A 55,977-nucleotide genomic window follows, 5' to 3' on the forward strand; every position below is an offset into this window, starting at 1 on the left:
TGCATCTGGACTTCGCCCAGATCGAAGGCATGGACGTTGCCGCCATCGGCACCAACGGTCTGGGCTGCGTCTACCCCAGCCCGGAGGCGGCCCAGGCCACCTGGATGGCGATGGACCGTTTCCGTCAGCAGGGCGGTCACGCGCTGATGACCCTGCCCGCCACGCCGCTCAAATGCGCCGGCGCGCCCCTGAAGATGACCTTCATGATCGCCGACCGCCTGAAGCAGGCCGGCACGCGTGCGGCCTCGAAGATCGACTTCCACTCCGCGCTGGGCAACATCTTCAGCGTGCCGCGCATCAACGAGGAAGTCCTCCGCCGCTGGGCCGAACTGGACATCCCGGTCACCTTCAACAGCAAGTTGGTGGCGGTCGACATCGGCTCGCGCCGCGCCACGGTGACCAGCCCGGAAGGCGAACGCACCGAAATCGACTACGACTTCATCCATGTCGTGCCGCCGATGCGCGCACCCGACTCGGTGAAGAACAGCCCGCTGTCATGGAAGGAAGGCGGTTTTGCCGCCGGCGGCTGGTTGGAGGTCGACCCCAAGACCCTGCGCCACCGCCGCTTCCCCAACGTCTTCGGCATCGGCGACATCAACGGCACCGCCAAGGGCAAGACCGCCGCGACGGTCAAGAAGAGCGCGCCGCTCGTGGCGCAGCACCTGATCGAGGTGATCGCCGGCCGCGAGCCCTCGCTGGTCTTCGACGGCTACACCTCGTGCCCGCTGCTGCTGCGCGAAGGCTCGGCGCTGCTGATCGAGTTCGACTACGAGAACAACCTGACGCCCTCGCTGCCCATGATCGATCCGCTGCAGGACAGCTACTTCGCCTGGGTCATGAAATACCGCCTGCTCAAGCCCGCCTACATGGCCGTGGCCAAGGGCCGGGTCTGAGGGGAGAGACGACATGTACGAAATCTGGCTGACCCTGAACATCCTGTTCGAACTCGGCATGCAGTACCTGCCCGCCGTCATCGGCACCGTCGTGCTGTGGCTGGCGCTGATGATCTTCGCCGCCACCCGGCCGGGCGCCGGCTGGAAAAAGGCCATCGCCCCGGCCTTCGTCATCGGCATCATCGCCACGGCGATCACCTTCTTCATCACCCCGGCCATGACCAAGTCGTCCTTCGCCAACATGGGCTACTGGGTGGACTGGATGAACCTGTTCTTCTACGCCGCCGCCTTCGGCGCCGTCGCGGCCGCGCTGGCCTGGCCGATTGCAGCCAGCCTGCGCCGCACAGCCTGACCCCCAACCCATCAGTGGAGGCCCCCCAGATGAAAAAGCTCCTGATCGCCGTAGCCATCGGCTTCGCCAGCCTCACCGCCCATGCGGCCGACATCGGCATCTCGGCGACTGATACCTACGCCAAGATCCAGAAGGCCGAACCGAACGTGCTGCTCATCGACGTCCGCGACCCGGTCGAGATCATGTTCGTCGGTTTTAGCGACGCGGTGCACGCGAACGTGCCCTTCATGCTGGTCGACCGTACGCAATGGAATGCGGAGAAGGGGGTGTTCCGCCTCTACCGCAATCCGGACTTCGTTAACCAGGTGAAGCTGGAGCTCGCCAAGCGCGGCCTGAGCGCCGACGCCGAGATCATCACCATGTGCCGTTCAGGGAGCGAGCGTGGCGAACCGAGCGCCGCCTTCCTGCGCGAGAGCGGCTTTGCCAACGCGCGCTACGTCATCAACGGCTTCCAGGGCGACGCGATCAAGGAAGGCTCGCAGGCCGGCTTCCGCCTCAAGAACGGCTGGCAGAACAGCGGCCTGCCGTGGTCGCCCAAGATGAACGCGGACAAGGTCTATCGCATCGACCATCGCTGACCGCGCGAAGACGCCCACCCCAGCAAGTCCGGCCCTCTGCCGGGCTTTGCTTATCTGGACGATCGGCTCCACTCCTTCCGCCCGCGCCAATCCCCGCTACCGTCTCGCCGACGGGGTCGCCGAAGACTGCGCGTGAGCGCCACCGCCCGACTGGCCACCCTGGAACTGAGGGGCGGCGGATCAAGCACCAGCCGGGGCCGCGTCCCGGTCCGCCCTGACGAGGCCGCACAGCCGGGCTGCGAACCCGCCCGTCGCAAGGTTCCGGGCAGAGAAGTGTCCCCCGTGTAATTCCATGATGCGAGACACGATCGCGAGGCCCAGGCCGCTGCCCTCGGCCAGCGCGTCGCGCCCCCGGACGAAGCGCTCGCCTAGGCGCGCGATCAGCTCGTCCGGCACGCCCGGACCATCGTCCTGCACGGACAGACAGACGCGGCCGCCCTCCTCGTCTTCCTGGCGGATCACGATCGTGCTTCCGGCAGGCGTATAGCGGATCGCATTGTCGATCAGGTTGCGCAAGGCGATGCCCAACAGATCGGCGTCGCCGAACACGCGGGGCGCCGATTGCGGCAGTTCGTGCCGAACCGTCTGCGTCAGCGCGGGATTGGCGGCAAGGACGTTGGCAAGCGTGCCTTCGACCAGCGGCAGCAGGTCGAGGGGCTGCGGATTGGGCAGCACGTTCAGGGGATCGAGCCGTGCGAGGCGCAGGAGTTGCTCGACCAGGCGGGTCGCGCGGTCCACACCGCTCTCGATCTGGCCCAGTGCACGTGTCGTCTGCGCGGCATCGCGGCTGAGCCGTGCAACCTGGGTCTGCACCTTGATGGCGGCCAGCGGTGTCCGCAATTCGTGTGCCGCGTCGGAGGTGAAGCGGCGCTCGTTGTCCAGCGCCCGTGCCACGCGCAGCAACAATCGGTTGATGGCCGCAACCAGCGGTCCGACCTCGTTGGGGACGTCCTCGCGGGACAAGGCGGCCAGGTTGTCCGCGCTGCGCGACGCCACGTCCCGAGCCAGCCGGTTGAGCGGATCGAGCGCCTTCACGACCGACACATAGATCAGCAGCAGCAGCACCGGCGTGATGATCGCCAGCGGCAAAACGGTCTGCCCCGCCACCTCGAGCGCGGCACGGTCCCTGAGACCGATCGACTGCGAAACCTGCACACGGTGCCGCCCGTCACCCGACACCACGTTGAGGACTCGCCACGAGCCGTCCTTGCGCAGGATGTCGCTGTAGCCCGGCACCCCGAGCACGGGCAGATCCGGCGCCCCGATCGAGCGCGCAAGGATGGTGCCATCCCCCAGGCAGAGCTGAAACTCGAGTGGAGGCTCATAGACGTTGTCGGCCGCCCCCCTCACCGTGGCGAGGCGGCCGGCGAGCTCCCCCAGATCGTCCTCGTTGTCCTGGGTGATCGCCAGGAGCAGACGGCCCGTCTGCGCGAGGTTGCCATCCATCAGCTCCTCGGCCTCATGCTGCGCCTTCGTGTAGCTGAACCAGGCCGTGAGCAACCACAGCAGCAGCACTGCGACGGACACCGCCGCCAGCAATCGCCAGCGCAGCGAGGCCGTTCCTGCCAACAGGCGCCCTCGCCTCACCCCTCTCCCCCAAGCTGATAGCCCAGTCCCCTGACAGTGCGGATGAAATCGGCACCGAGCTTCTTGCGCAGGTGGTGGATATACACCTCGACCGTATTGCTGCCGGTCTCGTCCCCCCAGGCGTACAGGCTCTCCTCGAGCTGCGCGCGGCTCCGGATATGGTTGGGGTGACTGAGGAGGTCATGGAGCAAGGCATACTCGCGCGCCGAGAGCATCACCTCGCAGCCGTCGGCGGTCACGCGCTTGGTCGAGGGGTCGAGCACGACACCACGATGCTCGAGTACCGGGCGCGCCGAGCCGCTCGCCCGCCGGATCAAGGCACGGAGCCGCGCCTGCAGTTCGCCAAGGTCAAAGGGTTTGGTGAGGTAATCGTCGGCGCCCGCATCCAGCCCGCCGATCTTGTCCTCCCGGGTATCACGCGCGGTCAGCACCAGCACTGGCGTACGGTCCCCCGCGCGGCGCGTTTCCTTCAACACCGCAACGCCGTCCTTGCCCGGCAGGCCGAGATCGAGGATGCAGGCCTCGTAACTGTGGCCGGCCAGCGCATGCAGCGCCTGCTCGCCGTTGCGCACCCAGTCGACGGCATAGGCGTCGAGCTCCAGCCCCGCCCGTATCCCGTCCCCGAGCAGGGCGTCGTCTTCGACCAGCAAGATCCTCACATCAGTTCCCTTCCCTGGCGGCTCGAGCTAGCAGGGCACGGATCTCGCGCTGGCGCCCCGCATCCGCAAGCGCACGCCCGGGGCGAGCAGGCGCGTTGAGCGCCCGCTCCAGAAACACTCGCCCCTCCGAGATCCGTCCTGTCTCGATCAGATACTCGCCATAGAAGTAGTTCGGGTCAATCCCGTCCGGGTTGATGGCCAGCGACTTCTTGAACAGCGCCTCAGCCTGCGCCTTGTCGCCGAAGCCGAGCGGCCAGCCGGGCACCTTCGCATAGAGCGTCGCCAGACTGGTGTAGGCGGAGCCGTCGAGCGCGCGCTCGTCGAGCTTGAGGCTTTCCTCCAGCAAGGCCTTCGCATCCTTGGCGAGCGACAGGGCCCCGAGCCCGCCACGCGCCCCGGCCTCGCTGGACAGAACGATCCCTTCCCAGATCAGCACCGCCGCTTCGTTGGGATGGGTCTCCGACACTTGATGGGCCTGTTCGGCAAGGCTGCGGTAAAGCTGCGCCTGCTCCTTGGCGGGCTGCTGGTACTTGATCTCGGCCCAGCGCGCCTGGATGGGTGCGACCAGCGCTTCGGGTGCACCCGCCTCCTGGGCCGCGGCGGGCAGACCAAAAGTGAGCGCCGCAGCGAGCAGCATTCGGCGCAGAACGACGGTGGATGTCATCGGTGGTTTCCTTGTCATGATTGAATGAGTTCGGCGGCGATCGTCCGATCGCCGGCATGCCGCTTGATGGTGGCCAACTTGCCGCGCAGGCCGCGATCGACCAGCGCGGGCGCACATCCGTTGAGCCAGGCGAAGAGACGTTCGGGCTGGCCGACAACGCGCTCGGCGCACCCATCCTCGATGGCGGCGAGCACGACGCCGGCGACCTCTTCAGGCGCGTCACTGGCGTTGCCGAGTTCGGCATTGAGCTGCCTGACCGCCAGCGAGTTGAGCGCGGTGTCGATTGCCCGCGGGGCCACATGGACGACACGCACCCCCGTATCGGCCAGCTCGCGCCGCAGTGCCTGGGAGAAGGCGCGCAGCCCGGCCTTGGCGGCCGAGTAGGCGGCGAAACCCGCGAACGGAATGCTGCCGAATGCGGAGCCGATGTTCACGACCACGGCCGCGGGTTGCGTGCGCAGCGAAGGCAGCAGGGCCTGCGTCAGCCTGACAGGCACCGCGAGATTCGTCGTGAGGATGCGTTCGACCTCGCCCCAGCCCTGCTCTTCGAACAGGCCGAAGCCCCCGATGCCGGCATTGTTGACCAGCACGTTGGCGCCGAAATGGCGGGCGGCGGCGGCAAGGCGATCGACGCCATCGGTAGCGGTGAGGTCGGTGGCCAGCACGCTGCATGGCCCATTCACACTGCAGGCAAGCCGTTCAAGGCGCGCGGGGTCGCGGGCGGTGAGCAGCAGCGATGCCCCGCCCTTGGCCAGCTTGCGCGCCAGTGCCTCGCCCAGCCCCCCGGTAGCGCCGGTGAGGACGACGCGCGCATCCGTCAGCAGCATGATCCGCCCTCGCTCGGCAGCGCACGGAACACATCGCCGTACAACTTGAAGAACACGCGTGCGGCATGGACAACGTCCGCCTGATCCTCGGGCGCCATGCGCTCGAGCAGATTCGCCAGGTGCTGCGTGTGCGCCTGGTCGAGCGTGCCATGCGAGCGCAGGTAGGAGAAGGCAGCATCCGGCAGGCCAAGCGCCGCCTGGATGCGATCGGCGGCCGTCAACGCGAGCGCGACACTGGTGCCCTCGAGCACGAAGACCATGCCGAAGAAGGCCGCCGGATTGCGGCGGCTGATCAGGTCGTACGCGTAGGCCACCATCACCTCCGCCGGGAGATCGGGCAGGCCGGCACGAACGGCCTCCGCATCGCCGCCTGCGGCACGGATGTCGTTGAGGATCCACTCCTCGTGGCCGATCTCTTCCTCGATGTACTCGGCCACCGCCTTGCGCATCCAGCCCTGCCGTTCCGGCAACCGGCCGCCCAGACTCATCAGCAGTGGCGCGGTGTGCCTGACGTGGTGATAGGCCTGGGTGAGGAAGGAGATATAGGCCTCGCGGCTCACCCGGCCCGCCAGGCAGTCCACGATGATCGGTGCGGTGACGAGATGCTGGCGCGCTTCGTCGGTCTTCAGGCGAAGCTGCTCATAGAAGGACATCATTGGCTTCCTTGTCGTTGGTTTGCGTTTCGTCAGATGAGGCGGCGTAAAGCGCGTCGATCTGTGTTGAATGGTGTTCGATAACCCGTGCACGCACGGGGCGGCCATTGCCCGTCGCCAGGCCGTTCTCGAGCGTGAAGGACGGCACCCTCAACCAGCGGCCAACGCGTGCGTAGTCGGGCAAGGCGGCATTGACACGGTCGATCAGCGCCGCGAGGGCAGCGGAATCGGCACCCGGCGACGGAACGATCAGCGCGGCGAGCTGCGGCCGGCCATCGCCGACGACCACGGCCTGAGCCACGCCGGCATCGGCCAGCAGCAGGGACTCGACCCATTCGGGCGAAACGTTGCGTCCGTAGGCGGTGATCAGCAAGTTTCCGCGCCGACCGTCGAGATGGAGATGGCCGCGGTCGTCGAGATGTCCGAGGTCGCCGCTCGCGAATGCGCCGCAAGCGGCCCGTTCGCCGCCGACGTAGCCGAGGAAGGCACGCGCCTGCACCACGACCTCGCCCTCGCGCACCGACAGCTGCACATGCGGCAGAGGGGAACCGGCATCCTCGCCATCGTCGCCCGGCACATTCAGGCTCACGACGGATCCGGCCTCGGTGAAGCCGTAGCCCTGGTAGGCGGGAATGCCACGCGACCGTGCAAGCTCGAGCAGCCCGGCGGCAACACGTACGCCGCCCACGGCGACAAAACGCAGGCCCGCGCTCGCCGACCGCGCGTGGGCGGAGAGCCAGAGGCTCCAGACCTTCAGTAGTTCGGGGACGAGGATGAGGCTCGACACGTCACTTTCGCGCACGACCGCATCCAGCCGCGCCGGATCGAAGCCCGCGCCGCCTTGCCAACCCATCTCGCCAAGCGGCGGAAGATGGACGGTGATGCCACGCAGCAGCGCCGCATGGACGCCCGCCACGTTCTCCAGCAGCAGAGCCAGCGGCAACACGGCCAGATGGCGATCGAGCCCCAGTGTCAGCGTCGCCTCGCCAACGGCGGTGGCCGTGTCGAGCAAGCCCTCGCGCGACAGGCATACCCCTTTGGGCGCGCCCGTGCTGCCGGAGGTAAAGGAGATCTTCGCCGTGCCCTCGGGCAAGGCGACCGCCGGAACGACCCGCCGCATCCAGTGCAGCCCCTGCCACCGCCCGGTGTGGCAGAAACCGAGATCGAGCGCGCCGATACGCTCCGGCGTGTCGGTGATGACCGTGTCCGCCGCGCTGTGCTCGAGCGCATGGCGCAACTGCGCCTGCGTGAAGAAGGCCGGCAGCGGCAGATGCACCTTGCCCGCAAGCTGGATGCCGAGATCGGCCATCACCCATGCCGGCCCGTTGTCGGCAAGCACGGCGACCACTTTCGAATCGGCAAGCCGCGGCTGCAGCGCACGCAGTTCGTCCGCGATCTCGGCCGAGTGCCAGCACCGCAGTCCGGCGACGAGCAGGGGGGCACCCTTGTCGTGGGACGCGAGCACGTCGAGCCAGGAGAACTCAGCCACGTTCGCTCCCCTTGTCGAGCGCCATGCGAATTCTCCCTGCCACGACGACCGGCCGGGTGTCGTAATAGCGGCCCCAGGCCAGCGCCTCGTTCCCGAGCCGTTCGGGATCAGCCTGGGCCAAAGCCAGCGGCGGAAGGCCGAGGCGGCGGAAGATGCCGATCAACTCGCTCGTCGCGGTGAACACCACCCACTCGAAACCGAGCAGATCGAGATGCGCCGCGAGCAGCAGGATCAGGTCCACGCTGCTGCCCGGGCGCTCCGCCGCCAGGTTGCCGACCTCGACGATGCGTTCGCGCGGCACGGCCTGCCCGGCCAGCCGGCCGATCTCGTGCTCGATGGGCGCATCGAGGTAACGCTCCAGAAAGAGCCCCTCTTCGGCCGCGCTTCGCCAGCCCACCGCGGCCCGCGAACGCGCGTCCTGCTCGAGCAGCATGAGGTTCGGCGCGAACGCAGGCACGTCGGCCGCGTAGGCATGCCTGAAGGTCGCCCTGATGAATGCCTCGGCGGCATGGCGACGGGGGTGTCCCGCTACCACGTGCGACACTGACGGGCCATGGGACAAGCGGTTGAAGCGACGTTGAAGTGCGCCAGACATAATGGTCCTTGGAAACGAGTTGCCGCCAAGGTAAGGAGCGAGGATTAATCCACGCTTAAGTGGGCCGCCACGGGCGTCCGTGTCCAGCGCGGCCTGCCCCGAGCGGGATCGCACCGCTTGCGCGCTGCCCCGCCCCGGGAACCTGCCGATGCCCGCTTAAGCTCGACTTAAGCTGCGTTGTCCACCCTTGCGCTCCAGAACATTGCTCTTCCCTCTGGAGACTCCCACATGCAGTCGAACAAGGCGCCCGTCAGGCTGGCGTTCTCGGACAAGTATGACGACACCCACGCGGTGCAGTATTTCGCCAAGCATCAGGACGGCCTGGCGCGGCGCCTCTCCCACTGGCGCGACGTCCAGCTCGCACGCAAGGCACTCGCACAGGCCGGCGCCCCGCGGCAGGTGCTGGATCTGCCCTGCGGCGCGGGGCGCTTCTGGCCGCTGCTGGCCGAGGACCCGCAGCGCGAGATCATCGCCGCCGACAACGCCGAGGCAATGCTGTCCACGGCGCTCGCGAACCAGCCGGCGGACGTCGTGGCGCGGGTTAAACCGCTCAGGACCTCGGCCTTCGCCATCGACCTTCCCGATGCTGCAGTCGACAGCATCTTCTGCATGCGCCTGCTCCACCACATTCGCGAACCTGAGCACCGGCTGGCGATGCTGCGCGAGTTCCATCGCGTCACGCGCGACAGCGTGATCGTCTCGCTCTGGGTCGATGGAAACTACAAGGCCTGGAAGCGCAACCGGCTGGAGCAGCGCCGGGCCCGCGCGGGGCGCACGTCCGCCAACGCCAACCGCTTCATCGTTGCGCGCGGAGTGATCGAGGCCGAGTTCGCCAAGGCGGGCTTCGTCATCCAGAACCACTTCGATTTCCTGCCCCGCTATGCGATGTGGCGCGTGTACCTGCTGCGGAAGTCGGGGTGATGATGCAGTTCGGCATTCCTTGCAGTGCGGACGCGGAGTTCGAGCGTTGGTGGCGGGCCGACGGTGAATGGGTCGAAGCGCCGAACGTTCGCCGCGGCGGCAACAGCGGCGTGCAGCGCGTGACCGATGCCTCGGGCCGCTGCCTGTATGTGAAGCGCCAGACCGGACACCTGTACCGAACCGTGCGCCACCCCTTCGGCAGGCCGACCGTGCTGCGCGAGGCAACGGCGCTGCAGGCCCTTTCGGCACTCGACATCCCGGTGCCGGTGCTCGACTACTGCGGCGCGCGGCGCGACACGGGCCAATGGGCTGCAGTGCTCGTCACGCGCGCCCTGGACGGCCATCAGAGCCTGGATCGATGGTATGCCGAGCCGCGCGACGAAGCCTTGCGCAAGACGGTCCTCGACGAACTCGCCCGCCTGCTCGCACGCATGCATCGCGCGCACTGGCAGCATGGCTGCCTCTACGCCAAGCACATCTTCGTGCGCGAACGGCCGCAAGCCGAACTGCCGAACGTCGCCCTGCTCGATCTCGAGAAGGCACGTCTCCGGCTGTCCGCCAGCCGCGCCTCGAAGCACGATCTGGCCCAGTTGAGCCGCCACCGCGCGCCCATGCCCGACCAAGACTGGCGCACCTTCCTCGCGTCCTATCAGGCCGCACACCGCAAGCTGGGCATGCGCCCCTGAAGGAGACGACGCGCTGATCTCCACCGCCGCCGATGCAGCCCGGGGTTCCGCACTCTATGATGCAGCCTTGAGGACAATCCACGCGGAGGCTCCATGTCGAACACCCCCGATTACACCCCGCCCAAGGTCTGGACCTGGACCAAGCCGAGCGGCGGCCATTTTGCGAGCATCAACCGCCCCGTCGCCGGCGCGACGCACGACCATGCCCTGCCGCGGGGCCGGCACCCGCTGCAGCTCTATTCGCTCGCCACGCCCAACGGCGTGAAGGTGACGGTGATGCTGGAAGAACTGCTCGCCGCCGGGCACAGCGGCGCCGAGTACGACGCCTGGCTGATCCGCATCAACGAGGGCGACCAGTTCGGCAGCGGCTTCGTCGATGTGAACCCGAACTCCAAGATCCCCGCCCTGCTCGACTGCAGCGGGCCGGAGCCGGTGCGGGTGTTCGAATCCGGCGCCATCCTGCTGTATCTGGCGGAAAAATTCGGCGCCTTCGTGCCGACCGACCCCGCCCGGCGCGCCGAGTGCCTGTCGTGGCTGTTCTGGCAGGTGGGCAGCGCGCCCTACCTGGGCGGCGGCTTCGGCCACTTCTACGCCTACGCGCCGAGCAAGATCGAGTACGCCATCGACCGCTTCGCGATGGAAACCAAGCGCCAGATGGACGTTCTCGACCGCCGGCTGGCCGAACACCGATACGTGGCCGGCGACGAATACACCATCGCCGACATGGCGATCTGGCCCTGGTACGGCGGCATGGCCAAGGGCCTGCTTTACGACGCCGGCGAGTTCCTGCAGGTGCAGGACTACCGCAACGTCGTCCGCTGGGCCGACGAAATCGCCGCGCGCCCTGCGGTGCAGCGCGGGCGCATGGTCAACCGCGTGATGGGCCCGCTGGACAGCCAGTTGCACGAGCGCCACGACGCCGGCGACTTCGACACCCGCACCCAGGACAAGCTGCAGCCCGCGGCCTGACTGCCGCCGCCATTCCACAAGGAGCCGCCCCAATGGACCAGAACTGCATCTGGAGCAAGCGCTACAGCGACGCCGGCCAGGACTACCTGTTCGGTACCGAGCCGAACCGCTTTCTCGCGCGCCGCGAACAACGGCTGCAGGACGGGCGCAACGCCATCTCCATCGCCGATGGGGAAGGCCGCAACTCGGTCTGGCTGGCCGAGCTCGGTCTGGAAGTCACCGGCATCGAGATCTCCGCGGTCGCCATCGAGAAGGCCCGCCACCTTGCCGCGGCGCGCAAGGTCGAGGTGAACTTCATCCAGGCCGACATGCTCGCCCCCGGCTGGCCGCCGGCCGACATGCAGGCCGCGTTCGACTGGGTCGTCGGTATCTTCATCCAGTTCGTCGGCCCGGAATGGCGAGAGCGCCAGTTCGAGGTGATGAAGCAGCTCACCCGCCCCGGCGGCCGCATCCTGCTGCAGGGCTACACGCCGACGCAGCTCGAGTACCGCACGGGCGGACCGTCGGCGGTCGAGAACCTCTACACCGAGGACATCCTGCGCGAGGCCTTCGCCGACTGGGAGATCGAGGAACTGGTCGAGTACGAGGACACCATTGCCGAGGGCAGCGGGCACGTGGGGCGCTCGGCGCTGATCGGCATGGTGGCGCGCAAGGCCGCCTGAAGCGCGAAGGCCCCCGCTGCACTTCCCGTATTCCTACCTGAAGGACATCCTCCGCCTACAGCCAGCCCGTCCAACGCTTCCTAGACTCGTCTCATCGGTGCCGCATCAAAGCGGACACCGTAGCGAACAGGCAGGGCGACACTCCGCCGCCCTGCCCCAAATCCCAACCGACGAGAGGAAGCCATGAGCCGCAAGAGCCACGACGAAACCCAGATACATGAACTGCTTTACCAGGCGCTGGAAACCGAAATGGGCGGCATCAAGATCTACGAAACCGCCATCACCTGCGCAGCGAACAAGGACCTGCGCGAAGAATGGTCCGAATACCTCGAGGAAACCAAGGGCCACCGCAAGACCCTGCTGCGGGTGTTCGAGCAACTGGGCCTAGACCCCGATGCCGACAGCCCCGGACGCAAGGTCGTCGCCCACATCGGCAACTCGCTGGTCGAGGCGATGAAACTCGCCAGGAAGGCCGGCAACGCTGCCGCGGCCCAACTGGTCGCCGCGGAATGCGTCACGCAGGCCGAAACCAAGGACCACCTCAACTGGGAACTGATCGGCCACATCGCCGAAAACGCCACCGGCAAGCTCGCGGCCGTGCTGAAGGCCGCGCACGAGGAAGTCGAGGACCAGGAAGACCACCACCTGTACCACACCAAGGGCTGGTGTCGCGAACTGTGGATCGACGCCCTCGGCTTCCCCGCCGTCCTGCCGCCGCCCGAGGAAATCATGAACGTCGGCACCGCCATCGGCGCCGCGCGGGCCGAGAACCGGCGCGAGAAGATGCTGGGTGCGGAGGCGTGAGGCGCTGGAAGCGTGACTGCGGCGTGGCCCGGGCGTCGAATCACGCCGGCCGCGCCCGCGGGTTACAGGCGCGCGGGTCGTCCGCGTCGCACGGTGTGCTGCCAGGGCATGACCGGATCAGCGCTGCAACCTGAACACCCCGGTTCAGGAGCGCTTCCCTTGCCCCTCGGCGTCAGCCTTTTCCTTGGCGGCTTCCATATCCCTTTCCATCTTCCTCTTGGCAAAAGAGATGACCATGTTTCCAACCACGATCAGGACGGCACCCGCCAGAACGATATGCAGCAACGAAGCCCGATTGTCAGGGGCGGCCCTCGCCACTTCCGCCGGCGCGGCATCCTTCCCTGCCTTGTCGTTCTGCCTGTCGGGCGCCTGACCCTCGGCAACTGCCCTTTGCTCTTGAGCGGCCGCAGCCAACGCCATTCCATTCGGAAGACAAACGCAAAGCGCGATCAGCAATGCCGCCATGTGCTTCATGTGATATCTCATCCCTCGATCCCGATAGTGCGCACAGCATGCAGCATCCCGACTGGCTGATCCTGTAGCGCCGTCCGCATTGTACTGAATGGCCATCGGGCTCAGCGTCCGCCAACGGCTTCGCGTTGAAGCTGTCCTTGATGAGCAGGGCGTGGGTCAGGCCCTTGCGCCCCAACCGCCCCCTCGAGGACACCGACCATGCACCCGATCGTCCACATCCCGCCCCGCAACGCCGACCTCGGCGACGGCATGATTGTCCGCCGCACCCTCCCCAATCGCCAGCAGCGGATGGTGGGGGCATGGTGTTTTCTCGATCACGCCGGCCCGGTGCAGTTCGAACCCGGCAAGGGCATGCACGTCGACGCTCATCCGCACATCGGCCTGCAAACCTTCACCTGGCTGATCGAAGGCGAGGTGCTGCACCGCGACAGCCTGGGCAACGAACAGGTCATCCGCCCCGGGCAGGTCAACCTGATGACCGCCGGCCACGGCATCGCCCATACCGAGGATTCGCTGCGCGACGGCGAGCGGCTGCATGCGGCCCAGCTCTGGATCGCCCTGCCGCCGACGCACAAGGATTGCGAACCGGCCTTCGACCACTACGCCGAATTGCCGCAGTGGCGCGAAGGCGGCGCCGAACTGACCCTGCTCGCCGGTCGCTACGGCCAGAGAAGCGCACCTGCGCGCATCCATTCCCCGCTGGTCGGCGTCGACATCGTCTGCGACGACGCGAGCGAACTCACGCTCGCGCTCGACCCGGATTTCGAATACGGACTGATGCCCCTCGTGGGCGACGCAACCATCGACGGCGAGACCGTCCAACCCGACGAGCTCGCCTACCTCGGCAAGGGGCGGAACGAACTGCGCCTCGCCCTGCCCGCAGGCGCGGGCCCTGTTCCTCGGTGGCGAGCCGTTCGAACAGCCGGTGCTGATGTGGTGGAACTTCGTCGGCTTCAGCAAGACGGACATCGCGCAGGCGCAGGCAGCGTGGGAACAGGGAGATGAACGCTTCGGCACCGTCGGCGACGGTCGGGCGCCGCGCCTGGTGGCGCCGACGCTGCCGTGGGGAGATGGGGGCTGAGGACTCGGGCGGGGGGCAACAATTCGGCCTGAGCCGTCATTGGAATTTCGACGTACACGGGGGGCAGCAATGTGTCAGCAAACTGCCGCTCAGGGCCGACTTACTTACTCTGCAGGGCAGTTTCCTGGTATGACACGCACCGCGCTAAGGGTTCGCTTTTAGACGGGTGGTCACCCTTGAGTTCTGCCACCCCGAGCGTCAGCAACGGCCGAGAAGCCGACTCCCGCCTCAACCACCTCCCGTCCCCACGCTCCCCCCGATGACCTGCACCTCGACTATCGAATCGATGCCGGCACCGTACCGGCGTTCACGGCGCGATGACTTCGGGATGAATAGACTTACGCAAACAGGTTTTTCGGGAATGCCGTGAAGATGAAGATCAACGTACTGGCACTCGCGCTGACGGCTCTCGTGGGCTGCGGTGTCGGGGGCGTGCTGTGGTGGGACGCACAGCACAGGACCGCTCCAAGTGCGAGCGCCACGCCGACCAGGGGCACGCCGGAGGCAACGCGGTTCGGGCCGTCCGGTACGGGAGGCGCCCCGGCCGTCAGCCGGGAAGCGGCACCGGCGGCGAACGGGCCCTACCGGTGCCAGGGGCCGAAAGGCGTCCTCTACCAGACAGAACCCTGCCCGAGCGGAACGAAACAGGCTACCGTCGCCGGCGGGACGATGAACGTCATCTCGCCCCCGCCCGTGCCAACCGTCAGGTACTCAACCCCGCCTGCGCCCCGCTACGAAGGCAAGGCCGTGGGGTTGATTTCGAGCGCGCCTGCCGAACCGAGCGGGAACGAGGCTGCCTGCAAGCATCACGAGCGGCGCATCAGGAAGATCGACGCAGAGGGCCGGATGGGCGGCGGTCCGCAGAAGATGGAATGGCTCAGGGAACGACGCCGTAACCACACCGATGAAATGTGGCGGCTGGGGTGCGGACGTTGATGCAAGCTCGGGCCACCGCACGCAGAACAGCGCACGACACTGAGTCGTGTTGTGCGCTGTTCTGGCGGGTGTTCTAGTGGCGGATGGGTGCCGTCGGAGAAGCCGGCTACCTGGATTGGATAGCACTGCTGCGGATTGCTGCGGACTTGCAGGCGTTTGTCACCGAGAGAGCAGTTCAACGTAGGCCTGATAGCTGTAACTCCGGTTCTTTTTCTGCCCGGTCATTTCGGTCACGATGCCTAACTCTTCCAGTACCTTGACCGCCGCCGTTGCGGTGGGAAAGCTGGTGTCCAGTTTCTGGCGAACGCGTTCGATGGTGAAGCGCGGCATCATGGGCAGCAGCTCGAACAGCCGGTAGCTGGCCGGGCCAGCCTTCGTCGATTGCAGCAAGCGTCTGCGATCTGTGGCCACGAGGCTGGCCACTTCAATGATGTTTTTTTCGGCGTCGCCCGCAGCGATTGCCACGCCTTCCAGAAAGAAGCGGACCCAAGACTCCCAATCACCCTCCGCGCGGATGGCTGACAGGCGACGGTAATACTCAGCCTGGTGTTGCTTGAGGTAGCCACTGAGATACATCAAGGGCTCGGACAGCAGCCCCCATTGCTCGAACAGTGCTGCGATCAGCAGTCGGCCTATGCGTCCGTTGCCGTCCAGAAAAGGGTGAATGGTTTCAAACTGCGCGTGGATCAGGGCCACCTTGACCATCGGCGGCAAATTCGTCGCCGTGTCATGAATGAACCGTTCCATGTCGGCCAACAGCGTTGGAACGTGCTCCGGCGGCGGAGGTACGAAAACCGCATTGCCGGGCCGTGTGCCACCGATCCAGTTTTGCGACCGACGCAGCTCGCCTGGTTGCTTGCCTGCCCCGCGAACTCCATCAAGCAGGCGACGGTGTGCCTCGCACAACAGCCGCACGCTGATGGGCAAACCTTTGGGATCGCGCAGTTGCTCCTGAGTCCAGCGAAAAGCACGGAGGTAGTTGGTCACCTCCTCCACATCGTCGGTATTGCTGACCTTGAAGCCCGCTTCCTCGTCGAACAGGTCGGTGAGTGTGGCCTGTGTACCCTCGATCTGCGACGTGAGCAGGGCTTCCTTGCGGATGGCGCTGTACAACAACCAGTCCACCGACGGCACCAGCCCAGACACGCCCGCCAAACGTGCGAGCGCGAGCTCGGCCTGTCGATTCAGTTCGGTGAACACCACGGGTGACAGGGCCGGATCAGACGGCGGCAAGGCGTTGGGCAAGAATGCGCGCACCGACTCGCCCAGCGTCGTGGAAATCGAATAGGTTCCGGTGGTGCGTGTCATTGAAAGCAATCTTTAGTGGGACGCCACCAAATTAAAGCACCCTTTAATTTGATTAACCACAATTAAAGTCGGCTTTGATTGGCCACCAAGCAAGAAAATGGTCGGCGCACCCGCTCGCCGTCGGCAAGCCGTGGCAGAACGGCACTACAATCTCGTCACATCCAGCATGCGAATCCGGGCCACCAAAAGCAAAACAACGCATCACACTGCAAAGTGTAATGCGTTGTTTTTACTATGAATTTTTGGTGGACCGAAGGAGGATCGAACTCCCGACCTCTGCATTGCGAACGCAGCGCTCTCCCAGCTGAGCTATCGGCCCTGAAAGAGCGCGCATTATAGTGAGCCAGCGCGCGAAATGGAAGCCCCTCGCCCTGCGATGCGGCAGCAATCAGCCCCGATCGTCCGCTGCCCCCGAACCGACCGCGGCGCGACCGAGGCGATCTGCCACTGCGGCCCAACCGGTGCCGCCCGGCAGGGCTTCGATGAGGATGAAGTCGGCGTCGAGGGCGTCCGCGGCGCGCAGGCTGGCGTAGAGCTCCTGCGCGTAAGCGGCGGGGTCGGCCGGCATGGGCTGCCAGATGAGGCGGGAGTCGTGCGGATTGGGTGTGGCGTGGGCGAGCACGGCGACACGACTGCCCTCGCCCGCCAGGGTGGCGGCCTCGTCGGCGAGCAGCGCGGGTTCGACCAGGCGCAGCGGCGTGCGCGGGGCGTAGTGGGCCGCAAGGGCACCCGAGACGCGGGGTGCCGGCGCGGCGGCGCCTTCGGTAGCCACTAAGGGTGCGGGCTCTCCACGCACGCGCGGACGGCGACCGATGACGCGGGCGATGTCGTCGGGCGTGATCGCGCCGGGGCGCAGGATCTCGGGCACGTCGCGCGAGAAGTCGAGGATGGTCGATTCGATGCCGACCGCGCAGGCCCCGCCGTCGACGATCATCGCCACACGATCGCCCAACTCCTCCTGCACGTGTGCAGCGGTGGTCGGGCTGATGCGGCCGAAGCGGTTGGCGCTGGGCGCGGCGATGCCGGAATCGAACACCTGCAGCATCGCCAGCGCGATGGAGTGCGAGGGCACGCGCAGGCCGACGGTGTCCTGGCCGCCGGTGACCTCAAGGGGCACCTCGGGCGTGCGCTTCAGGATCAGCGTCAGCGGGCCGGGCCAGAAGGCGCGCGCCAGCGCGATGGCGTCCTTGGGGATGCTGGCCGCCCAGCGCGGCAGGTGGTCGGCCGAAGGCAGATGGACGATGAGCGGATGATCGGCCGGCCTGCCCTTGGCGGCGAAGATCTTGCGGACGGCCTCGGGGTTCAGCGCATCGGCGGCGAGGCCATACACCGTCTCGGTCGGCATGCCGACGATGTCGCCGGCGCGCAGCAGGTCGGCCGCCTCGCGGATGGCGACCAGCGTGGGCGGTTCGATGCGGCCGCGCGGCTTGGCCCCGGTATCGCTCATCGCCGTGCGCTCACGCGTCGCGGATTCCGATCGCGGCACGCGCAGCCAGCGCTCGCTCAAGCACCGCGGCGGCATCGTCGCCGGTCACCACGAAGTGGCCCATCTTGCGCCCCGGGCGGGCGTGATGCTTGCCGTACAGGTGTAGGCGCAGTCCGGGTACGGCGTGCAGCAGCGACCAGTCCGGCTCGCGGTAGGCGCCATGGCCCTTGCCGTCCTCGTACCACAGCTCGCCCAGCAGATTGACCATGACCGCCGCGGAATGCTGGCGCGGCGTGGCCAGCGGCAGGCCGCACAGCGCCCTCACCTGCTGCTCGTACTGGCTGACGTCGCAGGCGTCGATGGTGTGGTGGCCGCTGTTGTGCGGACGCGGCGCCATCTCGTTGACGAACAGTTCGCCACGGCAGACGAAGAACTCCACGCCCAGCGTGCCGACGTAGCCGAGCTTCTCGGCGATGCGCTCGGCGATCTCCTGCGCATTGTCCCTCAGACAGGCCGACGCCTGCGCCGGCGCGATGGTGACGTCGAGGATGCCGTTGCGGTGGCGGTTCTCGCCGGTCGGAAAGCAGCGCACGTTGCCTGCCTCGTCGCGCGCCAGCACCACCGACACTTCGTAGTCCAGCGTCAGCATCTTCTCCAGCACGCAGGGCTCGCCCTTGAAGTGCTGGAAGGCGGCCACCGCCTCGTCGCGGTCGGCGACGCGGGCCTGGCCCTTGCCGTCGTAGCCGAAGCGCGCGACCTTGAGCACGGCCGGGAACAGGCCGGCGTTGGCATTGCGGATGTCGTCCTCGCTGCGGATGGCGGCGAAGGGACCGTGCGGCAGGCCGTTGTCGGCGAGGAAGCTCTTCTCCGCGATGCGGTTCTGGCACACCGCCACCGCGCTCGCCGCCGGGTGCACCGGGATGAACTTGGTCAGGTAGTCCAGCGTGTCGGCGGGGACGTTCTCGAACTCGGTCGTCACCGCGGCGCATTCGCTGCCCAGCGTGTCGAGCGCGACGTAATCGTCGTAGGCGGCAACCAGGTGGCGGTCGGCAATGAGGCCGGCGGGGCTGTGCGGGTCGGGGTCGAGCACCCAGACCTTGTAGCCCATCTCGTGCGCGGCTGAAACGAAAAAGCGGCCGAGCTGGCCGCCGCCGAGCATGCCAAGGGTGGCAGGCGGGAGGATCATGATGCGACTCTCAATCCAGGGTCATGTCGAGCACCGCCTGGGTCTGGCGGGCACGGAAGTCGGCGAGTTTCTGCGCCAGCGCGGCATCCTCGGTGGCCAGCAGCGCCACCGCGAACAGGCCGGCGTTGGCCGCCCCCGCCTCGCCGATGGCGAAGGTGGCGACCGGGATGCCCTTGGGCATCTGCACGATGGACAGCAGCGAATCTTGCCCCGACAGCGCCTTCGACTGCACCGGCACGCCGAGCACCGGCAGCGTGGTCTTGGCTGCGACCATGCCCGGCAGGTGGGCCGCGCCGCCCGCACCGGCGATGATCGCCTTGAGCCCGCGGCCGCGCGCGGCCTCGGCGTACTCGAACATCAGGTCGGGCGTGCGGTGGGCGGAGACGACCTTGGCCTCGAAGGCCACGCCGAAGTCCTCCAGCATCTTCGCGGCCGCCTTCATCGTGGGCCAGTCGGAGTTGGACCCCATGATGATGCCGACGACGGGTTTGATTTCGCTCATCTCGCTGTCCTTACTTGCCACAGGCACGCGCGGTGCGCTCGGCGGAAATCACGGTGTTCTCGAGCAGCATGGTGATCGTCATCGGCCCCACGCCGCCTGGCACCGGGGTGATGGCGCCGGCCACGGTCTTGGCCGACTCGAAATCCACGTCGCCGCACAGCTTGCCGGCGTCGGGGCCGTCCTGCAGGCGGTTGATGCCGACGTCGATGACGGTGGCGCCCGGCTTGACCATGTCGCCGGTGACGAAGCGCGGCTTGCCGATGGCGGCGACCAGGATGTCGGCGCGGCGGGTGTGGAAGGCCAGATCCTTCGTCTTCGAATGGCACACTGTGACGGTGGCGCCGGCGTTGGTCAGCAGCATCGCCATCGGCTTGCCGACGATGTTCGAACGTCCGATCACCACGGCCTCGGCGCCCTGCACCTGCGTGCCGGTGCTCTCGAGCATCTTCATGACGCCATGCGGCGTGCAGGGGATGAAGGCCTCGCGGTTCTGCGACAGGCGGCCGACGTTCTCGGCGTGGAAGCCGTCGACATCCTTCCTGATGTCGATGGCTTCGAGCACTGCGGTTTCGTCCAGATGCTTGGGCAAGGGCAGCTGCACCAGGATGCCATGCACCGACGGGTCGGCGTTGAGCTCGGCGAGCTTGGCCATCACCTCGTCCTGGGTGGCGTTCTCGGGGTAGTCGAAGCGCAGCGACCGGATACCGGCCTTCTCGCAACCGGCAACCTTGTTGCGCACGTAGACGGCCGACGCCGGATCTCCGCCGACCAGGATGACCGCCAGGCAGGGTTGCACACCACGCGCCGTCAATGCTGCGGCGCGCTCAGCGATTTCGCCACGGACCTGCGCGGAAAGCGCGTTGCCGTCGATGATGCGAGCGGTCATCAGTAGAGCCTCGAAAAAGCGCATGATTTTACAGCAAGGCGCCCCTGCCGCGTACCGCTCTGCTTTACCGCAGGCGCGTAACCTAGTCGCGCTTGGGCGTGGGCAGCGGCGGACACTTCAGACCGACCGCGCCGATCACGCCGCCCTGCGCCATCTCGCGCACGGTCAGCACGAAGGCGCCCACCTCCAGCCGGTCGCCGACCACCGCCGGGCGTCCCAGCCGGCGCCGCATCATGTCGCGCACCGGCATGCCGAGTTCGTCGTCTTCGAAGCGCAGGCCATAGGCCAGCGCCAGGTCGCCCGCGAGCGCCGACGGGTCGACCACGAACTCGCCGAAGAAGCTCGCATTGGCCGTCAGTTCGTCACCGCTGCTGGTGAAAATGCGTGCGATCTCCCCCGACAACTCGTCCGGCGCCACCAGCCACAGCGAATCGCCCGGGACGAGGCGCGTGTTGAGCCCCATGCGCTGCAGCTTGCCGCGTCGCACCAGCGCCACGCAGCGCACGCTGATGCCGCCGGCTTCGGCGGCGACATCGTCCGGGTGGCGGCCTTCGGCACGCGACCCCTGCTCCACGCGGTACTCCAGCAGATCGAGTGCAGCCTTGTCTCCCACCCACACTTCGCGCACATCCACCGGCTCGGGCTTCGGCGGCACTTCGACCTTCAGCCAGCGCGCCGCCATCGGCACCGTCGCGCCCTGCACCAGCAGCGACAGCAGTACGACCGCGAAGGCCACGTTGAACAACAGGTCCGAATCCGGTACCCCCATCATCACCGGGAAGATCGCCAGCGTGACCGGCACCGCACCGCGCAGGCCCACCCAGCTGACGTAGGCCAGCTCGTTGCGCTTGTAGTTGAAGGGCCACAGGCCGATGGCCACCGCGATGGGGCGGGCCACCAGCGTCAGGAAGACCGCCATCGCCAGCGCCTCCCAGGCGTGCGACAGCATGTTGGTCGGCGACACGAGCAGGCCCAGCACGACGAACATGACCGCCTGCGACAGCCAGGCCAGCCCGTCCATCACACGCAGCACGTGCTCGGTGGCGTGACTGCGACGGTTGCCCACCACCACGCCGGCCAGGTACACGGCGAGGAAACCGCTGCCATTCAGCAGGTTGGTGGCGGCGAAGATCAGCAGCCCGCCCGACAGGATCAGCAGCGCGTACAGGCCTTCCGCCAGGTTCAGCTTGGCCATCATGCGCGACAGCACCCAGCCCGCGACCAGGCCGAACAGCGCCCCGAGCCCCATCTGACTCACCAGCATCCAGGCAAAGCCCGCCACGCTGGACTTCTCGGGATGCAGCAGCATCTCGACCAGGGCCACCACCAGCAGGATCGCCATCGGGTCGTTGGCGCCGGACTCGATCTCCAGCGTCGCCTGTACGCGCTCGTTGAGCTTCACCCCGCTGTTGCGGAGCAGGGCGAACACCGCCGCGGCGTCGGTCGAGCCGACGATGGCCGCCAGCAGAAAACCCAGACGCCAGTCGACGCCGAGCAGCCAGGTCGCGAACACGCCGAGCAGTCCGGCCGTCCCAATCACCCCCCATGTCGCCAATACCGCCGCAGGCTTCAGCGCCACGCGAAAACTCGCCACCCGCGTGCGCAAGCCACCGTCGAGCAGGATCACCGCCAGCGCCAGCTGGCCGATCAGGGTCGCGATGAAGAAGTCATTGAAGATGATGCCGCCCGGGCCATCCTCGCCCGCCAGCATGCCTACGCCAAGGAACAGCAGCAGCAGCGGCAGGCCGAGCCGGGCCGAGATGGTGCTGGCCAGCACGCTGATGAACAGCAGCAGGCCCACAAGAAGGAAGAGTGCGTTGATTCCGGTCATTGCCTGAAATTATCACATGGCGTGATCACCAAAATCGACGCAATGAATCGAAACCGCTTCGGCAAGACCGCCATCGACGCCGGCCGGGTGCGGACGCACTCCGCAAGGCTTATCTGAGCAGCGCGCCCGGTTCCACCGTCACCACGTGTTGCACGAGCTCGGCCAGCGAGTTGGCGCCCATCTTCTCCATGACGCGTGCGCGGTGCACCTCGACGGTCTTGATGCTGATGCCGAGCACGTCGGCGATCTGCTTGTTGAGCTTGCCGACGATGATGAGGTCGAGCACCTCGCGCTCGCGCTGAGTGAGGTGCTCCAGCCGGCGGGCGGTGTCGGCTTCCAGCAGGCGCTTGTCGCGGTTCTCGCGCTCAAGCTTCAGGCACTGCTCGATCAGGCGCAGCATGTCGCGCTCGCTGAACGGCTTCTCGATGAAATCCACCGCACCCTTCTTCAGCGCCGACACGGCCATCGGCACGTCGCCATGACCGGTGATGAACACCACCGGCAGCGTGCAGCGGCGGCGGCTCAGCTCCTCGAACAGTTCCAGCCCGCTCATGCCCGGCATGCGCACGTCCAGCACCACGCAGCCCGCCATGTCGGGGCGGCACACGGCGAGGAAAGCCTCGGCGGAGTCGTAGGCGGCCACCTGGTAGCCGTTGCCTTCGAGCATCCAGGTCATGGAATCGCGCAGGGCTTCGTCGTCGTCGACGACATGGATGGTCTGATCAGGCGCTGCGGGCAACTCGCTCACTGGCAAACTCCGTCGGCAAGGTAAACGAGAATATGGTACCCCCTTCGGGGTTCTCGTCGACGATCAGTCGCCCGTCGTGGAACTCGACGATCGAACGGCAGATGTTGAGCCCCATGCCCATGCCTTCGGTCTTGGTCGTGTAGAAGGGCGTGAACAGGCGCTGGCGCCCCTCCTCGCTGATGCCATGCCCGCGGTCGATCACCGCCACCTCCACAGCATCCTCGCCAAAGCTGCGCGCGCGCACGACCAGCAGCCGCTGCTCGGGCAGCGTCTCGGCCATGGCGTCGAGCCCGTTGCGGATCAGGTTCAGCAGCACCTGCTCGATCATGATGCGGTCGGCGAACACCGGCGGGAGATCGGGCTCGATGTCGGCCACCAGCTTGATGCCGGTGCGGCGTGCGTCGATGTCGGCAAAGCCCAGCGCGTCGTCGAGGATGTCGGTGAGCCGGACTGCGCTGCGGCGCGGCTCACTCTTCTTCACGAACTCGCGCACGCGGCGGATGATCTTGCCCGCGCGGTCGGCCTGGAAGCTGGCCTTCTGCATCGCGGCCAGCACGTCCTCGGGCTTCCACTTGCCGCTCTGCATGCGCGTCACGCAGCCGGCGCAGTAGTTGGCAATGGCCGACAGCGGCTGGTTCAGCTCGTGCGCCAGCGTGGAGGCCATCTCGCCCATCGTGATCAGGCGCGAGGTACGCTGCAGGCGCTCTTCCTGCTGGCGCGAGACCTCGGCGGTCTGCTTGCGGTCAGTGATGTCGGTGGCGATGCCCATGCGCACCACGCGCCCGTCGACCCAACGCGTGGCCTGCTCACGCACGTGGTACCAGCGGCCCGACAGCGGATGCTGCAGCTCGCCGTCAAACAGCTCGCGCGGCAGGTCGGCCGGCGTCAGCCCACGGGGGTCGACGCGGTAGTCGCCGCGCTCCGGCTGAGGCACGGCCACGCCGCGCACGGTGCGGCCCACGGCGTCGAAACCGTGGATGCGCTTGAAGGCGCGGTTGGCGAACAGGATCTCGTCGGTGCGCGCATCGGCCACGAAAACCGCAGCGTCGAGCCCGTCCAGCACGGCCTCGAAACGCTCATGCGCCGCCTCCAGCGCCGCGCGCACGCGCTTGGGTTCGGTGATGTCGGTGATGGACGCCATCCAGCCGGTCTGGCGACCGCTGGTGTCGATCAATGGCGACAGGTAGAAACGCGCATCGAAACGCTCACCGTTCTTGCGCTGGATGCGCATCTCGAAACCGCTCGCCGGCGCCTGCCCGGTCAGCGTGAGATGCAGGTTGCGCTCGCACACCGCCCAGGTCTCCTGCGGCCAGTAAGGGAACGGCGCGGTCGTGCCGACGAGCTCGTCCTCGCTCCAGCCCACCATGCGGCAGAACGCGGAGTTCACATAGACGATGCGACCGCTCAGGTCGATGACGCGCAGACCGGTGAGCACCGAATCCTCCATCGCCTTGCGGAAGGCGGACTCGGCGCGCAGCGCCTCCTCGGCGGCCTTGCGCCCGGTGATGTCGTGGGCGACGGCATACACGAGGCGCTCCTCGCGCACCGGGTTGATGCTCCACACCAGCCACTTGTAGCTGCCGTCGGCGCAGCGGCAGCGGTTCTCGAACTTCACCGGTTCGCCGCCCGCCAGGCGGCGCAACTCCTCGAGCGTGGTCCCCACGTCCTCGGCATGCACGAAGTCGATCAAGGCCTGGCCGGGCAGGCTGTCGGGCGCATGACCCAGGATGCGCTCGAAGGCCGGATTGCAGCGGCGGAAGGTGCCGTCGATGCCGACCACGCACAGCATGTCGAGCGACAGGTTGAACAGCCGGTCGCGCTCCTTCTCGACCTGCACGCGCCGCATCACGTGGATGCGCAGCGACCACAGGCTCCACAGCACCAGCACCGACAGGCCGAGGATGAGCACCGCCGGAAGCGCCTTGGGCAGGTCGCCGCCGGTGCGCAGCGCCGTCGCGCGCAAAGCGAGGCCGTTGCCGGGCGGATCGAGCGCGAGTTCGAAGGACAGCGATTCGTCGATGTCCTGCAGCGTCGAGCTGACCGCCAGGACCTCGCCGCGCGCGCTGCGCAGCGCCAGGCGGTACTTGTCTGCGAACCAGGCCGGCACCAGGTGGCGCACCATGCGCTCGACCGAATAGGCGCCCACCACCACGCCGCGAAACTCGCCGCCGCGCAGCACCGGCGTATACACCTCCAGCACGGTGTCGCCGCGCGCGGTGCGGTAGGCCTCGCCATAGGCAAGCCGGCCCGAGGTGCGCGCGCGTTCGATCAGGCGGATCTGCTCGCCGGCCAGGGCTTCGCCGCTGAGCCAGTCGGTAGTGTCGAACGGCGCCGTCCAGCGCACGATCTGGTCGGCGCCCACCAAGGCGATGTTGGCCAGTTCGCTGTTGTTGGCGATGTGCTGGTTGGCCCGCAGCTGGAAGCCGTCATGGTCCAGCGCGTCGGCGGCGACGTCGCGCGCGAGCTGGCCGAGGAATTCCTCGGTGCCCAGCATCTGCCGCCGCATGGTCTGCTCCGCCCATTGCAGGTCGCGCACGATGGCGCCGCGCTCGGTCTCGAGTTCGCGCTGTTGCAGCAGCCAGACCAGGGCCAGCATGCTCAGGGCGAAGAAGACCACCGCCACGTAGGGCGCGGTCCAGTACCAGCGCGGAGGGCTACCGCGCGCGGACGCAGGATCGGACATGGGAAAATGAAGACCAGTAAGCTCGGTGACGTCGGCGGCTGACGTCGATCGCAGACATTGATGAATGACGCGGCGCAATATCGTTGTATCGATTGTCGGCGAGCCCCTGCCCGGTCGTCATCCGGTTTAACCCGTACGGTGCCGATTCAGCGCCGACCGCCATGCAGCGCCCCGCCGCCAGTCGGGTTTTCGCCAATTTTTCCGCACCCTCGCCAGCCCCTACAGTCGAACCATGATGCCTTCCGCCTCCAGGCGCCGCGTGCTTGCCGCCCTGCCCCTTCTCGCCGCCTGCGCCCTCGGCGGACGCGCGGTTTCGGTCCGCGCTGCCGACATCGAGCCCATCCGCATCGGCGTCTGCGGCCCCTTCACCGGTGGCTCCAGCCCGATGGGCATCTCGATGCGCGAGGGCATCCGCATCGCCGCCAGCCAGATCAACGCCGCCGGCGGGCTGCTCGGTCGCCCGATCCAGCTCGTAGAGCGCGACGACGAGGCGCGCAACGAACGCGGGGCGCAGATCGCGCAGGAGCTGATCCAGCGCGAAGGCATCGTCGCCGCGCTCGGCATCGTCAACACCGGCGTCGCACTCGCCAGCCAGCGCCACTACCAGCTTGCGCGCATCCCGATGATCACCTCGGTGGCCACCGGCACGCTGATCACGCGCCAGTTCCTGCCGCCCGAATTCGCCGACAACTACATCTTCCGCGTGTCGGCCAACGACAGCCTGCAGGCCCAGGTGATCGTGGACGAGGCGGTGGATCGCCGCGGTCTGAAGCGGCTCGCCATCTTTCACGACGCCACCAACTACGGCGTACTGGGCAGCGAAGGACTCATCGAGGCCCTGCGCCAGCGCAAGATCTCGCCGGTCGCGGTCGAGCGCTTCCAGCTGCGCCAGGCGGACATGACCGCACCACTGCAGCGTGCGCGCGACGCCGGCGCCGAGGCCGTGCTCACCTACGGCATCGGCCCCGAGCTCGCGCAGATCGCCAACACGCTGGCGCGACTCAACTGGCGCGTGCCGATCATCGGCAGCTGGACCCTGGCCATGTCGAACTTCATCGACAACGCCGGGCCCAACGCCGAAGGCGCACGCATGCCGCAGACCTTCATCCCCGATCCGACCACGCCCGCCCGCCAGACCTTCCTCGATGCGTGGCAGCGGGCAACCGGCACGCAGCGCATTCCCGTCCCCCCGGCCGCCGCACAGGGGTATGATTCAGCGCTTCTGCTCGCCGCGGCCATCCGCCAGGCGGACAGCCTCGAGGGTGACCGCATTCGCGCCGCGCTCGAGGATCTGCGCGAACCGGTGAGAGGCGTCATCATGACCTATGCGCGTCCCTACTCGCGCGACCAGCACGAAACGCTGACCTCGCCGCATCAGATTCACGTCGGCGAAGTGCGCAACGGCCAGGTCGTGTTTGCCTACGAGGCCGACCGCCAGCGCGCGATGTGGCCATGAACGGGCTGCATTTCCACGCTTGCCTGATCGGCCGGGGGACTCTCCCTCCCTCCCTCGCCCCCGGCCGATTTTTTTCTCCAGCCCTGCCCGAACGACGGCGCCCTCACCCCGGTGAGCGCGCCGTTCTCGTTTCGTCCCACGGCGCCATCGCGCACACCCCGCTGCGCCACCCGCGTGCGCCCCCTCGATACTGGTATTGCACATTGCGAAAGGGCGTTTTATAGTTCGAAAAGTCAGCCGCCCGGTTGTCGGAATGGCTGCGTCCGTACCTAACAGTGTCCTGCCCACCAGGCAGGGTTCGCCAACCGAACGTCATGAGGAGACAAACCATGACCGGAATCAGCAACGTTCTCCCGCAAACCGACACGGATGCGCAGGAAACGAAGGAATGGATGGAAGCGCTCGCCGCCGTCGTCGAACACGAAGGCCCGCAGCGTGCCCATTACCTGATCGAGACCCTGATCGCGACCGCGCGCCAGGAAGGGGTGAACATCCCCTACTCGGCCACCACCGAGTACATCAACACGATTCCGGCCGAGCAGCAGCCGCCCTACCCCGGCGACGCTGACATGGAAATCAAGCTGCACTCCTACATCCGCTGGAACGCGATGGCGATGGTGGTGCGCGCGAACAAGAACACCAACGTCGGCGGCCACATCGCCTCGTTCGCCTCGGCGGCCGCCCTGTACGACGTCGGCTTCTCGCACTTCTGGCACGCGCCTTCCGAGCAGCACGACGGCGACATGATCTATTTCCAGGGCCACTCGGTGCCTGGCGTCTATGCCCGCGCCTTCATGCTGGGCCGCCTGACCGAAGCGCAGATGGACAACTTCCGCCAGGAAGTGGGCGGCAAGGGCATCTCGTCCTACCCGCACCCGTGGCTGATGCCCGACTTCTGGCAGTTCCCCACCGTGTCGATGGGCCTGGGCCCGCTGTGCGCCATCTACCAGGCGCGCTTCATGAAGTACATGGCCAGCCGCGGCATGATCGACGCCACCCGCGCCGAAAAGCGCAAGGTGTGGGCCTTCCTGGGTGACGGCGAGACCGACGAAGTCGAATCGCTGGGCGCCATCGGCATGGCCGCGCGCGAGAAGCTCGACAACCTGGTCTTCGTCATCAACTGCAACCTGCAGCGCTTGGACGGCCCGGTGCGTGGCAACGGCAAGATCATCCAGGAACTCGAATCCGAGTTCCGTGGCGCCGGCTGGAACGTCATCAAGGTCATCTGGGGCACGGCATGGGACGCGCTGTTCGCCCGCGACAAGAAGGGCATCCTCAAGCGCCGCATGATGGAAGCCTGCGACGGCGAGTACCAGACCTTCAAGGCCAAGGACGGCGCCTACGTGCGCGAGCACTTCTTCAACACGCCGGAACTGAAGGCGCTGGTCGCCGACTGGACCGACGACCAGGTATGGCAGCTCAATCGCGGCGGCCACGACCTGTTCAAGATCTTCGCCGCCTACAAGGCCGCCAGCGAGCACAAGGGCCAACCCACGCTGATCCTGGCCAAGACCATCAAGGGCTTCGGCATGGGCCAGGCCGGCGAGGCGATGAACATCTCGCACCAGCAGAAGAAGATGGACGTCGATGCGATCCGCCGCTTCCGCGACCGCTTCGGCCTGCCTGTGCCGGACGACAAGCTGGAGGAGCTGCCCTACCTGAAGTTCGAGGAAGGCTCGCCCGAATACAAGTACATGATGCAGCGCCGCATGGACCTGGGCGGCTTCCTGCCGCAGCGCCGCACCAAGGCCGCGCCGCTGGCCGTGCCCGCGCTGGATGCCTTTGCCGCGCTGCTCAAGGCCTCGGGCGAAGGTCGCGAGCTGTCGACCACGATGGCCATCGTGCGCATCATGAACACGCTGTTGAAGGACAAGCAGATCGGCAAGCACATCGTGCCGATCGTGCCGGACGAGAGCCGCACCTTCGGCATGGAAGGCATGTTCCGCCAGTACGGCATCTGGAACCAGGAAGGCCAGAAGTACGTGCCGGAAGACCATGACCAGCTCATGTTCTACAAGGAAAGCCAGACCGGCCAGGTGCTGCAGGAAGGCATCAACGAGGCCGGCGCGATGGCCGACTGGATCGCCGCCGGCACCGCCTACAGCGTGCATGGCGTGCAGATGGTGCCCTTCTACATCTTCTATTCGATGTTCGGCCTGCAGCGCACCATGGACCTGTGCTGGGCGGCAGCCGACCAGCGCACCCGCGGCTTCATGATCGGCGGTACCGCCGGCCGCACCACGCTGAACGGCGAAGGCCTGCAGCACGAGGACGGCCACAGCCTGCTGATGGCCAACATGATCCCGAACTGCATCAGCTACGACCCGACCTTCCAGTACGAAGTCGCGGTGATCGTGCAGGACGGCATGCGCCGGATGTTCGCCGAGCAGGAGGACATCTACTACTACATCACGGTGATGAACGAGAACTACGAACATCCCGAGATGCCGGCCGGCGCCGAGAGCGACATCCTCAAGGGCCTGTACCTGTTCCGCAAGGGCGCCGACGCCAAAGCCCCGCGCGTGCAGCTGATGGGCTCGGGCACGATCTTCCGCGAGGTGATCGCCGCCGCCGAACTGCTGAAGGCCGATTGGGGCGTCGAAGCCGACATCTGGGGCGCGCCCAGCTTCAACGAACTGGCCCGCAACGGCCACGACATCGAGCGCTGGAACCTGCTGCACCCGATGGAAGAACCGAAGAAGACCCACGTGCAGCAGAAGCTGGCCGGCTTCGAGGGCCCGATCGTTGCCGCCACCGACTACATCCGCATGTTCCCCGAGCAGATCCGCTCGCAGCTCGACCGCAGCTACGTCACGCTGGGCACCGACGGTTTCGGCCGCTCCGACACCCGCGAGCAGTTGCGCCATTTCTTCGAGGTGGATCGCCACTGGGTCACGCTGGCCGCGCTGAAGGCGCTGGCCGATGACGGCGTGATCGGCCGCGACAAGGTCGCCGCGGCGATGGTCAAGTACAACCTCGACCCGGCCAAGCCGAACCCGATGTCGGTCTGAGCAGGCAAGGAGACAAGAACATGAGCCAACTCATTGAAGTGAAGGTTCCGGACATCGGCGACTTCGACGCCGTGCCGGTGATCGAGCTGTTCGTGAAGGTCGGCGACACCATCGCCGTCGATGACGCGATCGCGACGCTGGAATCGGACAAGGCCACGATGGACGTGCCCTCCTCGGCCGCCGGCGTGGTCAAGGAAATCCTGGTAGGGATCGGCGACAAGGTGGCCGAAGGCACGGCGCTGATCAAGGTCGAGGCGTCGGGCGCTGCCGCTGCAGCCCCGGCACCGGCCGCTGCCGCGCCTGCGCCGGCCGCGGCGCCTGCGGTTGCCGCCGCAGCTGCCCCGGCGGTTGCCCTCGCTGCCGCCGCCGGTGGCCTGGTCGAAGTAAAAGTGCCGGACATCGGCGATTTCGACGCGGTGCCCGTCATCGAACTGTTCGTGAAGGTCGGCGACACCATCAAGGTCGATGACGCCATCGCCACCCTGGAATCCGACAAGGCGACGATGGACGTGCCCTCGTCCGCCGCCGGTGTAGTCAAGGAAGTGCTGGTCAAGGTCGGCGACAAGGTCGGCGAAGGCAGCGTGCTGCTGAAGGTCGAGGCTGCAGGCGCCGCCGTGGCCGCCGTTCCGGTCGCCCCTGCCGCTGCCGCAGCGGCCCCGGCCGCCGCACCCTCGCCCGCCCCGCTGGTCGACGGCGGTCCCGCAGCTAGCGCCCCGGCGGCGATGCCCGCTGCCGCGCCCTCCGCCGTCAAGGTCGGTGGCAAGGTGCACGCCAGCCCCTCGGTGCGCGCCTTTGCCCGCGAACTGGGCGTCGATCTAGGTCAGGTCAAGGCCACCGGTCCGAAGGGCCGCATCCTCAAGGAAGACGTCGCTGCCTTCATCAAGGGCGCGATGACAACCGGCGTGATCCCGGGCAAGACCCCGGCGGCTGCCGCGGGTGCTTCCTTGGGCGGCGGTCTGGACCTGCTGCCGTGGCCGAAGGTCGACTTCGCCAAGTTCGGTGAGATCGAGGTCAAGCCGCTGTCGCGCATCAAGAAGATCTCCGGCCAGAACCTCGCCCGCAACTGGGTGATGATCCCGGCGGTGACCTACCACGAGGATGCCGACATCACCGATCTGGAAGCCTTCCGGGTGCAGATGAACAAGGAGTACGAGAAGTCGGGCAAGAAGCTCACCATGCTCGCCTTTATCATCAAGGCCTCGGTGCGCGCGCTGCAGGAATTCCCCGAGTTCAACACCTCGCTCGACGGCGACAATCTGGTCTACAAGAAGTACTTCAACATCGCCTTCGCGGCCGACACCCCCAACGGCCTGGTCGTGCCGGTGGTGAAGGACGCCGACAAGAAGAGCGTGTTCGAGATCGCTTCTGAGACCGGCGCGCTGGCCAAGAAGGCGCGCGACGGCAAGCTCGGCCCGGCCGACATGTCCGGCGCCTGCTTCACGATCAGCTCGCTGGGCGGCATTGGTGGCACCTACTTCGCCCCCATCGTCAATGCGCCGGAAGTCGCCATCCTCGGCGTCAACAAGTCGGTGATGAAGCCGGTGTGGGACGGCAAGCAGTTCGTGCCGCGCCTGACGCTGCCGATGTCGCTGACGGCGGACCACCGCGTCATCGACGGTGCGCTGGCCACCCGCTTCAACGTGTACCTCGCGCAACTGCTGGCGGATTTCCGCCGCGTGATGCTGTAAGGAGATCGCCATGAGCCTAGTTGAAGTGAAGGTTCCGGACATCGGCGATTTCGATTCGGTGCCGGTCATCGAGCTGTTCGTGAAGGTCGGCGACAGCATCAAGGTCGACGACGCGATCTGCACGCTCGAATCCGACAAGGCGACCATGGACGTGCCGTCCTCGGCCGCCGGCGTGGTCAGGGAAGTGCTGGTCGCGGTCGGCGACAAGGTCGGCGAAGGCGCGGTGCTGCTCAAGGTCGAGGCTGCAGGTGCTGCGGCAGTGGCCCCCGCCCCCGCTGCAGCCGCGCCCGCGACGGCACCCGCCGCGGCTGCGGTCGCTGCACCTGCCGCGGCCGCGCACAGCGGCGGCGCCGATGTCGAGTACGACATGGTCGTGCTCGGTGCCGGCCCCGGCGGTTACTCGGCGGCCTTCCGCGCCGCCGACCTCGGCCTCAAGACCGCGATCATCGAGCGTTATGCAACGCTGGGCGGCGTGTGCCTGAACGTCGGCTGCATCCCGTCCAAGGCGCTGCTGCATGTCGCCGCGGTCATCGAGGAAGCCGAGCACATCGACACCGCCGGCATCAAGTTCGCCAAGCCCACGGTGGACGTCGACGCGCTGCGCAAGCACAAGGACGGCGTCATCAGCAAGCTCACCGGCGGCCTCTCCGGCATGGCCAAGGCGCGCAAGGTCGACGTCATCCGCGGCTACGGCCACTTCCTCGACCCGCATCACCTCGAGGTCGAGGAAACCACCGGCACCAGCCAGGACAAGACCGGCGCCAAGAAGGTGGTGAAGTTCAAGCAGTGCATCATCGCTGCCGGCTCGGCCGCGGTGCATCTGCCCTTCATCCCGAAGGACCCGCGCATCGTCGACTCCACCGGCGCGCTGGAACTGCGCCAGGTGCCGGCCAAGATGCTGGTCATCGGCGGCGGCATCATCGGCCTGGAAATGGCCACGGTGTATTCCACGCTGGGCGCGCGCATCGACGTGGTCGAGATGATGGACGGCCTGATGCAGGGGCCGGACCGCGATGCGGTCAAGGTGTGGGAGAAGCAGAACGCCCACCGCTTCGACAAGATCATGCTCAAGACCAAGACCGTCGCCGTCGAGGCGAAGGACGATGGCCTGTGGGTCAAGTTCGAAGGCGAAGGCGCCCCTGCGGAGCCGGTGCGCTACGACATGATCCTGCAGTCGGCGGGCCGTGCGCCCAACGGCAAGAAGATCGGCGCCGACAAGGCGGGCGTCATCGTCGGCGAGCGTGGCTTTATCCCGGTCGATGCGCAGATGCGCACCAACGTGCCGCACATCTTCGCCATCGGCGACATCATCGGCCAGCCCATGCTCGCCCACAAGGCGGTGCATGAGGCGCACGTCGCGGCCGAAGTGGCCGCTGGCCACAAGGCGGCCTTCGACGCCACCGTGATTCCGGGCGTGGCCTACACCCATCCGGAAGTGGCCTGGGTCGGCTACACCGAGGCGCAGGCCAAGGCCGAAGGCAAGAAGGTCGAGACCGCCAAGTTCCCGTGGGCGGCATCCGGCCGCGCCATCGCCAACGGCGCCGACTACGGCTTCACCAAGCTGATCTTCGATGCCGAGACCCACCGCGTCATCGGCGGCACCATCGTCGGCCCGTCGGCCGGCGACATGATCGGCGAGGTCTGCCTGGCCATCGAGATGGGCGCCGACGCGGTCGACATCGGCAAGACCATCCACCCGCACCCGACCCTGGGCGAGACGGTGGGCATGGCGGCCGAAGTGGCCCACGGCAGCTGCACCGACCTGCCGCCGATGCGCAAGAAGTAAGCACGAAGGCAGCAGGACGTCATCGAGAGAAACCCGCCGAAAGGCGGGTTTCTTGTTTTTGCAGCAAGAATTCGCATATTGCTTCCAAGCCACAAATACCCCATCCTCCATCGAAAAGAACCTGGACTCTGGAGCTGGTCTCATGCCGATACTCTCTATCTTCTTCGGCATCGTCGTTCGAATGTGGCACGACGACCATCCGCCGCCCCATATCCATGTGGAGTATCAAGGATTCGAGGCGCTGGTCGACGTCACAACCGGAGAGGTACGCGAAGGACGCCTCCCCTCAAAGGCTGCAACCCTCGTCAGGGAATGGTGTCTCCGTCATCAGGACGAACTGATGCAGAACTGGGAACACGCACAGCGCTTCGAACCCATGGAGCGCATACCGGGAGCCGACCAAGATGATTAAGATTCTGCGCGTACATAACGTCGACAAGTTCGCGCTTTCCGTCGAGTTTTCCGATGGGCTTGAAGGACTGTTTGACGGTGATGCACTCCTTTCGCGCACAGGTCCTTTGCTGGATCCACTGCGAAAGTCTGACTACTTTGCGCGTGCCTTCGTCGACGCAGGGAGTCTTTGCTGGCCGAACGGCCTCGAACTCTCGGCAAAACGCGTACGAGAACAATGCCGAATGCTTCAGACGAATTAACCGCAGATCATGATGTCGTCGCTGCGCAAGAAGTAAGCGCGAAGGCAGCAGTCGCCGTCAGAAGAAACCCGCCGAAAGGCGGGTTTCTTTTTGTCCTCAGCGGGCGAACTCCCGCTGCGCCGCCTTCATCACACGCCGGATGAATCCCGTCTTCGCCTTCGAATACGCCACCCGGTCGTCCGGGTGCTTCTCGGCAATGCGGCGCTTCAGCGCGTCGTACTCGCGCGCCGCCTCGGGATGCGCACGCAGGTAGTCGCGGAACAGCAGACGCTCCCATTCCGAAGAGCGTGCTTCAAGACAATGGATGTGGTGGGTGCGATGCCCCTCGGCGTCGCGTTTGATGAACCAGGCGTAGGCGATGCCGGGCAGGCCGCGCTCGGCATCGCGCCAGAAGAACTCATAGCCAAGCGGGGTCAGGATCGGCGCGATGCGCTGCGCCACCACGGCCAGCGACGGTACCGCCACCATCATGTCGATGATGGGCTTCGCCGCCAGCCCCGGCACCGCCGTGCTGCCGAAGTGTTCGATGCGGCCGATCAACTCCGGCGGCAGCAGGCGGCGCAGCTCGGCCGCCTCGGCGTCGAAGCGCGCGGGCCAGGCGGGATCGTAGGGGACGATGTCGATGCGCTCCTGCAATGCCCGCTGCACCTGCGCCGCCGCTTTTGCTTTCATCCGCCCGCCCCCACATCTCGCACATGAATACCAGCTGCATTGTGCCGGCAAACACCGGCAATCGCCCGCTGCACCACCGGCAAAACTGGCAAGACTTGCCGGAAAGCGGCAACAGCTTGCCGGCAGCCAACTGATTTAAAAGCGCTTTTCAGCGTAGAACACACCTGGCACGGCTCTCGCTTATATGCCCTCGAGAGCTCGGGCACCGGCCATCGCCGGCCAGCAAGAAGATGACCCGAGCCCAAATCGAATCGGACATATCAGGAGATTCAAAATGGCACAGGTCATCAACACCAACATCGCTTCGCTCAACGCGCAGCGCAACCTCAACACCTCTCAGGGCTCGCTGGCCACCTCGCTGCAGCGGCTGTCCTCCGGCTTGCGCATCAACAGCGCCAAGGACGACGCCGCCGGTCTGGCGATTTCCGAGCGCATGACTTCGCAGGTGCGCGGCCTCGACCAGGCACGGCGCAATGCCAACGACGGCATCTCGCTGGCGCAGACCGCCGAAGGCGCCTTGCAGGAATCGGGCAACATCCTGCAGCGCATCCGCGAGTTGGCCGTGCAGTCGGCCAACGCCACCAACTCGGCCTCCGACCGCCTCGCGCTCAACTCCGAGGTCAACCAGCTCATCGCCGAGCTGGACCGCATCTCCAACACCACCAGCTTCAACGGCCTCAAGCTCATCGACGGCTCCTACACCGCGCAGACCTTCCAGGTGGGCGCGTTCTCGCGCGAGAGCATCTCGGTGAACATCGGGGCGGCAACCTCGGACCGGCTTGGGATCAACAAGGTCTATTCAAACAATCCGGTTGCGACGGATGCGATCAGCGCCGCGACGCAAAGCACCACCGCAGCAGAGATTCGTCCGCGCGGAGCGTTCTCCACCGAAGCAGGCGCTGCTAGCGCCATTACAGCCGCAGTTCCACTCCAGAACATTACGGTCGCGGACGCGAGCGGAAACATGCAAACCGTGTCCGTAGCTGCCGGTTCGGAGCTTAACGATGTCCGCACTGCACTCATCAGCGCAAGTTCAGTTGGAGTTACCGCGGGCACCACCACAGTCGATTACGCGGCCCACTCGCTAACGGTCTCTCTCTCTGCCTCCACTTGGGTTACTGATCCAACTACGCCAGATTCCTTCTCACTAACCATCGGAAACGGCAGCACTGGTGCGAACAATTCCCTTGCACTTACTGTGACGGCATCGGGAAATGGCTTTGAAGCAGATCTAGCGACCGCAGTTGCCGCATTCAATGGGAACGCGGCTAAACCTTCACAGATCACGCTAGCACTTGACGGCACATCCCTCACTATCCTTCAAGACGGATCTGGCACTACGGACGCCACGACGCAGATCGCTGTCAGCGCAGCAACGACAGACGGCGGCGTTGTAACAGCAAGCATAGGGGGAACAGCGCTCACCGGCGGCACCGGTGGCACGCCTCCATCCGGAGCAGGCGACACGTACGTCCAAGTGGCTGGCGGCCTGATTAACTTCGGCCAAGCCGATGAGATCGTCAGCGTCACCTCCGACGCCTCCGAGGCCAACACCATCTTCGCCGCCGACCAAGGCGCCATCGGCATCGCCCTCACCGACACCTCCGCCGGCAACAACGTTGCCGCCCAGACCCTCACCATCAACGGCCAGACGCCCAAGACCGTCACCGTTGCCGAAAACGCCTCCGCCCGCGACATCGCCGCGGCCATCAACGGCGTCGCCAGCGAGACGGGCGTGCAGGCCAGCGCGCGCACCAACGCGCTGCTCAGCGGCCTCAGCGCAGACGGCGTGGTGTCGTTCAACCTCAACGGCACCGACATCTCGGCCTTCGTCACCACTGCCGACATGTCGAACCTGGCCGATGCGCTCAACGCCAAGACCAGCGGCACCGGCGTCATCGCCAAGCTCAGCGTCGACAAGCAGTCGATCACGCTCGAGGCGCAGTTCGGCGACGACATCGCCATCAAGGACTTCACCAGCTCGGCGGCCACCACGAGCAGCCCGGTGTCGCTCAGCGTGCAAGGCCTCAAGAGCGATGAAGGGGTCGGACTGGTCAATAGCGGCCTCGCCGTGCGCCTCACGGACGACAAGAGCGCCAACCCGCCTGACTCCACCGTGATCGGCGGCGAGATCGAGTTCAAGTCGCCCGGCACCTACTTCAGCGTGTCGAGCAGCATCAACGAGACCGCTGGCGGCCTGTTCCAGGGTTCGGCCGACCAGCTTCAGGCCGGCGCCTTGCAGGACGTCAAGTCCATCGACATCTCGACCGTCGAGAACGCCACCCGTGCGCTGGACATCGTCGACGGCGCGCTGGCCAAGGTCAACGGCATCCGCGCCGACCTCGGCGCAGTGCAGAACCGCTTCGAGGCCACCATCGCCAACCTGCAGATCAACAGCGAAAACCTGTCGGCCGCGCGCAGCCGCATCCGCGACACCGACTTCGCAGCGGAAACAGCCAACCTGACCCGCGCCCAGATCCTGCAGCAGGCCGGCACCGCCATGCTCGCCCAGGCCAACGCCCTGCCCAACCAGGTGCTGAGCCTGCTGCAAGGCTAAGAGCGCGCTGACGTCCGATTCAACCTGTGCCCTAACCGGCCTTTGCCCCGCGGCATGAAAATGCCGGCGGGGCTTTTTTCGTTCGCAGTCAGGCAGAACAGGGACTAACGCCGCCCCTCGGGCAGATCACTTCAGCCCGTACCATGCACCGCGCCCGCTGCCCTGCTGCTCAAGGTGTCCGCGTTCGACCAGGTTCCGGAAATGCTGCTTCAGCGTGTTGCGGCTGGCGCCCGTCAACCTGATGGCATCGCCAATCGTCACGCGCCCATGCTCGCGCGCGAACTCCACAATCTGCAGTGACAGCTCGGGCAGCGCGGACAACACGATCCTTTCACGCTCGACCTTCTTCTCCAGCCGCCGCACCTGCTCGGCCAGTGACCGGAGGAAGAACACCAGCCACGGCGCCCAGTCCGGGGCTTCGGTACGGATCGTGCGCTGTGTCTGGCGCAGCGCGAGGTAATAGGCCTCCTTGTTCACCTCGATCACGCTCTCGAGCGAGCTGTAGGGCACATAGGCATAGCCCGCCTGCAGCAGCAGCAAGGTCGTGAGCACCCGGCTCAACCGTCCATTGCCATCCTGGAACGGATGGATCTCCAGAAACACCACCACGAAGATCGCGATAACCAGCAGGGCGTGCAGATACCCCTTCTCCCGCTCCTGATTCACCCACGACACCAGCTCGCCCATCAGGCGTGGCGTATCGAATGGCGTCGCGGTCTCGAAGACGATGCCGATCTGCGCGCCATTTTCATCGAATGCAGCAACGCTGTTCGAGTTGGTCTTGTATTGCCCGCGGTGACGCGCGTCCTTCTCGCTGTGGCGCAGCAGGATCTGATGCAACTGCTTGATGTGATTCTCGTTGAACGGAATGTCCTGCCATGCGCCGAAGACCAGATCCATCAACTCGGCGTAACCGGCCGCCTCCTGCTCGTCGCGGGTGTCGAAAGACTGGATGGCGAGATTGGACAGCAAACGCTCCACCTCACGATCGCTCAAGCTGCTGCCCTCGATGCGGGTCGACGAACCAATACTCTCGATGGTCGCCACCCGCCGCAGGGCCGAGAGACGATCAGGCGCCAGCGTGCCCAGGGCTCGCCATGCGCCCTTGAACTCATCGATGCGAGCGATCAGGCGCAGGACCTCGGGACTGATCTGGAGAGTGTCTATCCGTAACATGCGCCCAATATTACACCCATTAACACCCATTAATGCGGTACGCACCCGCTGAATGGGCGTTAATGGGTAAGTTTTTGGGTGCCGCCAACCCGAAGCCAAAAACCCCTAAAGAAATTCCGCCGCCACCCGTTAATGGGTTCAACGGCACACAGACCACGCAACAATCGGTTGTCCGAGAGGGCGTTCAGGCCGGGTAATTCGAAGTTCTTCCATTCTTCAGGAGAAGATCATGGCTGCAGTCATCAACACCAACGTCCAGTCGCTCAATGCCCAACGCAACCTGAGCTCCTCGCAGTCCTCGCTGGCCACCTCGCTGACCCGCCTGTCCTCCGGCCTGCGCATCAACAGCGCCAAGGACGACGCCGCCGGCCTCGCCATCTCCGACCGCATGTCGGCCCAGATTCGCGGCCTGAACCAGGCCGTGCGCAACAGCAACGACGGCATTTCGCTGGCGCAGACGGCTGAAGGCGCGCTATCCGAATCGGGCAACATCCTGCAGCGCATCCGCGAACTGGCCGTGCAGTCCGCCAACTCGACCAACTCCGCGTCAGACCGCCAGGCGCTGAACTCGGAAGTGAATCAGCTCGTTTCCGAACTGGACCGCATCGCCAACACCACCAGCTTCAACGGTCTGAAACTGCTCGACGGCTCCTTCACCGCCCAGACCTTCCAGGTGGGGGCGGATGCGCGCCAGACCATCAACGTGAACGTGGGTGCAGCGACCACTGATCGGATCGGTATCAACAAGGTTAATAGCAATAATGCAGTAGCCAGCGACGCGATCACAGCGGCGACCTACGGCAATACCGGCGTGACAGTTGATGGTGCCGGAAAGGTTGGCAGCGGCGGCGCCAATGCTGCAGCCAACCTTGCTGCCGCTCAGGCCGCAGCCTCTCCGGCACAGACCTTGACCTTCGGCAAGGCTGACGGGTCGACGGTGGATGTAGAGGTCACCACCGCTGGCATGTCTGCAGCAGGTATTGCCGGTGCGATTGATGGAGAAATGAGTGCGCCTGGCACGGCCACCTACGGTAGCAACAGCGTATCGCTGAGCTTTGATGTTGCCAACTGGGAAACGGGCGACGCAATTACGCTGGACGTCAGCGGTGAGACCTTTTCCGTCACGGCAGGGGCAACCCCAGACTTCGAGGCAGAACTGGGGGCCGCAGCAACTCAACTTCAGACGGATCTGAACACCTCATTCGGAGCCAATAGTTTTACTGTCACCGCAGATGGCAACACACTGACCATCACAGCAGCAAACGGCACTACCGGTGCCAATACCGGACACAACATCGAACTGTCTGCACTGACAGTGACAGAGGATGCCGGTACAAACCTCTCCGCCAGCGTCAGCTTCACCGGAGCCAACAATACAACCGGCTCCCTGGACTCCGGCGAAGCCTATGTCCAGACCGCTTCGCTGAGCTACGAGATCAACGACACCGACAGCGCACTGTTCACCAGCCTGAGCTCAACCGCTTCCGGCAGCAGCGCCGAGCTTGTTGCTTTCGGCAACACGGCTTCCGGTGCCAACAACGTCGCGGCCCAGCAACTGACCATCAACGGCCAGGTTCAGGAGAAGGTCGACATCGCCGCGGGCGCCGATGCCAAAGCCATCGCCGGCGCGATCAATGCCGTCGCCGACAAGACCGGTGTGCAGGCCAGCGCACGCACCACCGCGACCCTCAGCGATGTTTCCACGGCCGGCGTGATCTCGTTCAACCTCAACGGAACGGATGTGTCCGCCAACATTAGTGACGTCAATAATCTGACGAATCTGGCCGACGCCATCAACAGCCAGACGTCGAAGACCGGCGTGACGGCAAAGCTCAGCGTCGAGAAGGATGCAATCGAACTGGTCGCGGAGGATGGTCGCGACATCAAGATCGCCGACTTCAACAACTCCAGCGTCGATGGCACCGACGTGACCAGCGCCACCATGAAAGTTCAGGGCGGGATCGGCGACGACAAGAGCGGTTTGGCAACGGTACTGCGTGACACCAATACCACCGAGGGTGCTACGGATACCGATACCGACTCGACCACCATCGGCGGCAACGTCGAACTGAAGGCGGCCGGCGGCTACTTCAGTGTCTCGAGCAACAAGGCGGATGATGAAGGCGGTCTGTTCTCCGGCGCGGTCGATGAACTGCAGGCGGGCGATCTGAAATCGGTCAATAAGATCGACATCTCCACCGTCGCCGGTGCGACCGATGCCCTGGACGTGATCGACGGCGCGCTGTCGCGCATCAACAGCATCCGCGCCGACCTCGGTGCCGTGCAGAACCGCTTCGAGTCGACCATCGCCAACCTCAACACCTCGACCGAGAACCTGTCTGCCGCCCGCAGCCGCATCCGCGACACCGACTTCGCCGCGGAAACCGCCAACCTGACCCGCTCGCAGATCCTGCAGCAGGCCGGTACGGCGATGCTGGCCCAGGCCAACGCGCTGCCGAACAACGTGCTGAGTCTGCTCGGCTAACCGGCTGGCGTTGTAAGGCCACTTGGCTGATCCGGGGCGCAGGGCGACAATGCTCTGCGCCCCTTCTTGCTTGAGGAGTACGACATGAACGTGCAACCGACAGGCACCACGGCAAACATGCTGGCCGTGACGCCGCCGCCCTCGTCGCCCACTTCGCCGACAGGCGAGCGCAGTGCCGACGCGCTGGCCGCCAGCTTGCGCCGCAGCGAAGCGCAAGCGGGTGGCGGCACCGCGATGCCGGTGGACCCGATGCAGGCGGTGAGCGCTACCGAGCGCAGCGACAAGACCGAACCCGACATGCGCAAGCAGGTCGAAAAGGCGGTGGACGACGTGCAGCGCTTTGTGGAGACGATGAACAACAGCCTGCAGTTCAGCATCGACGACGATTCGGGCCGTACGGTCGTCAAGGTGGTGGACAAGCAGACCGACGAAGTGCTGCGCCAGATTCCGTCCGAAGAGATGCTGGACATCGCGCGCGCACTGGGCAAGCTGAAGGGCCTGCTGGTAGAGCAGAAGGTCTGATTCTTGCTTTTGCATCTGGACCGGCAAGGCCGGTTCGCATGCAGAGAATGAAATTCACAGGAGAAACGTCATGGCTTCGTCCCTTTCCGTTGGTGGCCTCGGTTCCGGCATCGATGTCAGTGGCATCGTCGGCCAGCTCATGGAGATCGAGCGGCAGCCGCTGTCCGCCCTCGACAAGAAGGAAGCCAGCTTCCAGGCAGAGATTTCGGCTTTTGGCTCGCTCAAGAGTTCGCTGTCCACGCTGCAGAACGCGATCGCCGGCCTCAAGGTGCCGGTGGGCGGCAACGCGCTGGACTTCTACTCTACCTACAAGGGCACGCTGTCGGACGAGGGCATTGCCAGCATCACCGCCGGCGACGGCACGGTGCCGGGCAACTATTCGCTCGAAGTCACCCAGCTGGCGAAGGAAAACCGCCTGATTTCTGCCGCGGGCGCCAGCATCGGCACCGGCGAGCTGACGATCTCGCTCGGCTCGGCCGACGGCTCAACCACGACCAGGAGCACCACGGTGAGCATCGGCAACGGTAGCCTCACGTCCGTACGCGACGCCATCAACGGCGCCAACGCCGGCGTGACGGCCGCGGTGATCAACGGCGATGCCGGCCCGCAACTGGTGCTGACGGCCAACGAGGGCGGCTCGAATCAGTTCATCAGCCTGTCGGGCGTGAGCGGGCTGGACTACTCGCCCGCCACGCCTACCGCCAACTTCACCGAACAGCAGGCGCCGCAGAGCGCGCTGATCAAGCTCAACGGCGTGACGATCGAGTCGCAGAGCAACAAGGTGACGGACGCGCTGGAAGGGGTGACCATCGACCTGAAGAAGGCGACCGAGGCCGACACGCCGGTCACGCTGACCCTGACGCGCGACACGTCCAGCATCAACAAGGCGCTCGAGAAGTTCGTGAGCGCCTACAACGAATACAACACCCTGGTGCGCGACCTGGGCGGCTACAACGCCAGCACCGAGAAGGCCGGCACCCTGCTGGGCGATTCGGCGCTGCGCGGCGCGGACGCCAAGATGCGCTCGATGCTGTCGAGCGTGCCCGCCGAGCTGGCGGGGATGGACAAGAAGACGCTGTCCGACATCGGCATCTCCATCCAGAAGGACGGCAGCCTGAAGCTGGACAGCGCCAAGCTGGACAAGGCGCTGGCGGCAGATTTTGCCGGCGTGGCCAAGGTGGCGGCGGGCTACGGACGCTCGATGGACGGCATCATCACCGGCCTGATCGGCTCTGAAGGCATGATCACCGGCAAGATGACCGGCCTGCAGGATTCCATCACCGACATCGGCAAGCAGCGTCAGACGCTGGAGCGCCGCCTGGAGAGCACCGAGGCTCGCTACAAGGCGCAGTTCACCGCGCTGGACACCCTGGTGTCGGGGATGATGCAGACGAGCAATTATCTTGAACAGCAGCTCGCCTCGCTGGCCAACCTCAACAAGAAGTAAGCGTTTACAGAGGTCAAGATCATGTTTGGTAGCTCCTTTGGCCGCGCCAACGCCTATGCCCGCATCGGCGTGGAAACCGGCGTCAGCACGGCAGACCCGCATACACTCATCCTGATGCTGTACGACGGCGCAGTGATGGCGGTGACTGCGGCCGGTGTGGCGATGGACAACAAGCAGATTCCGGTCAAGGGGGAGAAGATCTCCAAGGCGATCGAGATCATCACCAACGGCCTGAAGGTGAGCCTGGACATGAACGCCGGCGGTGAGCTGGCCGAGCGCCTGGCCGCGCTGTACGACTACATGGCCGACCGCCTGCTGTATGCCAACCTGCACAACAACCGCGCCGCGCTGGACGAGGTGAACGGGCTGCTGTGCAGCCTGCGCGACACCTGGCGCGAAATCAGCCCCGGCAAGACGGCCGCCGCGACTGCGGCGAGCGCCTGAGGACACACGGATGCAAACCGAACTCGCCACCCTCAGAACCCTGCTCGCACGCTATGAAGCCATGCTGGTGCTGGCGGAGCAGAACGACTGGGACGCCATGACCGGACTTGAGCAGGAGTGCGAAGCGCTGCGCGCCAGCCTGCAACGTGCCGGCGACCTGAGCGCGAACGCCCGCGCCGAAGACCTGCCCGCCTTGCGCGATACGCTGCAGGCCATCCTCGAGGTGGACGCGCGCATCCGCGAGCACACCGTGCCCTGCCTCGAGAGCACCCGGCAACTGCTGGCCGGTGCGGTCAAGCACCGCAACGTCCGCAACGCCTACGGCGCCGGACTCGGCTAGCCCTCGGCCTGGCCACCGCCGGCGTGCCTGACTCGCCATGATCCCCGCCGACCTCGCCGCCCGCCTGCGCCTCATCAACGAGGCGAGCTTCTTCAACACCGAGCCGCCGGTCGCCGGGCTGCAGCGCGCGCGAGAGATCCAGGCGCAACTGCCCGAGCTGGTGCCGGGCCAGCGCTTCTTCGCCACCCTGCAGCGCACGCTGCCCGATGGCACCTTCCGCGCGATCGTGGCGGGGCAGCAGATGACGCTGTCGCTCAATACCGCCGCCAAATCCGGCGACACGCTGGAACTGGAAGTCTCGCAAGTCACCCCGCGCGCCGTGTTTGCGCGCATCGTCGGCGCAGAGACGGCGGCGAACGCGAACGCCTCGGCCCAGCCGGCGCTGAGCCAGACCGGGCGGCTGATCAGCTTCCTGCTCACCGGGCAGCCTACGCCGCAGCCGGCAAGCCTTGCCGCCAACCAGCCCCTGCTCGCCTCCCCGCCCACCAGTGGCGCCCAGCTGGCGCCGCTGCTGCGTCAGGCGCTGGGACAGAGCGGTCTGTTCTACGAGTCCCATCAGGCTCAGTGGGTGATGGGCGCACGGGACACCGCCAGCCTGATGCGCGAGCCACAGGCACAGGCTGCCGCCGCACAGACGGCGACTGGCCGGCCCGCCGGCACGCCCGCCCCTGCGACGTCGACGCCACAGACTGCGGCGCCCAACGCCCAGGCCGCCGCAGCCGAAGGCGGCGAACACGCCGGCGCCGCCGCGCGTGCCGCGACGGACGAAGCTGCGCCGGTGCGCGCCAACCCGATCCCGGAACGTCTGCTGCCGCTGGTCCACCAGCAGCTCGACGCCCTGGCCACAAACCAGTACGTGTGGCAGGGCCAGGCCTGGCCGGGGCAGCAGATGGAATGGGTCATCGAAGATCCCGAGCGCGACGGCCGCGAGGGCGAAGCATCGGACCCCGGCTGGAACACCACGCTGCGCCTGACGCTGCCGCGGCTGGGCAACATCGAGGCCCAGATGCACCTGACCGCCGCGGGTATTGCGCTGCGACTGCGTACCGACGACGAGACCACGATCGCCGCACTCGACGCCAACGCCGCCGCCCTGGCCTCCGCGCTCGAAGCCGCCAACGTCAAGCTGACCGGCCTGGTCGTGGAGCGCCAGCATGAGTGACGCCAAGTCCGGCCGCAGCGAAGCCGTCGCCCTCGCCTACACGGCCGGCGAGGCCGCGCCACGCGTCGTCGCCAAGGGCAAGGGGGTGGTGGCGCGCGAGATCCTCGAACGCGCACGCGAGGCCGGCGTGTATGTGCATGAGTCGCCCGAACTGGTGAGCCTGCTGATGCAGGTCGACCTCGACGCCCGCATCCCGCCCCAGCTCTACATCGCCGTGGCCGAGCTGCTGGCCTGGCTGTACCGCGTCGAGCAGGGCGGCGAGGCCGGCCCGGCGCCGGCAGCGCACGATCTGCCGGAATCCCTGCGCCCCGGAACGGGCAATGCACCACAGTGAGGCACGCTGGCGGCCAGTCGTGCTATAAGCATCGACGACCTCAATGATGAGCGGCACGACACGCCGCACCGCCACCCCACCATCCATGGCGATCGAACAAGAGCTGACCCGCGTCGAACTGCTGCAGGCCGACGACGTCTCGAAATACGTGCTGAAGAATGAACGCGAGATCCTGTCCATCATGCGGCAGCTCGTCGACGCGCGTTCGCTGGTCAGCGCGCGGCTCGTACCGGGAACCGATGCCTTCCTCAGCGCCATTCTGCGCGTCGCCGACGACGGACATTCGCTGATACTCGACGGCAGCCCCGACGTGCTGATGAACGACCGCATCGAGCGGGCCGCCCAGCTCGACTGCGTGACCCAGCTGGACAAGGTGCGGATCCAGTTCCGCCTCGAGCGGCCGACGCTGGAGGCCTTCGGCAGCAGCCCTGCGTTCCGCGCTCCGCTGCCCGGCGAGTTGTTGCGTCTGCAGCGACGGGAGTTCTACCGTCTGCAGGCGCCCGTCACCCAATCGCTCACCTGCACCGTGCCCCTGCCCGAAGCCGGCGGCAGCATGCGCGAGATGACGCTGCGCATCATCGACATCAGCGGCGGCGGCATCGCCATTGCGGTACCGCCCGAAGGCGTGCCCTTCGCCCCGGGGAGCGAGTTCGCCGGTTGCCAGATCCGGCTACCCGACAGTGCACCGATTCCCGCACGCCTGATCGTGCGCAACCTGTTCCGCCTGACGACCCGCAACGGCGTCGAGATGCTGCGCGCGGGCTGCGAGTTCTCGGACATGCCGCGCGGCGCCGACGAGATCATCCAGCGCTACATCCTCAAAATCGAACGTGAACGCAGTGCGCGCCAGCGCGCGCTGGGCTAATCCGACACACCATGACCATGAACGCCGAGAACACCCCGGCCCCCATCGACACCGATCGTGACGACACGGTCGCAAAGTTCGTCCTCAGCGGCCGCCGGCAGATCCGCCAGTTGCTGCAGGAGTTGATCGATCGTCACGCGCTGATCGGCGGCCACTTCGGCAGCGGCGGCTCCTTCCTGACCGCGCTGCTCGAACTGTCCGACGACGAGGAAACGATCACGCTCGACGCCAGCCCGGATCCCGAGACCCACCGCCGCGTGCTGTCCGCCTCGAAGCTGCTGTGCGTCACCCAGCTCGACCGCATCCGCATCCAGTTCGCGCTGCACGACCTCGATGAAGGCCGCCAGGACGGGCGCAACGTGCTCTACGCGCCCGTGCCCACCGAGATGCTGCGCCTGCAGCGCCGCGACGCCTTCCGTCTGCCGGTGCCGCTGAGCCACGCGGCGACCTGTCTGATCAGGACGAAGGGTGTGGCGGAACCGAAGGTGGAGGTGGTGGGCCGCCTGCTCGACGTCAGCGTGGGGGGCATCGCGCTGCAGCTTCCGCCAGACGTCGCCGAGTTCGTCATCGGCAGCCGGCTCGAGGACTGTCAGCTGCGCTTGCCCAACATCGACCCGATCCCGCTGCAGCTGCGCGTGTGCAATATCAGCCGCCAGGAACAGCGCAGCGGCGCGCTGATGCTGCGCATCGGCATGTCCTTCGCCGACCTGCCGCGCAGCGCGGAAAACGCCATCCAGCGCTACATCTTCAACACCGAACGCGAACGCAACGCACGGGAACGCGGCGGGCTGTAAACACTCTGCTACTCTATGCAGAAATCTGCATCAGGAGTTCAGCCATGAGAACCACGCTCGACATTGACGACAACCTGCTCAAGCAGGCCAAGCAACTCGCAGCGCGCGAACACACCAGCCTGACTCGCTTGATCGAGGAAGGCCTGGCTGCCCGTCTGCGCGGTACCGAACGCCCGCCCACCGAACCGGCCCGGATCCGTTTGCCGGTGTTTGCCGGACAGGGCGGGCTCCAACCGCACATCCGGGACGCCAAGCGCCACGAGGCCATGCTCGACGCACTCGACGACGCGGACGGCTTGCGGTGACGCCCGACGTCAACATCCTCGTCGCCGCCTCGCGGCAGGACCACCCACATCACACATCTGCCCTTGCCTGGCTCGAGCAGGCGATCGCGAACAGTGAAAGCGGCCCTGCTCTCGCGCTACTCCCCATGGTAGCGACCGGCTTCCTGCGACTGGTGACCCATCCGCGGGTCTTTGTGACCCCCACGCCGCTTGAAGATGCCCAGGCCTTTCTCGATGCCGTCCTCGCGGCCCCAGGCGTGAGCATGGTCTCACTCGGTGGCGAATGGGCGCACTTCACTGCGCTGTGTGCCCGTCACAGTCTGTCGGGTAACGCCATCCCAGACGCCTGGATCGCGGCCGCGGCACACCATCATCACCTGCATGTGGTGACTTTCGACAAGGGCTTTCGCAAGCTCCTCAAGCCCAGCATGGTCACTGTGCTCAAGGGCTGACCCACGCACTGATCGGCGGGCGGCCTGCAAAAAACCAAGGGCGCCAGCAGCGCCCTTGATAATCAGATACCTAGATCGAAAACCGCGCGAGCGTCAGACCGGCATGTTCATGATGTCCTGATACGCGGTAACCAGACGATTCCGGACCTGCACCATCTGCTGGAAGGACAGGCTCGCTTTTTGCAGGTTGACCATGACGTCCTGCAGGTTGACGTTGGGATCGCCGGCGGAGAAGTCCTGCGCCATCTGGCGCGCTTCGGACTGGGCGGCGCTGACGTCCTTCAGGGCATCGTTGAGAACATCCGCAAAGTTGACGCCGCCCGCCGCCTGCTCGGCAGCCCCTGCAGGCTTGCCTTGCGCAGTCTGGGATACCGAGCGCAGTTCGCTCAACATCTGGTCGATTCCACGGGTGTCCATGCTCATTCCCCGGCCTTTGCGTTTCTGTTGACGTCAGTCTAGCAGAGCAAAGCCCATGCCACCGGTCCAAATGTCGCACCGCCGCTCACACGTCGTAGCCCTCGTCGCGGTACTGCTGCAGCTTGTAGCGCAGCGTTCTCTCCGAAATTCCCAGCTTTTCGACGGTTTTCTTGCGTGATCCACCCATTTCGCGCAGCGTGGAAAGGATGTGCTCTCGCTCTAGGTCCTTCATGTTGGCCGGCCGAACGGCCAGGTGATCGTGCGCCGTAACGCTTGCCTGAGGGGGCGGCACTGCGGGGGAAGCGGCAAAGCTTGCCGCAAGAGCGGCAGGATTTGCCGGCGAAACGACCTGAGATGCGGGCGCGGTCGCCGCAAATGCGGCTTGGACCGGCGGGGGTGGCGCGGGCGATCCGGTCTGCGCCGGGGGGCCGCCGTTCCACTGCGGGAGGCACAGGCGCACCGTCTCAGGACTTACGGTATCGCCCGGCGTGAGGATCAGCATGCGGTGCAGCGTGTTTTCCAGCTCGCGCACATTGCCGGGCCAGGGGTAGCACGGCAGCAGCGCCTCGGCTTCGGGCGACAGTCGCGCCGGGCGCTTGAGCCTTGCGGCATGCTGGGCGAGGAAGTGGCGCGCCAGCGGCACGATGTCGCCCGGACGCTCGCGGAGCGCGGGAATGGCGATGGGGAAGACGTTGAGGCGGTAGTACAAGTCCTCGCGGAAACGCCCCGCCGCCACTTCCTTCTGCATGTCGCGGTTGCTGGTGGCCAGCACGCGGATGTCCAGAGCCACCGGTTTCTTGCCGCCGACGCGCTCGACCTCGCGCTCCTGCAGCACGCGCAGCAGCTTGGCCTGCAGGCCAAGCGGCATCTCCGAGATTTCGTCGAGCAGGATGGTGCCGCCCTGCGCCTGCTCGAACTTGCCCGGCTGCGACGCCTGCGCGCCGGTGAAGGCGCCCTTCTCGTAGCCGAACAGGGTGGCTTCGAGCAGGTTCTCGGGGATCGCCGCGCAGTTGATGGCGATGAAGGGACCGGAACGGCGGGGCGAATGGCTGTGGATATAACGCGCGAACACTTCCTTGCCGGTGCCGGACTCGCCGGACAGCAGCACGGTGGCGTCGGTCTCGGCCACGCGCGCCGCCAGCCCGAGCAGGTTGCGGGTGTGGGGGTCCTCGGCCACCGTGTCCTCGGCTGCGGGTGGCAAAGCGGCGTAGCGGCGCACGTTCTCCAGCAGCACCTCGGGCTCGAAGGGCTTCATCAGGAAGTCGCAGGCGCCGCCACGCATGGCCGCCACTGCCTTGTCCACGTCGCCATAGGCGGTCATCAGCAGGACCGGCAACTGGGGCTGGCGCAGGCGAATCTCGTGCAGCAACTCAAGGCCGTCCATCGGCTGCATGCGCAGGTCGGTGACGACGAGATTGAAGCGCTGGCGCTCAAGCTCGGCCAGCGCGGCCGGGCCGCCATCGACGCCGGTGACGCCATGGTGAGCCATCTCCAGCGTGAAGCAGACGGCATCGCGCAGTGCGGCGTCGTCCTCGACGACGAGGATATTGAGTTGTTCGATCATGGTGGCGGTGACGTCGGGTCAGTCGAAAGACAGCCTGCGGGCGCATCGAGCGACAGGGGCAGGCTGAGCGTGAAGGTGGAACCCTGCCCCGGCGCGGACCGCAGCAGGATGTCGCCGCCGTGCGCACGCGCGACGCCGCGCGCGATGGCCAGGCCGAGGCCGGTGCCTTCGGCACGCGTGGTGAAGAAAGGCTCGAACAGGCGCTCCTGCAACTCCGGCGGGATGCCGCGACCGTCATCGCTGACCTCGAAACGCACTGCGGCCACACCCAGCCCGCTTGCAGCCGCGGGCAGCAGGGCAACGTCGAAACGGACATGACCGCCAGCCTCGCTGGCCTGGATGGCATTCTCGAGCAGGTTGGTCAGCGCGCCGCCGAGCGCCTTGCGGTCGCCGACGAGTTCGGTGCCGTCGCAACCGCAGTGCGCCGCGAAGGCGATCTGGCGCGCCCTCGCCAGCGGCTCCAGGGTATGCACCAGTTCCGCCGCCAGGTCGCACACGTCGAAGCGCTGGCGTCCCAGACTGTCGCCGCGGGCAAACAGCAGCATGTCTCGGATCAGGCGTTCGAGGTAGCGCAAACGCTCGAGCGCACGGTCGGCAACGCTGGCGCGCTGCGCGGGGTCCAGCTCGGGCTGGCGCAGGTTGCCCGTATAGAGCAGTGCAGCCGCCAGCGGGGTGCGCAGCTGGTGCGCGAGTCCCGCCACCATCTCCCCCATCGCCGCGAGGCGCTCGTTGCGCTCGGAGGCGAGGCGCATGCGGTGGGTGTCGGTAATGTCGTGCAGCAGCACGATGCGTTCGTCGCCCGACTCCAGCGCGGACTCGGACACCGACAGGCGCCGCACATCGTCGCCCTCGGCCCCCGCCTCCGCCACCAGCGTCAGTTCGCCCGGCGTCTCGGTGGGCTGCAGGCGCGTCCAGGCGGCCTGCCACGCCGAGCCGACCAGCGCACCGCCGAACAGCGCCTCGGCCGCGCGATTGACCTGCACGACCTCCCCCGCCCGGTCGACCACGACCACCGCCGCGGGCAGCGCACCCATGAGGACCGTGAGGCGCTCGGTCAGCTGGCCGACCTGCGCCTGCAGCGCGTTGTAGGCGGTCGACAGCTCCTCGGAGGCGCGGTTGAACAGCGCGAAAGCCTCGGCCAGCTGGGCAGCATCGAGCGGCGCGGTTGGCGTTCCGGCAGGAGATTGGCTGAGATCCGTATTCACGCCCTGCACTCTAGTCGTCGTTCGCGCTATGTTAGGCGGCAAACAGGCGGCAAAAAATGCCGCTATTCACGCGACCATGCTTGCGCGCGCCGCGTGACAATGCGTCCATCCGAAAAAGTGGACCCCAAGGACCCGCCGTCATGGCCACTGCTGAAAACACCGCCGAGATGCCCATCGGGGGCGCGCCCCCCGCGGAGCCGACTCGCCTGCAGCAGGCGCTGCAGAACATCAACGCCCTGTCGCAGCGCCAGAAGCTTGCCGCGGCCGGCGCCATTGCGCTGGCCATCGCCCTTATCGCCGGCGTGCTGATGTGGAATCGCCCGCCAGACTACGCCGTGCTGTTCTCCAACCTGGACGAACGCGACGGCGGCCAGATCATTACCGCGCTGCAGCAGCAGAACGTGCCCTATCGCATGTCGCCCAGCGGCAACGCGATCATGGTGCCGACCGCACAGGTGCATGAGACCCGCCTGCGCCTGGCGGCCGAAGGCCTGCCCAAGGGCGGGCTGGCGGGCTTCGAGCTGATGGACGGGCAGAAGCTCGGCATCTCGCAGTTCAACGAGCAGATCAACTATCAGCGCGCGCTCGAAGGCGAGCTGTCACGCACCGTGCAGTCCATCGCTGCCGTGGCCAGCGCGCGCGTGCATCTGGCCATGCCCAAGCAGACCGCCTTCCTGCGCGACGACCAGAAGCCCACCGCATCGGTGATGGTCAACCTGCGCCCGGGCCGCGTGCTGGACGAAAACCAGGTCGCCGGCATCGTGCATCTGGTGTCGTCGAGCGTGCCGCGTATGACGGCCGAAGGCGTCAAGATCATCGACCAGAACGGCAAGCTACTGACCGAGCAGGGCGACCCCCTGATGCGCGCCGGTCTCAACGCCTCGCAGCTGCAGTACGTGCGCATGATGGAAGAAGGCTTCATCGAGCGCATCAACAACATCCTGATTCCGATCTTCGGCAAGGACAACTTCCGCGCCCAGGTCACGGCCGACGTCGACTTCAACCAGGTCGAGCAGACCGCCGAGACCTACAAGCCCAATCCCTCACCCGACCAGGCGATCCGCAGCCAGCAGACCACCGAGATCATCAACCCGCTGCAGGGCCCGCAGGGCGTGCCGGGCGCACTGACCAACCAGCCGCCGGTGCCTGCCACCGCGCCGCTGACGGCACCGGCCGTCGGCCCGGGCCAGCCGGGGGCACAGGGCGTCAACAGCAGCAACCGCAGCGCGGTGCTCAACTACGAGCTCGACCGCAACATCCAGCACATCAAGCAGTCAGTCGGCCAGCTCAAGCGCCTGTCGGTTGCGGTGGTGGTGAACAACCGGACCATCCCCAGCCCGGAAGGCACGCCGACCAACGTGCCGCTGACCGACGACGAGATCGCCCGCATCACCAACGTCGTGCGCGAGGCAGTGGGTTACAACGCCGACCGCGGCGACACCATCAACGTCGCCAACAACGCCTTTGCCGGCGCCGAGGGCGAAGCCGTGGTGCCGCTGTGGAAAGACCCGGAGATGGTCGAGCTCGGCCGCGAGGGCCTGAACTGGCTGCTCGTCCTTATCGCGATGCTGCTGGTGTACTTCGGCGTACTGCGCCCGCTGCTGCGCACGGTGGTGCCGCCGAAGGAGAAGAAGGAGAAGGAAGCGCCCGCCGAGCCCGGCCTGGCTGGGCTCGAGGGCGAGGAAGGCGAGGAAGGCGTGGTCGTGTCGCTGTCGCCGGAAGCCGAAGGCGACACCTACGAGGCCCGCCTGGCACGCGCCCGCGAACTGGCGCGCACCGATCCGAAGACGGTCGCCAACCTGATCAAGGAATGGATGGGCGTGACCGAGGAGAGCCGCAAGTGACCACCCCCGAAGAAGGCCTGGAGAAAGCCGCCCTGCTGCTGATGACACTCGGACCCGACGAGGCGGCTGAAGTACTCAAGCACCTCGGCCCGCGGGAAGTACAGCGCATCGGCATGAAGATGGCGAGCATGCCGCCGCAGGCCCGCAGCAAGGTCGATCCGCTGCTGATCGAGATGGTGGACCACTTCGGCAAGGGCGCGCTGATCGAGTCGGACGAGGAACAACTGCGCCTGATGCTGACCAAGGCGCTGGGCGACGAGCGCGCCAGCCATCTACTCGCGCGCATGATCCAGGGTTCGGACACGGCGGGCATCGAGAGCCTGAAGTGGATGGACGCCGGCACCGCGGCCGACCTGATCAAGAACGAACACCCGCAGATCATCGCCACCATCCTCGTTCACCTCGAATTCGACCAGGCTGGCGAGATTCTCAAGCACTTCAGCGACCGCCTGCGCAACGACGTGGTGCTGCGCATTGCCACGCTCGACGGGGTGCAGCCCACCGCCCTGCGCGAGCTCAACGACGCGCTGACGCGCATGCTGGCCGGCGCGTCTACGGTCAAGAAAGCCGCGATGGGGGGCGTGCGCCACGCAGCGGAGATCCTCAACTTCGTCGGTTCCGCGCAGGAGACGGCGGTCATCGACAACGTGCGCGAATACGATCCGGAGCTGGCGCAGAAGATCCTCGACGAAATGTTCGTGTTCGAGAACCTGCTCGACATCGATGACCGCGGCATCCAGACGATCCTGCGCGAAGTCCAGTCCGACTCGCTCATCGTCGCCCTCAAGGGCGCGCAGCCCGAACTGCGCGAGAAGATATTCAAGAACATGTCCAGCCGCGCCGCCGAGATGCTGCGCGAGGACCTGGAGTCGCGCGGCCCAGTGCGCCTGTCCGAGGTCGAGGCCGAGCAGAAGGAGATCCTCAAGATCGTCCGCCGCCTGGCGGAGGAAGGCCAGGTGATGATGGCGAGCAAGGGAGGCGACGATGGCTTCGTCTAAGCGCTGCACGCGGCACCGGAGTCGTCCGTGAGCATCTCGCGCCACCAGGCCGTCGGCGCCTACCAGCGCTGGAAGCCGCAGGACTTCGACGCCCCGGAAGGCGCGACCGAACCCGAGGCGGAGGCTGCCCCTGCCCTGCCCGAGCCGCCCCCGGCGCCAGAACCCGAGCCCGAACTGCCGGCCTACGACCCGCTTGTCGATCTCAAGCTGCCCACCGCCGAAGAGATCGAACGCATGCACGAAGAAATCCGCGCCGCGGGTTTCGAGGAGGGCAAGCACGAAGGTCATGCCGAAGGGTTCGCCGAGGGCGAGCGCAAGGGCTACGCGGAAGGCAAGGCCAGGGCCGAGGCCGAAGCTGCACGGCTGGCCGCGCTGGCCGACCGGCTCGACCAGTCGCTGAGCGGCATAGACCACGAGGTGGCGGAGGAGCTGATGGCGCTGGCCATCGAGCTGGCACGGCAGGTGGTCCATCGCACGCTGGACGAACACCCCGAAGCCATCCTCGACACCATCCGCACCGCCCTGCAGCAGCTACCGCAGGGCCACGCGCAGATCCGCCTGCACCCGGACGACCTCGCGCTGGTGCGCGAGCACATGGGCGAGCAGCTCTCGCACGCGGGCCATCGCCTGCAGGAAGATTTCGGCCTGCAGCGCGGCGACTGCCGCATCGACGCACAGGGCGCGCAGCTCGACGCCACGCTGGAGACGCGCTGGCGGCGGGTGCTGGAGTCGCTGGGGCGCGAGCGTGCACAGTTCGCGCCCCAGGACGCGGACCCGCGCGAGGCACAGGACCAGATCGCCGAAACCGATGCTGACCAGGACGAAGACGCGGCCGGCAGCGACGGAGCATCCGCATGAAACACGGCGGCGAACTGTGGCGCGGTTTTCTGTCCGACGGCCGACGGCTGGTGGAGAACGCCAGCGCCTTCGAGATCTCCGGCAGGCTCACGCGCATCAACGGCCTCGTCATGGAGGCGGCCGGTCTGAAGCTTCCGCTGGGTTCGGGTTGCCGCGTGCTCGTGCCCGGCGGCGGCGCGGTCGAAGCCGAAGTGGTCGGCTTCAACGGCGACAAGCTGTTCATGATGCCGACCGACGACGTCTTCGGCCTCGCACCGGGCGCGCGCGTGCTGCCAATGGAGGTGGGCGTGCCGCGGCTGGTGCCCGGCAAGCGCATCGGCCCGCGCCGCCGCGCCGCCGACCGCGCCAAGCACCTGCCGGTCGGTGACGCCCTGCTGGGTCGCGTGGTCGATGGCGCAGGCCGCCCGCTCGACGGCGCCGGTCCGCTCACCACCCAGGAAACGCGCTCGCTGCAAGGGCGCCCGATCAACCCGCTGGCGCGCGCGCCGATCAGCCAGCCGCTCGACGTCGGCATCCGCGCCATCAACGCCCTGCTCACCGTCGGCCGCGGCCAGCGCCTCGGTCTGTTTGCCGGCTCGGGCGTGGGCAAGTCGGTGCTGATCGGCATGATGGCGCGCTACACCGAGGCCGACATCATCGTCGTCGGCCTGATCGGCGAACGCGGCCGTGAGGTCAAGGAGTTCATCGACCATAGCCTGGGGCCCGAGGGCCTCGCGCGCTCGGTGGTCGTCGCCGCGCCGGCCGACACCAGCCCGCTGATGCGCATGCAGGGCGCGGCCTACGCCACTACGATCGCCGAATACTTCCGCGACCAGGGAAAGCAGGTGCTGCTGATCATGGATTCGCTGACGCGCTATGCGATGGCGCAGCGCGAGATCGCGCTGGCCATCGGCGAGCCGCCGGTCACGCGCGGTTATCCCCCGAGCGTGTTCGCGCGCCTGCCTGCGCTGGTCGAACGTGCCGGCAACGGTCCCGAAGGCGGCGGCTCGATCACCGCCTTCTACACTGTGCTTGCCGAAGGCGACGATCAGCAGGACCCGATCGCCGACTCGGCACGCGCCATTCTCGACGGTCACTTCGTGCTGTCGCGCAGCCTGGCCGACCAGGGCCATTACCCTGCCCTGGACATCGAGCAGTCGATTTCGCGCGCGATGCACAACCTGGTCGGCGACGACCATTTCGCCGTCGTGCGCCAGTTCAAGCAGTTCTTCTCGCGCTACCAGCGCTCGCGCGACCTGATCGCGGTCGGCGCCTACCAGGCGGGTGGCGACCCCGTGCTCGACACGGCCGTGCGCCTGTATCCAAGGCTCGAAGCCTTCCTGCAGCAGGGCATCAACGAATGCGAGCCCTACGACAGCGCACTGCAGAAGCTTGCGCAGGTGTTCTCGGGCGGCGCGTGACAGGGTCCGCGCTGACCTGATGCAGGGGGAAGACCCTGCCCGCGGCAGGGGCTAGAATGCACTAGCGCTTCCTGATACCCGATCTTCAGCACACGGTCACACGCCCCAATGAGCAACCAGTTCCATCTGCAGCCCCTTCTCGACCTCGCCCAGACTCGCACCG

54 protein-coding genes, 1 tRNA gene and 3 pseudogenes (2 of these 58 running past the window's edge) are annotated in these 55,977 nt (G+C 66.5%); 36 read left to right on the forward strand and 22 right to left on the reverse strand.

Annotation, left to right across the window (positions count from 1 at the left end; genetic code table 11):
• The 3 genes in view from CGK74_RS14030 to CGK74_RS14040 are tightly spaced (at most 29 nt apart) and all read left to right on the forward strand, a layout consistent with a single transcriptional unit that may run on beyond the window.
• Positions 1-893, forward strand: partial view of an NAD(P)/FAD-dependent oxidoreductase gene (locus CGK74_RS14030; RefSeq protein WP_094269063.1) — the 3' portion only. It extends 460 nt beyond the left edge of the window; only the last 893 of its 1,353 coding nucleotides appear in the window; the start codon falls outside the window, past its left edge; it ends in the stop codon at positions 891-893.
• A gap of 13 nt (positions 894-906) precedes the next feature.
• Positions 907-1,245, forward strand: a complete 339-nt coding sequence (locus CGK74_RS14035; RefSeq protein ID WP_094269064.1) for a hypothetical protein — start codon at positions 907-909, stop codon at positions 1,243-1,245.
• Positions 1,246-1,274: 29 nt separating this feature from the next.
• Positions 1,275-1,823 carry a rhodanese-like domain-containing protein gene (locus CGK74_RS14040; protein ID WP_094269065.1) on the forward strand — a complete coding sequence of 183 codons (549 nt, stop codon included), beginning with the start codon at positions 1,275-1,277 and terminating at the stop codon, positions 1,821-1,823.
• Positions 1,824-2,003: 180 nt separating this feature from the next.
• Here CGK74_RS14040 and CGK74_RS14045 read toward each other — a convergent pair whose 3' ends face one another.
• From CGK74_RS14045 to CGK74_RS14075, 7 genes are read right to left on the reverse strand one after another with little or no spacing between them, the layout of a single operon-like run.
• Entirely contained in the window at positions 2,004-3,392 is a 1,389-nt protein-coding gene (locus tag CGK74_RS14045) for an ATP-binding protein (protein WP_206186255.1), read from the reverse strand.
• Between the two features lie 14 nt (positions 3,393-3,406).
• Positions 3,407-4,069, reverse strand: coding sequence for a response regulator (locus CGK74_RS14050; RefSeq protein ID WP_133091868.1), 663 nt, complete (start codon positions 4,067-4,069; stop codon positions 3,407-3,409).
• Between the two features lies 1 nt (position 4,070).
• Positions 4,071-4,733 carry a tetratricopeptide repeat protein gene (locus tag CGK74_RS14055; RefSeq protein WP_240498728.1) on the reverse strand — a complete coding sequence of 221 codons (663 nt, stop codon included), beginning with the start codon at positions 4,731-4,733 and terminating at the stop codon, positions 4,071-4,073.
• A 14-nt stretch (positions 4,734-4,747) separates the two neighbouring features.
• Entirely contained in the window at positions 4,748-5,560 is an 813-nt protein-coding gene (locus CGK74_RS14060) for an SDR family oxidoreductase (RefSeq protein WP_094269067.1), read from the reverse strand.
• A complete protein-coding gene (locus CGK74_RS14065; RefSeq protein WP_240498729.1) occupies positions 5,551-6,216 on the reverse strand; it encodes an iron-containing redox enzyme family protein in 666 nt (221 codons plus the stop codon). Before CGK74_RS14065 ends, CGK74_RS14060 begins: the two co-directional genes overlap by 10 nt.
• A complete protein-coding gene (locus CGK74_RS14070) occupies positions 6,200-7,702 on the reverse strand; it encodes an AMP-binding protein (RefSeq protein WP_094269068.1) in 1,503 nt (500 codons plus the stop codon). The genes CGK74_RS14065 and CGK74_RS14070 overlap by 17 nt, the downstream gene beginning before the upstream one ends.
• Entirely contained in the window at positions 7,695-8,297 is a 603-nt protein-coding gene (locus CGK74_RS14075; protein ID WP_094269069.1) for a thermostable hemolysin, read from the reverse strand. Before CGK74_RS14075 ends, CGK74_RS14070 begins: the two co-directional genes overlap by 8 nt.
• A gap of 228 nt (positions 8,298-8,525) precedes the next feature.
• Between CGK74_RS14075 and CGK74_RS14080 the strand changes: the two genes are divergently transcribed.
• The 5 genes from CGK74_RS14080 (at position 8,526) to CGK74_RS14100 (ending at position 12,339) form a co-directional block, all read left to right on the forward strand.
• Positions 8,526-9,218: a class I SAM-dependent methyltransferase gene (locus tag CGK74_RS14080; RefSeq protein ID WP_094269070.1), complete on the forward strand. Its 693-nt coding sequence runs from the start codon at positions 8,526-8,528 to the stop codon at positions 9,216-9,218.
• A complete protein-coding gene (locus CGK74_RS14085; protein WP_094269071.1) occupies positions 9,218-9,904 on the forward strand; it encodes a lipopolysaccharide kinase InaA family protein in 687 nt (228 codons plus the stop codon). Before CGK74_RS14080 ends, CGK74_RS14085 begins: the two co-directional genes overlap by 1 nt.
• A 93-nt stretch (positions 9,905-9,997) precedes the next feature.
• Positions 9,998-10,873: a glutathione-dependent disulfide-bond oxidoreductase gene (gene yghU / locus CGK74_RS14090; protein WP_094269072.1), complete on the forward strand. Its 876-nt coding sequence runs from the start codon at positions 9,998-10,000 to the stop codon at positions 10,871-10,873.
• 32 nt (positions 10,874-10,905) lie between these two features.
• Positions 10,906-11,535, forward strand: a complete 630-nt coding sequence (locus CGK74_RS14095; protein ID WP_094269073.1) for an SAM-dependent methyltransferase — start codon at positions 10,906-10,908, stop codon at positions 11,533-11,535.
• Positions 11,536-11,718: 183 nt separating this feature from the next.
• Complete coding sequence (locus tag CGK74_RS14100; RefSeq protein WP_094269074.1) at positions 11,719-12,339, forward strand: ferritin-like domain-containing protein; 621 nt, start codon at positions 11,719-11,721, stop codon at positions 12,337-12,339.
• Positions 12,340-12,483: 144 nt separating this feature from the next.
• On the opposite strand, the gene CGK74_RS14105 is transcribed toward CGK74_RS14100, so the two are convergent.
• On the reverse strand, positions 12,484-12,813 hold the full coding sequence (locus CGK74_RS14105) for a hypothetical protein (protein ID WP_094269075.1): 330 nt from the start codon (positions 12,811-12,813) through the stop codon (positions 12,484-12,486).
• A 288-nt stretch (positions 12,814-13,101) separates the two neighbouring features.
• Between CGK74_RS14105 and CGK74_RS19235 the strand changes: the two are divergent.
• The 3 genes and pseudogenes from CGK74_RS19235 to CGK74_RS14115 form a co-directional block, all read left to right on the forward strand.
• Positions 13,102-13,308: pseudogene (locus CGK74_RS19235) on the forward strand (pirin family protein); the annotation flags it as partial.
• A gap of 436 nt (positions 13,309-13,744) precedes the next feature.
• On the forward strand, positions 13,745-13,894 hold the full coding sequence (locus CGK74_RS19240; protein ID WP_240498730.1) for a hypothetical protein: 150 nt from the start codon (positions 13,745-13,747) through the stop codon (positions 13,892-13,894).
• Positions 13,895-14,266: 372 nt separating this feature from the next.
• The gene (locus tag CGK74_RS14115) at positions 14,267-14,830 is read left to right on the forward strand and encodes a hypothetical protein (RefSeq protein ID WP_094269076.1); all 564 of its coding nucleotides are present in this window, start codon (positions 14,267-14,269) and stop codon (positions 14,828-14,830) included.
• Positions 14,831-14,989: 159 nt separating this feature from the next.
• On the opposite strand, the gene CGK74_RS14120 is transcribed toward CGK74_RS14115, so the two are convergent.
• From CGK74_RS14120 to CGK74_RS14160, 9 genes are all read right to left on the reverse strand, one after another.
• On the reverse strand, positions 14,990-16,138 hold the full coding sequence (locus CGK74_RS14120) for a Fic family protein (protein ID WP_094269077.1): 1,149 nt from the start codon (positions 16,136-16,138) through the stop codon (positions 14,990-14,992).
• A gap of 243 nt (positions 16,139-16,381) precedes the next feature.
• Positions 16,382-16,457, reverse strand: a tRNA-Ala gene (locus CGK74_RS14125).
• Between the two features lie 69 nt (positions 16,458-16,526).
• Positions 16,527-17,585 carry an L-threonylcarbamoyladenylate synthase gene (locus CGK74_RS14130; RefSeq protein ID WP_094269147.1) on the reverse strand — a complete coding sequence of 353 codons (1,059 nt, stop codon included), beginning with the start codon at positions 17,583-17,585 and terminating at the stop codon, positions 16,527-16,529.
• A gap of 10 nt (positions 17,586-17,595) precedes the next feature.
• Positions 17,596-18,750, reverse strand: a complete 1,155-nt coding sequence (locus CGK74_RS14135) for a 5-(carboxyamino)imidazole ribonucleotide synthase (RefSeq protein ID WP_094269078.1) — start codon at positions 18,748-18,750, stop codon at positions 17,596-17,598.
• A 10-nt stretch (positions 18,751-18,760) separates the two neighbouring features.
• Positions 18,761-19,252, reverse strand: coding sequence for a 5-(carboxyamino)imidazole ribonucleotide mutase (gene purE, locus CGK74_RS14140; protein ID WP_094269148.1), 492 nt, complete (start codon positions 19,250-19,252; stop codon positions 18,761-18,763).
• Positions 19,253-19,262: 10 nt separating this feature from the next.
• Positions 19,263-20,138 (reverse strand): bifunctional methylenetetrahydrofolate dehydrogenase/methenyltetrahydrofolate cyclohydrolase FolD, encoded by an 876-nt coding sequence (folD, locus tag CGK74_RS14145; protein ID WP_094269079.1) that lies wholly within the window; start codon positions 20,136-20,138, stop codon positions 19,263-19,265.
• An 82-nt stretch (positions 20,139-20,220) separates the two neighbouring features.
• The gene (locus CGK74_RS14150; protein WP_094269080.1) at positions 20,221-21,969 is read right to left on the reverse strand and encodes a potassium/proton antiporter; all 1,749 of its coding nucleotides are present in this window, start codon (positions 21,967-21,969) and stop codon (positions 20,221-20,223) included.
• A gap of 109 nt (positions 21,970-22,078) precedes the next feature.
• On the reverse strand, positions 22,079-22,717 hold the full coding sequence (locus CGK74_RS14155) for a response regulator transcription factor (protein ID WP_094269081.1): 639 nt from the start codon (positions 22,715-22,717) through the stop codon (positions 22,079-22,081).
• Positions 22,692-25,400: a PAS domain S-box protein gene (locus CGK74_RS14160; protein WP_094269082.1), complete on the reverse strand. Its 2,709-nt coding sequence runs from the start codon at positions 25,398-25,400 to the stop codon at positions 22,692-22,694. The genes CGK74_RS14155 and CGK74_RS14160 overlap by 26 nt, the downstream gene beginning before the upstream one ends.
• Positions 25,401-25,632: 232 nt before the next feature.
• Here CGK74_RS14160 and CGK74_RS14165 point away from each other — a divergent pair, with 232 nt between their 5' ends.
• The 6 genes from CGK74_RS14165 to CGK74_RS14190 all read left to right on the forward strand — a co-directional run bounded on the left by CGK74_RS14165 (position 25,633) and on the right by CGK74_RS14190 (position 33,994).
• Complete coding sequence (locus tag CGK74_RS14165; RefSeq protein ID WP_165770087.1) at positions 25,633-26,856, forward strand: ABC transporter substrate-binding protein; 1,224 nt, start codon at positions 25,633-25,635, stop codon at positions 26,854-26,856.
• A 329-nt stretch (positions 26,857-27,185) separates the two neighbouring features.
• The gene (gene aceE / locus CGK74_RS14170) at positions 27,186-29,867 is read left to right on the forward strand and encodes a pyruvate dehydrogenase (acetyl-transferring), homodimeric type (protein WP_094269083.1); all 2,682 of its coding nucleotides are present in this window, start codon (positions 27,186-27,188) and stop codon (positions 29,865-29,867) included.
• Between the two features lie 20 nt (positions 29,868-29,887).
• Positions 29,888-31,555, forward strand: a complete 1,668-nt coding sequence (gene aceF / locus CGK74_RS14175; RefSeq protein WP_094269084.1) for a dihydrolipoyllysine-residue acetyltransferase — start codon at positions 29,888-29,890, stop codon at positions 31,553-31,555.
• A gap of 10 nt (positions 31,556-31,565) precedes the next feature.
• A complete protein-coding gene (lpdA, locus tag CGK74_RS14180) occupies positions 31,566-33,341 on the forward strand; it encodes a dihydrolipoyl dehydrogenase (RefSeq protein ID WP_094269085.1) in 1,776 nt (591 codons plus the stop codon).
• Between the two features lie 142 nt (positions 33,342-33,483).
• On the forward strand, positions 33,484-33,753 hold the full coding sequence (locus CGK74_RS14185) for a DUF4160 domain-containing protein (RefSeq protein ID WP_094269086.1): 270 nt from the start codon (positions 33,484-33,486) through the stop codon (positions 33,751-33,753).
• A complete protein-coding gene (locus CGK74_RS14190) occupies positions 33,746-33,994 on the forward strand; it encodes a DUF2442 domain-containing protein (RefSeq protein ID WP_094269087.1) in 249 nt (82 codons plus the stop codon). Before CGK74_RS14185 ends, CGK74_RS14190 begins: the two co-directional genes overlap by 8 nt.
• Positions 33,995-34,090: 96 nt before the next feature.
• Here the strand turns inward: CGK74_RS14190 and CGK74_RS14195 are convergent, their stop codons facing one another.
• Complete coding sequence (locus CGK74_RS14195) at positions 34,091-34,666, reverse strand: GrpB family protein (RefSeq protein ID WP_094269088.1); 576 nt, start codon at positions 34,664-34,666, stop codon at positions 34,091-34,093.
• A gap of 274 nt (positions 34,667-34,940) precedes the next feature.
• Between CGK74_RS14195 and CGK74_RS19490 the strand changes: the two are divergent.
• A pseudogene (locus tag CGK74_RS19490) lies at positions 34,941-35,397 on the forward strand (flagellin N-terminal helical domain-containing protein); the annotation flags it as partial.
• A gap of 233 nt (positions 35,398-35,630) precedes the next feature.
• Complete coding sequence (locus tag CGK74_RS19400) at positions 35,631-37,223, forward strand: flagellin (protein WP_420823180.1); 1,593 nt, start codon at positions 35,631-35,633, stop codon at positions 37,221-37,223.
• Between the two features lie 126 nt (positions 37,224-37,349).
• On the opposite strand, the gene CGK74_RS14205 is transcribed toward CGK74_RS19400, so the two are convergent.
• Positions 37,350-38,270, reverse strand: a complete 921-nt coding sequence (locus CGK74_RS14205; protein WP_240498731.1) for a Fic family protein — start codon at positions 38,268-38,270, stop codon at positions 37,350-37,352.
• 358 nt (positions 38,271-38,628) lie between these two features.
• Here CGK74_RS14205 and CGK74_RS19575 point away from each other — a divergent pair.
• From CGK74_RS19575 to CGK74_RS14260, 12 genes and pseudogenes are all read left to right on the forward strand, one after another.
• Positions 38,629-39,102, forward strand: a pseudogene (locus CGK74_RS19575) (flagellin N-terminal helical domain-containing protein); the annotation flags it as partial.
• A gap of 300 nt (positions 39,103-39,402) precedes the next feature.
• On the forward strand, positions 39,403-40,884 hold the full coding sequence (locus CGK74_RS19405) for a flagellin (RefSeq protein WP_476718180.1): 1,482 nt from the start codon (positions 39,403-39,405) through the stop codon (positions 40,882-40,884).
• Positions 40,885-40,968: 84 nt separating this feature from the next.
• Positions 40,969-41,406: a flagellar protein FlaG gene (locus tag CGK74_RS14215; RefSeq protein WP_240498732.1), complete on the forward strand. Its 438-nt coding sequence runs from the start codon at positions 40,969-40,971 to the stop codon at positions 41,404-41,406.
• Positions 41,407-41,476: 70 nt separating this feature from the next.
• Positions 41,477-42,853 carry a flagellar filament capping protein FliD gene (gene fliD / locus CGK74_RS14220; protein ID WP_094269092.1) on the forward strand — a complete coding sequence of 459 codons (1,377 nt, stop codon included), beginning with the start codon at positions 41,477-41,479 and terminating at the stop codon, positions 42,851-42,853.
• A 21-nt stretch (positions 42,854-42,874) separates the two neighbouring features.
• The gene (fliS, locus tag CGK74_RS14225; protein WP_004292377.1) at positions 42,875-43,297 is read left to right on the forward strand and encodes a flagellar export chaperone FliS; all 423 of its coding nucleotides are present in this window, start codon (positions 42,875-42,877) and stop codon (positions 43,295-43,297) included.
• Positions 43,298-43,307: 10 nt separating this feature from the next.
• Positions 43,308-43,637 carry a flagellar protein FliT gene (locus tag CGK74_RS14230; protein ID WP_004292378.1) on the forward strand — a complete coding sequence of 110 codons (330 nt, stop codon included), beginning with the start codon at positions 43,308-43,310 and terminating at the stop codon, positions 43,635-43,637.
• A 37-nt stretch (positions 43,638-43,674) separates the two neighbouring features.
• Positions 43,675-44,799 (forward strand): flagellar hook-length control protein FliK, encoded by a 1,125-nt coding sequence (locus CGK74_RS14235; protein WP_094269093.1) that lies wholly within the window; start codon positions 43,675-43,677, stop codon positions 44,797-44,799.
• Entirely contained in the window at positions 44,792-45,133 is a 342-nt protein-coding gene (locus CGK74_RS14240) for an EscU/YscU/HrcU family type III secretion system export apparatus switch protein (RefSeq protein ID WP_094269094.1), read from the forward strand. Before CGK74_RS14235 ends, CGK74_RS14240 begins: the two co-directional genes overlap by 8 nt.
• An 85-nt stretch (positions 45,134-45,218) precedes the next feature.
• Positions 45,219-45,998 (forward strand): flagellar brake protein, encoded by a 780-nt coding sequence (locus tag CGK74_RS14245; protein WP_094269095.1) that lies wholly within the window; start codon positions 45,219-45,221, stop codon positions 45,996-45,998.
• A gap of 11 nt (positions 45,999-46,009) precedes the next feature.
• Positions 46,010-46,792 (forward strand): flagellar brake protein, encoded by a 783-nt coding sequence (locus tag CGK74_RS14250; protein ID WP_094269096.1) that lies wholly within the window; start codon positions 46,010-46,012, stop codon positions 46,790-46,792.
• A gap of 44 nt (positions 46,793-46,836) precedes the next feature.
• A complete protein-coding gene (locus CGK74_RS14255) occupies positions 46,837-47,097 on the forward strand; it encodes a DUF6364 family protein (RefSeq protein ID WP_094269097.1) in 261 nt (86 codons plus the stop codon).
• On the forward strand, positions 47,094-47,528 hold the full coding sequence (locus CGK74_RS14260; RefSeq protein ID WP_094269098.1) for a TA system VapC family ribonuclease toxin: 435 nt from the start codon (positions 47,094-47,096) through the stop codon (positions 47,526-47,528). The genes CGK74_RS14255 and CGK74_RS14260 overlap by 4 nt, the downstream gene beginning before the upstream one ends.
• Positions 47,529-47,621: 93 nt before the next feature.
• On the opposite strand, the gene fliE is transcribed toward CGK74_RS14260, so the two are convergent.
• The 3 genes from fliE to CGK74_RS14275 all read right to left on the reverse strand — a co-directional run bounded on the left by fliE (position 47,622) and on the right by CGK74_RS14275 (position 50,723).
• Positions 47,622-47,945: a flagellar hook-basal body complex protein FliE gene (gene fliE, locus CGK74_RS14265; protein WP_094269151.1), complete on the reverse strand. Its 324-nt coding sequence runs from the start codon at positions 47,943-47,945 to the stop codon at positions 47,622-47,624.
• An 85-nt stretch (positions 47,946-48,030) separates the two neighbouring features.
• Entirely contained in the window at positions 48,031-49,509 is a 1,479-nt protein-coding gene (locus CGK74_RS14270) for a sigma-54-dependent transcriptional regulator (protein ID WP_094269099.1), read from the reverse strand.
• Positions 49,506-50,723 carry a sensor histidine kinase gene (locus tag CGK74_RS14275; RefSeq protein ID WP_094269100.1) on the reverse strand — a complete coding sequence of 406 codons (1,218 nt, stop codon included), beginning with the start codon at positions 50,721-50,723 and terminating at the stop codon, positions 49,506-49,508. The genes CGK74_RS14270 and CGK74_RS14275 overlap by 4 nt, the downstream gene beginning before the upstream one ends.
• A gap of 131 nt (positions 50,724-50,854) precedes the next feature.
• Between CGK74_RS14275 and fliF the strand changes: the two genes are divergently transcribed.
• The 5 genes from fliF to fliJ form a co-directional block, all read left to right on the forward strand.
• The gene (fliF, locus tag CGK74_RS14280) at positions 50,855-52,558 is read left to right on the forward strand and encodes a flagellar basal-body MS-ring/collar protein FliF (RefSeq protein WP_094269101.1); all 1,704 of its coding nucleotides are present in this window, start codon (positions 50,855-50,857) and stop codon (positions 52,556-52,558) included.
• The gene (gene fliG, locus CGK74_RS14285) at positions 52,555-53,556 is read left to right on the forward strand and encodes a flagellar motor switch protein FliG (RefSeq protein WP_094269102.1); all 1,002 of its coding nucleotides are present in this window, start codon (positions 52,555-52,557) and stop codon (positions 53,554-53,556) included. The genes fliF and fliG overlap by 4 nt, the downstream gene beginning before the upstream one ends.
• Positions 53,557-53,583: 27 nt before the next feature.
• Positions 53,584-54,414 (forward strand): flagellar assembly protein FliH, encoded by an 831-nt coding sequence (fliH, locus tag CGK74_RS14290; protein WP_094269103.1) that lies wholly within the window; start codon positions 53,584-53,586, stop codon positions 54,412-54,414.
• Entirely contained in the window at positions 54,411-55,814 is a 1,404-nt protein-coding gene (gene fliI, locus CGK74_RS14295; RefSeq protein WP_094269104.1) for a flagellar protein export ATPase FliI, read from the forward strand. Before fliH ends, fliI begins: the two co-directional genes overlap by 4 nt.
• 108 nt (positions 55,815-55,922) lie before the next feature.
• Positions 55,923-55,977, forward strand: partial view of a flagellar export protein FliJ gene (fliJ, locus tag CGK74_RS14300; protein ID WP_094269105.1) — the start only. 410 nt of this gene lie beyond the right edge of the window; the window shows 55 of its 465 coding nt (coding positions 1-55); its start codon is at positions 55,923-55,925; the stop codon falls past the right edge of the window.

Origin of the sequence: Thauera propionica (genome assembly GCF_002245655.1) — a bacterium.
Taxonomy (GTDB): domain Bacteria; phylum Pseudomonadota; class Gammaproteobacteria; order Burkholderiales; family Rhodocyclaceae; genus Thauera; species Thauera propionica.

Excerpts from the sequence above, each read along its gene's own strand:
- CGK74_RS14035 (WP_094269064.1), top strand. The coding sequence starts at position 907 with ATGTACGAAATCTGGCTGACCCTGAACATCCTGTTCGAACTCGGCATG.
- CGK74_RS14040 (WP_094269065.1), top strand. The coding sequence starts at position 1,275 with ATGAAAAAGCTCCTGATCGCCGTAGCCATCGGCTTCGCCAGCCTCACC.
- CGK74_RS14055 (WP_240498728.1), bottom strand. The coding sequence starts at position 4,733 with ATGACATCCACCGTCGTTCTGCGCCGAATGCTGCTCGCTGCGGCGCTC.
- CGK74_RS14060 (WP_094269067.1), bottom strand. The coding sequence starts at position 5,560 with ATGCTGCTGACGGATGCGCGCGTCGTCCTCACCGGCGCTACCGGGGGG.
- CGK74_RS14065 (WP_240498729.1), bottom strand. The coding sequence starts at position 6,216 with ATGATGTCCTTCTATGAGCAGCTTCGCCTGAAGACCGACGAAGCGCGC.
- CGK74_RS14075 (WP_094269069.1), bottom strand. The coding sequence starts at position 8,297 with ATGTCTGGCGCACTTCAACGTCGCTTCAACCGCTTGTCCCATGGCCCG.
- CGK74_RS14080 (WP_094269070.1), top strand. The coding sequence starts at position 8,526 with ATGCAGTCGAACAAGGCGCCCGTCAGGCTGGCGTTCTCGGACAAGTAT.
- CGK74_RS14085 (WP_094269071.1), top strand. The coding sequence starts at position 9,218 with ATGATGCAGTTCGGCATTCCTTGCAGTGCGGACGCGGAGTTCGAGCGT.
- yghU (WP_094269072.1), top strand. The coding sequence starts at position 9,998 with ATGTCGAACACCCCCGATTACACCCCGCCCAAGGTCTGGACCTGGACC.
- CGK74_RS14095 (WP_094269073.1), top strand. The coding sequence starts at position 10,906 with ATGGACCAGAACTGCATCTGGAGCAAGCGCTACAGCGACGCCGGCCAG.
- CGK74_RS14100 (WP_094269074.1), top strand. The coding sequence starts at position 11,719 with ATGAGCCGCAAGAGCCACGACGAAACCCAGATACATGAACTGCTTTAC.
- CGK74_RS14105 (WP_094269075.1), bottom strand. The coding sequence starts at position 12,813 with ATGAAGCACATGGCGGCATTGCTGATCGCGCTTTGCGTTTGTCTTCCG.
- CGK74_RS19240 (WP_240498730.1), top strand. The coding sequence starts at position 13,745 with ATGTGGTGGAACTTCGTCGGCTTCAGCAAGACGGACATCGCGCAGGCG.
- CGK74_RS14115 (WP_094269076.1), top strand. The coding sequence starts at position 14,267 with ATGAAGATCAACGTACTGGCACTCGCGCTGACGGCTCTCGTGGGCTGC.
- CGK74_RS14120 (WP_094269077.1), bottom strand. The coding sequence starts at position 16,138 with ATGACACGCACCACCGGAACCTATTCGATTTCCACGACGCTGGGCGAG.
- CGK74_RS14130 (WP_094269147.1), bottom strand. The coding sequence starts at position 17,585 with ATGAGCGATACCGGGGCCAAGCCGCGCGGCCGCATCGAACCGCCCACG.
- CGK74_RS14135 (WP_094269078.1), bottom strand. The coding sequence starts at position 18,750 with ATGATCCTCCCGCCTGCCACCCTTGGCATGCTCGGCGGCGGCCAGCTC.
- purE (WP_094269148.1), bottom strand. The coding sequence starts at position 19,252 with ATGAGCGAAATCAAACCCGTCGTCGGCATCATCATGGGGTCCAACTCC.
- folD (WP_094269079.1), bottom strand. The coding sequence starts at position 20,138 with ATGACCGCTCGCATCATCGACGGCAACGCGCTTTCCGCGCAGGTCCGT.
- CGK74_RS14150 (WP_094269080.1), bottom strand. The coding sequence starts at position 21,969 with ATGACCGGAATCAACGCACTCTTCCTTCTTGTGGGCCTGCTGCTGTTC.
- CGK74_RS14160 (WP_094269082.1), bottom strand. The coding sequence starts at position 25,400 with ATGTCCGATCCTGCGTCCGCGCGCGGTAGCCCTCCGCGCTGGTACTGG.
- CGK74_RS14165 (WP_165770087.1), top strand. The coding sequence starts at position 25,633 with ATGATGCCTTCCGCCTCCAGGCGCCGCGTGCTTGCCGCCCTGCCCCTT.
- aceE (WP_094269083.1), top strand. The coding sequence starts at position 27,186 with ATGACCGGAATCAGCAACGTTCTCCCGCAAACCGACACGGATGCGCAG.
- aceF (WP_094269084.1), top strand. The coding sequence starts at position 29,888 with ATGAGCCAACTCATTGAAGTGAAGGTTCCGGACATCGGCGACTTCGAC.
- lpdA (WP_094269085.1), top strand. The coding sequence starts at position 31,566 with ATGAGCCTAGTTGAAGTGAAGGTTCCGGACATCGGCGATTTCGATTCG.
- CGK74_RS14185 (WP_094269086.1), top strand. The coding sequence starts at position 33,484 with ATGCCGATACTCTCTATCTTCTTCGGCATCGTCGTTCGAATGTGGCAC.
- CGK74_RS14190 (WP_094269087.1), top strand. The coding sequence starts at position 33,746 with ATGATTAAGATTCTGCGCGTACATAACGTCGACAAGTTCGCGCTTTCC.
- CGK74_RS14195 (WP_094269088.1), bottom strand. The coding sequence starts at position 34,666 with ATGAAAGCAAAAGCGGCGGCGCAGGTGCAGCGGGCATTGCAGGAGCGC.
- CGK74_RS19400 (WP_420823180.1), top strand. The coding sequence starts at position 35,631 with ATGCAAACCGTGTCCGTAGCTGCCGGTTCGGAGCTTAACGATGTCCGC.
- CGK74_RS19405 (WP_476718180.1), top strand. The coding sequence starts at position 39,403 with ATGAGTGCGCCTGGCACGGCCACCTACGGTAGCAACAGCGTATCGCTG.
- CGK74_RS14215 (WP_240498732.1), top strand. The coding sequence starts at position 40,969 with ATGAACGTGCAACCGACAGGCACCACGGCAAACATGCTGGCCGTGACG.
- fliD (WP_094269092.1), top strand. The coding sequence starts at position 41,477 with ATGGCTTCGTCCCTTTCCGTTGGTGGCCTCGGTTCCGGCATCGATGTC.
- fliS (WP_004292377.1), top strand. The coding sequence starts at position 42,875 with ATGTTTGGTAGCTCCTTTGGCCGCGCCAACGCCTATGCCCGCATCGGC.
- CGK74_RS14230 (WP_004292378.1), top strand. The coding sequence starts at position 43,308 with ATGCAAACCGAACTCGCCACCCTCAGAACCCTGCTCGCACGCTATGAA.
- CGK74_RS14235 (WP_094269093.1), top strand. The coding sequence starts at position 43,675 with ATGATCCCCGCCGACCTCGCCGCCCGCCTGCGCCTCATCAACGAGGCG.
- CGK74_RS14240 (WP_094269094.1), top strand. The coding sequence starts at position 44,792 with ATGAGTGACGCCAAGTCCGGCCGCAGCGAAGCCGTCGCCCTCGCCTAC.
- CGK74_RS14245 (WP_094269095.1), top strand. The coding sequence starts at position 45,219 with ATGGCGATCGAACAAGAGCTGACCCGCGTCGAACTGCTGCAGGCCGAC.
- CGK74_RS14250 (WP_094269096.1), top strand. The coding sequence starts at position 46,010 with ATGACCATGAACGCCGAGAACACCCCGGCCCCCATCGACACCGATCGT.
- CGK74_RS14255 (WP_094269097.1), top strand. The coding sequence starts at position 46,837 with ATGAGAACCACGCTCGACATTGACGACAACCTGCTCAAGCAGGCCAAG.
- fliE (WP_094269151.1), bottom strand. The coding sequence starts at position 47,945 with ATGGACACCCGTGGAATCGACCAGATGTTGAGCGAACTGCGCTCGGTA.
- CGK74_RS14270 (WP_094269099.1), bottom strand. The coding sequence starts at position 49,509 with ATGATCGAACAACTCAATATCCTCGTCGTCGAGGACGACGCCGCACTG.
- fliF (WP_094269101.1), top strand. The coding sequence starts at position 50,855 with ATGGCCACTGCTGAAAACACCGCCGAGATGCCCATCGGGGGCGCGCCC.
- fliI (WP_094269104.1), top strand. The coding sequence starts at position 54,411 with ATGAAACACGGCGGCGAACTGTGGCGCGGTTTTCTGTCCGACGGCCGA.